The following is a 57,671-nucleotide window of genomic DNA, read 5'->3' on the forward strand; positions in this document are numbered from 1 at the left end:
GTCCCGGCCCCGGCGGCCGGCCGGCCCACGGCGGCGCCCGTCGGCGGCGGACCGAACCGCGGCCGGGCCACGCCCTCCGGGTCCACGGTCACCTCCGACGCGGTGCCCACCGGGTGCTCCCGGGCCCACTCCGCCCCGCGGAAGAGGCCCGGCGACGCGGCGAGGGTGAGGGTCCGGCCGTCCTCCAGCCGCACGTCCGCCAGGTACACCTCCCCCGTGCCGGTCTCCCCGCGGGTCCGGGTGGCGGTGACCACGGCCGGGTACGCCACTCCCCGGTCCCGCAGGATCTCGTCGGCGGCCCGCGCCGACCAGCCGTACGCCAGCGTGACCGTCCCGACGTAGAGCACCCCGGCGGCCACCCCGGCCGTCCGGACCCCGCGCGGGCTCAGCCCCGGGGAGGCTGCGAGGAAGCCGAAGCCGACGATCAGGGCCAGCACGAGGTACATCCAGGCCGGTCCCCGGACGCGCGACAGGCCGGAGTCGGCCCTGGTGTGCAGGTCCCCCAGCATGAACAGCCGTGCCAGCCCGGTGAAGACGCCGGTCAGGGCCACCGCCCACGCGCCCGCCCAGATCCCGGTCCGTGTCCCCGCCCGGCCCGCGAGCCGCCGGTGCTCCCCGTCCGCGCCCATCCGCCCAGCGTCCCAGCAACACCCGGCGGGCGTAAGGGCGCCGACCGCCCCGGCCGTCGGGTCCGGCTCATTCGCCGGTTCCGGCGTCCCCTTCCGGTCCGGCGTCCCAGGCCGTCGCGTCCGCGTCCGGCGCGTCCGCGTGCGGCACGTCCCCGGCCCGGTCCACGTACCGCAGCACGCCCCACATGCTCTCCGGCGGCGTGTTCCGCGGGTCCCCCTCCTCGCAGTCGGCCAGCTCGCGCAGCAGCCCCGGGCCGTCGAGGGCGGAGCCGATCAGGACCAGCTGCGTCCGGCGCGGCTCCTCCCGCCCCCAGGGGCCGGGGGCGAAGCGCAGGAAGCGGCCGACCGAGTGGACCTCGTAGCGCTCCTGGTGGCCGGGGACGCCGAACCAGACGAAGCCCTTGATCCGGTAGAGGCCGGGCGGGCGGCGGTCGAGGAAGTCGATGAGGCGGCGCGGGGAGAGCGCCTCGTGCGAGGTGAACTCGACGGTCTCGTAGGCGGCGTGCAGGTGCCCGTGGTGGTCCTGCCCGTCGGTGTGCTCGTGTTCCGCGGCCTCCGCGAGCAGGTCCTCGAAGGACAACTGCCCCCGGGTCCGCGACCAGGGCCGGCGGTCGAAGAGCAGCTCCGGGTCGATCCGCCCGTGTTCGGCACCGACCATAGGGATGCCCGGGGCGCAGAGCGCGGCGAGTTCCCGCTCGACGCGGGCCCGTTCGGCGGCGTCCACGCGGTCGGTCTTGTTCAGCACCACGAGGTCGGCGACGGCCAGGTGGCGGTCGGTCTCGGGGTGCGCGGCCCGGGTCGCGTCGAACTCGGCCGCGTCGACGACCTGCACCAGGCCGCCGTAGCGGACGGCCGGATTCTCGTTGGCCACGAGCATCCGGACCATCTCCTGCGGCTCGGCGAGTCCGCTGGCCTCGATGACGATCACGTCGATCCGGTGGACGGGTGCGGCGAGCTTCTCCAGGTACGCGTCCAGTTCGCTGCCGTCGACCGCGCAGCACAGGCAGCCGCCGCCGAGCGAGACCATCGAGTCGCCGACCTGTCCGGCCACGGACATCGCGTCGATCTCGATCGTCCCGAAGTCGTTGACGACGACCCCGATCCGGGTCCCCGCACGGTGGGCGAGCAGGTGGTTGAGCACGGTGGTCTTGCCGGAACCGAGGAATCCGGAGAGGACGACGACCGGAACGGTCCGGGCGGGGGGAGCGGGCTGCCTGCTGTTCACCCGGACGATCGTAGTCAGCCCAGCGGGGGGACCGGCCGGGGCGGGGTCGGGCCGGCGTAGCGCGCGGCCGGCCGGATGATCTTCGGGTCGGCGGCCTGTTCGAGGATGTTCGCGCTCCAGCCGACCACCCGGGCCGCGCAGAAGGTGGGGGTGAACATCTCGCGCGGCAGCCCGCACAGCTCCATGACCACGCCCGCGTAGAACTCCACGTTGGTGTGCAGCTCGCGGCCCGGCTTGAGTTCGGCGAGGATCTCCTCCACCTGCCGCTCGACCTCCACGGCGAAGTCCACGAGGGGCCCGCCGAAGTCCCGCGCGATCCCCCGCAGCATCCGGGAGCGCGGGTCCTCGGTGCGGTAGACGGGGTGCCCGAAGCCCATGATCCGGTCCCCGGCGAGCACCCGCTCCCGGATCCACGGCCCGATCCGCTCCACCGTGCCGATGGCGTCGAGGGTGTCCAGGGCCCGGCTGGGCGCGCCCCCGTGGAGCGGTCCGGAGAGCGCGCCGATCGCACCGGTCAGACAGGCCGCGACGTCCGCGCCGGTGGAGGCGATCACGCGGGCGGTGAAGGTGGAGGCGTTGAAGCCGTGGTCGACCGTGGAGACGAGGTACCGCTCGACGGCGCGGGCCCGGACCGGGTCGGGCTCCTCGCCGGTCAGCATCCAGAGGTGATTGGCGGCGTACGGGAGGTCGTCGCGCGGCTCCACGGGCTCCAGGCCGCGGCCCAGCCGGTGCAGGGCCGTCAGCAGCGTCGGCACGGCGGCGCAGGCGGCGAGCGCGTCGGCGGCGCGGGCCTCGGGGGTGAGGTCGTAGACCGGGCGGAAGCCGGCGGTGGCGCCGAGCAGCGAGAGGGCGGTGCGCAGCCCGGCGAGCGGTCCGGAGGCGGCGGTGGCGCGGGCGAGGGCCGGCAGGGCGTCCCGGACGTCGGCGGGCAGGTGGCGCAGGGGCGCGATCTCGGCGGCGAAGGCGTCCCGCTCGGCACGGTCGGCGGGCAGCGCACCGCGGAACATCAGGTGCCAGACGTCCTCGAAGGTGCGGCTCTCGGCGAGCTCGACGGCCGAGTACTGGCGGTAGTGGTAGAAGCCTTCCAGGCCCCGGACGTCACCGAGCTGGGTCTCGGTGACCACGACCCCCGCGAGACCGCGGGGTACTTCGACGGTGGTGTTCATGAATGGACCATCCATCCTTGACTCAATCCTTGTCAATATTGATTGAATCAATGTATGTAGGCTGTGTGTCATGTCTGATCACGCAGCCGACGACCCTCCCGCCGCCGAGGGAACCCGGCGGCTCACCACCCAGGAGGCCGCCCGCCTCCTGGGGGTGAAACCGGCCACCGTGTACGCCTACGTCAGCCGCGGCCAGCTCAGCAGCCGCCGCGACCCGGTCGGCCGGGGCAGCAGCTTCGACGCGCGCGAGGTGGAGGCGCTGGCCGGGCGGAGCCGCCGTGAGGCGGCGGGCCCGCCCGGGGAACTCTCCGTCCACGTCCGCACCTCGCTCACCCTCATCGAGGCCGACCGGTACTTCTTCCGGGGCGTGGACGCCGTCGAGCTGGCCTCGCGGTACGCCTACGAGGAGGTCGCCGAGTGGCTGTGGACGGGGAGCCTGCCGCACGGGGCCCGGTTCGCCGCTCCCCCGGAGGCGCTCGCCGCGGCCCGCCGGGCGGTGGCCGCCCTGCCGGAGCACAGCGGCCCCCTGGACCGGCTGCGGGTCGCCGTCACGGCGGCGGCGGTGGCGGACCCGCTGCGCTTCGACCTGTCCGAGGAGGCCGTGCTCGGTTCGGCGCGCAGCCTCGTGCCGACGCTGGTCGGCGCCCTGCCGGAGGCCGCACCGGCCCGCGTCGGGGACGGGCGGCTCGCCTGGGAACTGTGGTCCCGGCTGACGGCCCTGGATCCCGACCCGGCGGCCCTGGACGTGCTGGACCTGGCGCTGGCGCTGCTGGTCGACCACGACCTGGCCGCCTCCACCCTCGCGGTACGGGTGGCCGCCTCGGCGCGGGCCCATCCGTACGCGGTGGTCTCGGCCGGGCTGGGCGCACTGGAGGGCCCCCTGCACGGGGCGGCCGGGCGGCTCGCGCACCGGATGCTGACGGAGGTCCTGGAACGGGGCGGCGCCGCGCCGGTGGTGGCGGAGTACCTGCGCGCCGGGCGACGGGTCCCCGGCCTCGGCCACCGCCTGTACCGCGGGGAGGATCCGCGGGCGCGAGCCCTGTTCGGCCGGCTGGAGGGGCTCCCCCAGGCCGGTCCGGCGCTGGGCGCGGCCCGGGACGTGGCCACCGTGATGGCCCGGCACGGACTGCACCCGAACGTGGACCTGGCCCTCGCGGTGCTGACGGTGTCCTGCGCCATGCCCGCCGAGGCCGGGGAAACGGTGTTCGCGGTGGCCCGGACGGCGGGCTGGATCGCCCACGCGCTGGAGGAGTACCAAGAACGGCCCCTGCGCATGCGGCCGAGCGGCCACTACGACGGCCCGCGGCCGCCCCGGCCCCTGCCGTGACGGGTGGCGGGGGCCCCGTGGGAGCGGGCCCGCGCCCGACGGCCTGCGAACCCGCCGCCACCCGCACAGGCAGAACCCAAGCATTCCGCTTACGCCGTCGCCGACCTACGGTTACGTGTCATGCGGTTCCTCCCCACGAGTGCCCCACGCCTCGGGCTGCCCCGCCGGGCCGTCTCGCAGATCCTGCTCACCCAGCTGGCCATCGCCGCCGGGGTCCTCGTGCTGGCCACCGGGCTCTTCCTCGCCCCGCTCAGCGCCCAGCTGGACGACCAGGCCATGCGCCGCGCACTGGCCATCGCCCAGAGCGCGGCGGCGGACCCGTCCCTGGCCTCCGACCTCCTGAGGTCGGGTCCGTCCCCGGACACCCCCGTGCAGGCCGCGGCGGAGCGGATCCGCAGCGCCACCGGAGCCGAGTACGTGGTCGTCATGGACCTGAAGGGCATCCGCCGCTCCCACCCCAGCCCCGACCGCATCGGGCTGCCCGTCTCCACCGACCCCGGCGACGCCCTGGCGGGACACGACGTCATGGAGATCGACGAGGGCACCCTCGGCCGCTCGGCCCGCGGCAAGGTCCCCCTGGTCGCCGCCGACGGCGAGATCGTCGGCGCCGTCTCCGTCGGCATCCCCTACGACAGCGTGCGCGAGCGGCTCCTCGGCGCCATCCCCGGACTGCTCGCCTACGCCGGCGGAGCCCTGACCGCCGGTGCGCTCGCCGCCTACCTGCTGTCCCGCCGGATCCAGCGGCAGACCCGCGACCTCGCGTTCTCCGACATCGCCGGTCTCCTCGCGGAACGCGAGGCCATGCTGCACTCCATCCGCGAGGGCGTGATCGCCCTCGACGGCGACGACCGCGTACGGCTCGTCAACGACGAGGCCGCCCGGCTCCTGGGGCTCTCCCCGGACACCGCCCGCACCCTCGCCGGGCGCCCGCTCGACGAACTCCTCGGCCCGGGCCGCACCAGCGACATCCTCGCCGGCCGCGTCACCGGACGCGACCTGCTCACCGTCCAGGGCCCGCGGGTCCTGGTCGCCAACCGGATGCCGACCGCCGACGGCGGCGCCGTCGCCACCCTGCGTGACCGTACCGAGGTGGAGCACCTGAGCCGCGAGCTGGACTCCACGAAGGGCCTGATCGATGCCCTGCGCGCCCAGGACCACGAGCACGCCAACCGCCTCCACACCCTCCTCGGCCTGCTCGAACTGGGCCTGCACGAGGAGGCCGTCGCCTTCGTGAACGAGGTCGCGGGAGTGCACCGCAGCACCGCCGAGCAGGTCACCGAGAAGGTCCACGACCCCCTGCTGGCCGCCCTGCTGGTCGGCAAGGCCACCGTCGCCGCGGAACGGGGCGTCCCGCTGCGGCTGGCCCCGACCGCCTTCCTCCCCGACCGCCTGGTGGACCCGGGAGGCCTCGTCACGATCCTCGGCAATCTGGTGGACAACGCCCTGGACGCAACGGCGGGCTCGGCCGCGCCCATGGTGGAGGTCGACCTCCGTGCCGAGGGCCGCACCGCCGTGCTGCGGGTGCGCGACAGTGGCCCGGGCGTCCCCGCCGGACGCCACGAGGAGATCTTCACCGAGGGCTGGTCGACCAAGCAGCCCGAGGCCCACCGCGAACGCGGCCTCGGACTCGCCCTCGTACGCCGCCTCGCGGAGCGGCAGGGCGGCAGCGCGCGGGCCGGGGAAGCCTCGGACGGAGGGGCGGAGTTCTCCGTCGTGCTCCCGGAGGCCCTGCGATGAACGGGACCCCGAGCGGTGAGCTGGCCGTACTGGTCGTCGACGACGACGTGCGTGTCGCCCGGATCAACGAGGCGTACGTGGCCAAGGTTCCCGGGTTCCGCGTGGCCGGCCGGGCCCACTCGGCGGCCGAGGCACTGGAGTTCCTCACCACCCGGCCCGTGGACCTGGTCCTCCTGGACCACTACCTGCCGGACGAGAACGGCCTCGACCTGGTGCGCCGCATGCGCCAGCTGGGCCACCACACGGACGTGATCATGGTCACGGCCGCCCGGGACCTGGCCACCGTCCAGGCGGCCATGCGGCTCGGCGCCCTCCAGTACCTGGTCAAGCCGTTCGCCTTCACCGGACTGCGCGCCAGGCTGGAGGCCTACGCCGCCCTGCGCCGCTCCCTCTCCGGCGATGGCGAGGCCGAGCAGGACGAAGTGGACCGGATCTTCGGCGCCCTGGCCGCGGCCGGCACCCCGAACGAGCTCCCCAAGGGCCACTCCCCCACCACCGCCGAGCTGGTGCGCCAGGTCCTGCGCACCGCCGAAGGCCCCCTGTCCACCCAGCAGGTCGCCGACCGCGCCGGCATCAGCCGGCAGACCGCCCAGCGCTACCTGAAGCTCCTGGACCGCGCCGGCCGCGTCACCCTGGCCCTGCGCTACGGCGAGACCGGCCGCCCGGAACACCGCTACGCGTGGGTCCCCTCGGCGGGCCCCTGAGGACTCACACCGCGCCGGCCCCCGTCAGGGAGCGGACCTCCGTCTCCGCGTGCCGGCGCTCGTCCGGCTCCTCGGCCGAGGTGACCGTCCCCAGCCAGCCCGCGAGGAACCCGAGCGGGATGGAGACGATCCCCGGGTTCTGCAGCGGGAAGTACTGGAAGTCGACACCGGGGAAGAGCGATTCGGGGCTCCCCGAGACCACGGGCGACAGGACGACCAGCAGCACCGCCGGGACCAGCCCCCCGTACACCGACCAGACCGCCCCGCGCGTGGTGAACCCCCGCCAGAACAGCGAGTACAGCAGCACCGGCAGGTTCGCCGAGGCCGCCACCGCGAAGGCCAGCCCCACCAGGAAGGCGACGTTCAGGTCCTGGGCGACCAGCCCGAGGCCGATCGCCACCGCCCCGATCCCCACGGCCGCGACGCGCGCCACGGCGACCTCGCTGCGCTGCCGGGCGTGCCGCCGCTTGAGGGAGGCGTAGAGGTCGTGCGCGACGGAGGCGGACGAGGCGAGGGTGATCCCGGCGACCACGGCGAGGATGGTCGCGAAGGCGATGGCGGCCACGAACGCGAACAGCACCGCGCCCCCGGTCGATTCCGCGCCCCCGCCGAGGAAGGCCGCCAGCAGCGGTACGGCCGTGTTCCCGGAGGCGTTGGAGGCCCGCACCAGGTCCGGCCCGAGCAGCGCCGCGGCCCCGAAGCCCAGCACGATGGTCATCAGGTAGAAGCCGCCGATCAGCGCGATCGCCCAGACGACGGACCGGCGGGCCGCCCGCGCCGTGGGCACGGTGTAGAAGCGGGACAGGATGTGCGGCAGCCCCGCGGTGCCCAGGACCAGGGCGAGCCCGAGGCTCATGAAGTCGACGCGGGCGGTCCAGTCGCCCCCGTACCGGAGACCGGGGCCCAGGAAGCGGGCGCCGTACCCGCTGCGATCGGCGGCGCTGGTGAGCAGCTGGCCGAAGTTCCCGTGGAAGCGCAGCAGGACCAGCACGGTCAGGGTGATCGCCCCGCCCATCAGGAGGACGGCCTTCACGATCTGGATCCAGGTGGTGGCCCGCATCCCGCCGAAGGACACGTAGACCACCATCAGGGCGCCCACGCCGATCACGGTCAACGTCCGCGCCGCGGCGCCCGAGCCGCCGAGCAGCAGGCCCACCAGGCTGCCCGCCCCGACCATCTGCGCGACCAGGTAGAGCACCGAGACCACGACGGAGGAGATCCCGGCGGCGATCCGTACGGGCCGCTCGCTCATCCGGGCCGCGACCACGTCCGCGAGGGTGAAGCGGCCGCAGTTGCGCACCAGCTCGGCGACCAGGAAGAGGACCAGGAGCCAGGCCACGAGGAAGCCGACGGAGTACAGCAGGCCGTCGTACCCGAACAGGGCGATCAGGCCGGAGATCCCGAGGAAGGAGGCGGCGGACATGTAGTCGCCGGCGATGGCGAAACCGTTCTCCATGGGGGAGAAGAGTCGCCCGCCCGCGTAGAACTCCTCGGCCGAGCCGCGCCGGTTGCGGCCGACACAGGTGGTGATGCCGAGGGTGACGGCGATGAAGACGCTGAACAGGATCAGCGCGAGGGTCTGGTGCTCGCTGTTCACCGGCCCTCCTCCCGGGCCCCGGTCCGCTCCTGGTCGCGTTCCTGCTCGAAGACCGTCCAGCGCAGGTCCAGTGCGGCCCGGTCCCGCCTGAGGCGGGCGTGGCGGGCGTAGGCCCAGGTCAGCAGGAAGGTGCTCAGGAACTGCCCGAGCCCCGCGAGCAGGGCCACGTTCACCGGGCCGAAGACGGGCCGGGCCATCAGCCCGGGGGCCGTGGTGGCGGCGACCACGTAGGCGACGTACCAGAGGAAGAACCCGGCGGTCGCGGGGACGACGAACCTGCGATAGCGGCCGCGGACCTCCTGGAAGGCGGCGCTCCGCTGCACTTCGAGGTAGATGTCGGATGCGCCGGACGCGGTCCGGCCCCCGGCGTCCGGGCGGGGCGGGACCGTTTCCCCACCCTCGCCCCAGCCCACGGCCAGGGCGTCGTACCAGGGGTCGTCCAGCCGGATCGTTCCGGCATCACGACCGTCGTGCTTGTCCACCGAACTCTCCTTGTCCGCCGCCGCATTGGCCGCGTGCCCACAAGGATGTGCTCGATGGTCGTTTTCAGGACTGATGTCCGGCGCTCTTCACTCCTTCAGGTGATGGAGGGAAGAGCGCCGGCGTGCCGGAGCCGTGTCCGGGTCAGGCGTCGATGCGCGAGCGGTCGAGAGTCGCCGCCGAGCTGGTGATGAACTCCTTGCGCGGGGCGACCTCGTTGCCCATGAGCAGGTCGAAGACCTGCTCGGCGGAGTCCAGGTCGCCGATGTTGATCCGGCGCAGGGTGCGGAAGCGGGGATCCATGGTGGTCTCCGCCAGCTGGTCCGCGTCCATCTCGCCGAGGCCCTTGTAGCGCTGGATGGTGTCCTTGTACCGGATGTTCTTGCGCTGGTACTCCAGCAGGGTCTGGCGCAGCTCGTTGTCCGAGTACGTGTACACGTACTTGTCCTGGCCCCGCTTGGGCTGCACCAGCTCGATGCGGTGCAGCGGCGGGACGGCCGCGAAGACCCGGCCCGCCTCGACCATGGGCCGCATGTACCGCTGGAAAAGCGTCAGCAGCAGGCAGCGGATGTGCGCGCCGTCCACATCGGCGTCGACGAGCAGGACGATCTTGCCGTAGCGGGCGGCGTCGAGGTCGAAGGTACGACCCGAACCGGCCCCTATGACCTGGATGATCGCTCCGCACTCGGCGTTCTTGAGCATGTCCGAGACCGAGGACTTCTGGACGTTGAGGATCTTGCCCCGGATCGGCAGCAGGGCCTGGAACTCGGAGTTCCGGGCGAGCTTGGCCGTACCGAGGGCCGAGTCCCCCTCGACGATGAAGAGCTCGCTGCGGTCCACGTCGTCGCTGCGGCAGTCGGCCAGCTTGGCCGGCAGCGAGGAGGACTCCAGCGCGGTCTTGCGGCGCTGCGCCTCCTTGTGCTGGCGGGCCGCGATACGGGTCCGCGCGGCTGCGACGATCTTCTCCATCACGGCACGGGCCTGCTGCTTGTCGTCGCGCTTGGTGGAGGTCAGGAAGGCCTTGAGCTCCTTGGCGACGACGGCGGCGACGATGCGCGTCGCGGCGGAGGTGCCGAGGACCTCCTTGGTCTGGCCCTCGAACTGCGGCTCGGCGAGGCGGACGGTGACGACGGCCGTCAGGCCCTCCATCGCGTCGTCCTTGACCACGTCGTCCTCGGCGACGCGCAGCAGCTTCGCCGAGCGCAGGACCTCGTTGACGGTCTTGGCGACCGAGCGCTCGAAGCCGGAGACGTGGGTACCGCCCTTGGGGGTGGCGATGATGTTCACGAAGGACTTGAGGTTGGTCTCGTACCCCGTGCCCCAGCGCAGGGCGATGTCCACGCCCAGCTCGCGGGTGACCTCGGTGGGGGTCATGTGGCCGCGGTCGTCGAGGACCGGGACGGTCTCCTTGAAGGTGCCCGTGCCGGTCAGGCGCAGCACGTCGCAGACGGCCTTGTCCTGGGCGAGGTACTCGCAGAACTCGCTGATGCCCCCGTCGAAGCGGAAGGTCTCCTCGGTCTTGCCGGCGCCGTCGATGGCCCGCTCGTCGCGGACCACGATGGTCAGGCCGGGGACGAGGAAGGCCGTCTGGCGGGCGCGCTGGTACAGCGTCTCCAGGCCGAGGCGGGCGTCCTTGAGGAAGATCTGCCGGTCCGCCCAGTAGCGGACCCGGGTGCCGGTGCGGCCCTTGGGGATCCGCTTGACCTTGCGCAGGCCGCCGGCCGGGTCGAAGGGGCTGTCGGGGCCCTGCTCGGTGAAGAACCCGGGGACGCCGCGGCGGAAGCTGACGGCGTGGGTGGAGCTGCCCCGGTCGACCTCGACGTCCAGGCGGGCCGAGAGGGCGTTGACCACGGAGGCGCCGACGCCGTGCAGACCGCCGGAGGCGGCGTACGAGCCGCCTCCGAACTTTCCGCCCGCGTGCAGCTTGGTCATGACGACCTCGACCCCGGACAGGCCGGTCTTGGGCTCGACGTCCACCGGGATGCCGCGGCCGTTGTCGCGGACCTCGACGGAGGCGTCCTCGTGGAGGATCACCTCGATGTGGTCGCAGTAGCCGCCCAGGGCCTCGTCGACGGAATTGTCGATGATCTCCCAGAGGCAGTGCATCAGGCCTCGGCTGTCGGTGGAGCCGATATACATGCCGGGGCGCTTGCGAACGGCCTCAAGGCCTTCGAGGACGAGCAGGTGCCGCGCGGTGTAGTTGGAACCGTCCCGGTCTGCTCCGGACAGCAGCGCGCTGGAAGGCACGGACGTGTCGGCGGTCACGCAGTTCGCTCCTCGCTGAATTTCTTTTCTGGCCCGGTCGGGCGCAGGGGTGGCTCGGCTGCCGGTCAGAGGGTACCGAGGCCTGGTAGAGCCGATGCAACGCCACCCTCGTCACTTCCTCAGCCTAGTGCAGATCCGCACGGGTGTTCGATCCCCCGTGAGGGTGAAGCAAACATCACGTTCCCTTCCAGGCATGAACCATTTAGGGTTCGGGCACGTCCTCATGCACAACCGGCACTCACGCCGGGGAGGACGGGAACTGCTACAAGCGAACGACTGACAACGCGAAACCGTAAAGCAACGCAATACGGCTCCTTCGCCGCCAACCGGCAGCAGCCGGCCAGCTTCGGAAGGAAGTTTCGAGGAAAAGCCGCGAGCGGGAACGTTTTCGGCCTGGTTGGATGTTGACCCTGGTACGACAGCTCGTCGAGCTAGAGAAGAGGCGACGTGACTACTGTTCTGACACCCGCGACCCCGCTGACGGCCGCTGACCGATGCGACCGTTGCGGCGCCCAGGCATATCTGCGCGTCGTCCTCCTGAGCGGTGGTGAACTGCTCTTCTGCGCCCATCACGGGCGTAAGTTCGAGCCGGAACTCAAGAAGATCGCCGCGGAAATACAGGATGAGACCGAGCGGCTCACGTCCGCTCCGGCCGCTAATGCTGCCGACACCGAGGACCGCTGACACAAGGCCTAACCTCGCATCCGACGAGCCAGGACCGGCCAGGCCGGTCGACGGGCGGCATCTCTGAGACCCAGGGACGCCGCCCGTCCTCATATCCGAGGCACTTCCCGGGCGTACGGGCCGCCCCGTACGCCCCCCACACCCCCGTGCGAGGCCGCACGGGCCTCCTGGAGCCCCTCCCGACACCCTGCGCGGCCTCCTACGCCCCGCCGGGCCGCGCGGCCCTCTCGGCGCCGCTCACGAATCCGACCAACGGGGCGATCCGGGTGTAGACGCCCGGACTGTCGGCGCGTCCGCAGCCGCGGCCCCACGACACCAGCCCGATCAGCCGCCCCCGGGCCACCAGCGGACCCCCGCTGTCCCCCTGGCAGGCGTCCTTGCCGCCGTCCCGGTCCCCGGCGCAGACCATGGAGTCCGCCCGGTACTGGCCGTCCGAGTCCCCCGGGTACGCCCGCCGGCAGACGTCGTCGGCCAGCACGGTCACCTGTGCCGCCCGCAGCCCGTACGCGTAGTCCCCGAAGCCGCTCGTGTCGCCCCAGCCGTACACGGCCGCGTCGGTGCCCGCGGCGTACGCGGGATGACCGTCCTCGGCCATGGGGAGCACGTACTGCGCCGGAACGGCCTCGGCCAGCTCCAGCACGGCCAGGTCCCCGGCATTGCTCCCGGGGTCGTAGGCCGGGTTCACCCGGGCGGCGCGCACCGCGATCTCGCGGCCCTCGTCGGCGCGCAGCTCCGTACGTCCGGTGATCACGCGGAAGTCGGTGACGGATTCGACCGTCCCGCCCAGCACCTGCCGGCCAAGGCAGTGGGCCGCGGTCACCACCGTGGTCGGGGCGACGACGACGCCCCCGCAGAACTGCCCGTCGCGGGTACCCCCGAACCGGTCACGGCTGGCGAGGGCCACGACCCACGGGCTGTCGGCCACGTTCACCGGCTTCCCGCCTATGACCACGCTGTCCGCGGCCACCCCGGGGGCCTGGGCCAGCGGCAGCACGGCCGCTCCCGCCACCAGGGTCAGCGCGCCCGCCAGAGCACGGGCAAAGGGACGACGCATGAGGCCTCCTGACTCTGAGTGTGCATGACTCCACCCAGAGTGGGTCGCCCCGTGGCCGGGCGCACCCGCGCGGCCACCGTCGTGGGCCCCCGCGCCCCCGGCCGGTGGAGATCCCGTACGGGGCCGCTCCGGATCCGCTCGACCGTCCGGTCCGGCCGGCCCGGGGCACACCCCCACCGGGCCCGGACCGGTCGCGTCGGGCCCCTCGGCCGTCCGGTCAGTCSAGGTAGTCGCGCAGSACCTGSGACCGGGACGGGTGGCGCAGCTTCGACATGGTCTTGGACTCGATCTGGCGGATSCGCTCRCGGGTGACCCCGTAGACCTTGCCGATCTCGTCGAGGGTCTTGGGCTGGCCGTCGGTCAGGCCGAACCGCATCGAGACCACGCCGGCCTCGCGCTCGCTCAGCGTGTCGAGGACCGAGTGCAGCTGCTCCTGCAGCAGCGTGAAGCTGACGGCGTCGGCGGGGACGACCGCCTCGGAGTCCTCGATGAGGTCACCGAACTCACTGTCGCCGTCCTCGCCGAGCGGGGTGTGCAGGGAGATCGGCTCGCGGCCGTACTTCTGGACCTCGATGACCTTCTCGGGGGTCATGTCGAGTTCCTTGGCCAGCTCCTCCGGGGTGGGCTCGCGGCCGAGGTCCTGGAGCATCTGGCGCTGCACGCGGGCGAGCTTGTTGATCACTTCGACCATGTGCACGGGGATGCGGATGGTGCGGGCCTGGTCGGCCATGGCGCGGGTGATCGCCTGCCGGATCCACCAGGTCGCGTACGTGGAGAACTTGTAGCCCTTGGTGTAGTCGAACTTCTCCACGGCGCGGATCAGACCCAGGTTGCCCTCCTGGATCAGGTCCAGGAAGAGCATGCCGCGGCCGGTGTAGCGCTTGGCCAGCGAGACCACGAGGCGGAGGTTGGCCTCCAGCAGGTGGTTCTTGGCGCGGCGGCCGTCCTCGGCGATGATCTCCAGCTCGCGCTTGAGCTTGGGCGCCAGCTTGTCGGAGTTGGCCAGCTTGTCTTCGGCGAACAGGCCCGCCTCGATGCGCTTGGCGAGCTCGACCTCCTGCTCGGCGTTGAGCAGCGGGACCTTGCCGATCTGCTTGAGGTAGTCCTTGACGGGGTCGGCGGTGGCGCCGGCCACGACGACCTGCTGGGCGGGGGCGTCGTCCTCGTCGTCCGAGATGACGAAGCCCTTGTTCTCCCCGCCCTCCTCTTCCTCATCGGCCTCGGCCTTGGGGGCGTCGGGGCCCTCGTCCGCGGTCTCCTCGCCGCCCTCGTCCGCGTCCTTCTTGGCGGCGGTCTTCTTCGCCGCCGTCTTCTTCGCCGCGGTCTTCTTCGCGGGGGCGGTCTTCTTCGCGGCCGTCTTCCGGGCGGCGGTCTTCTTCGCGACCGGTTCGGCCACGGGCTCTTCGGCGAGGGCGTCGGTGGTGTCCGGCTCCGCCGTTCCGGTGTCCGCGACGATGCCGGCCGCGGCCGGAGGGGCCGCCGTCTTCGCCGCGACGGTCTTGGTCGCCGTCCGCTTGGCGGGGCTCTTCGCCGCGACGCTCTTGCGGGGGGTGCGCTTGGGCGACTCCGCGGCACTGACCATCAGTGTCACACCCTCTTCCTCAAGGATCTGGTTGAGGCTGCGCAGAACATTCTTCCACTGGGTCGCAGGAATCTGGTCAGCCTCGAAGGCCCGACGCACGTCATCGCCGGCGATCTGCCCCTCGGCCTTGCCCCGCTCGATGAGCGCCATCACAGACTCGGAATCGGCGATCTCCGGCGGGAGCGTACGGGATGTGCTGGCCGACACGAACAACCTCTCGGAACGATGGGAACGGCTTCCGACCCCGGCCTGGTGCTGGACCGGAGCCGACGACCACCGACTGGGGATGGGCCGGGGGCGCGGGCAGGGGCCGGGGAGCTGCACAGCACCCCCAAGGGCTGCTGTCTTCCCTCCGTCGGCCATCACCTCTTACGTCATCGCGTGACGTCGCGGAGCGTTACGCCCAATCTTCGTGGCCCGAATCACATCCGGTTCCCGTCCGTGCCCGTCCCGTGGCCGTACGCACGCCTGCGGAGGCGCCGGAAAGGCCCCGCACGCCGGAATCGCCGGACCCGAAACGGGCCCGGCGACCGGTGTGCACCCCCGCGCCCCCCGCGCGTCGGCGCGTCAGTGCTCGCGCGGGGCGGGAACCACGCGCTCGACCTCCGGATGCACCGTCAGGAGCTGACGCATGGCGTTCTCGGCACCCGTCGCGTCACCGGCCGCGAGCGCCTCGACCATCCGCGCGTGGTGCGCGACGCCGGTCTCGCTGGGACGGTCGCAGGCGGTGACGGGACTGCCGGAGACCTGGAGGGCGGCGGAGACGATGCCCGACAGGTGCTCCAGCATGCGGTTGCCGGCGACCTGGATCAGCAGTCCGTGGAACTCGTTGTCGGCGCGCGCGAAGGTGATCGCGTCGCCCTGCCCGAGGGCGTGCCCCATGATCTCGACCATGTCGGCGAGCCGCTGCTGGACGTCCGGGCGGCCGTGGCCGGCCGCGAGGCGGGCGGCCAGCGGCTCGATGGTCCAGCGGAGCTCGTTGAGCTCGCGGCGCTGGTCGTCGCGCTGGGGTCCGAAGGCGCGCCACTCGATGATGTCGGGGTCGAGCAGGTTCCAGTCGGCGACGGGCCGGACGCGGGTGCCCACGTTGGGGCGGGCGCTGACGAGGCCCTTGGCCTCCAGGACCCGCAGGGATTCACGGACGACCGTGCGGGAGACCTCGAAGCGCTGGCCGATCTCCTCGGGGACCAGGGGCCGGTCCGCGCCGAGATCGCCCGAAACGATCATCTGGCCGAGCTGCTGGACGAGTTGGCCGTGCAGACCGCGCCCGCGGCTGCCTGCCGCCCGGCGGCCGACGCGGCTCAGCTCGACGTCGCCCCCGTCCCAGTGGGGCGGCCCGACCCGGTCGGACCCGGAGGCCTCCGGGTAGGGGTAGCGGTCGAGTTCGCCCGAGCCGGCGAGGCCGGTGTCGGCATGGCGGGCGGCGGTCATCATGGCGTGCGCAAGGGTACTCACGAATCCTTTGTCGGCCTCGCCTCCATCACCCTTGAGGTCTTTGGTGAAAAGCACACGAAAGGGTGATCGGTGCCACCTACGCAATTGACGACTTATCGTAAAGAACCGGGCCTTTTGCGGGGAGTTGCGGTCCGCTTCGGGTGATCCGGCCTGATCTGGACTTCTATGGTCCCGGCGAAGTCGCCTCCCGCACCGGAACGATCACCAACGGACCCGCCCGCGCAGTCCTGTGAACGCATAGGCGCACAACAGGACCATCAGCGACAACACCATTGCCGCGCCGACGGGTTGGACCATCACCCGAAGGGCCCCCAGCACGATCCGGTCCGCCTCCGGAGGCCACGACGACCAGGTCAGGCCGCGCAGGCGGGAGGCGATGCCGGTCACCGGGTACGCGGACGGCCCGTCGAGGACCTTGCGCACCAGCGGTACGACGGCCACCGGCATGGCGAGCACCGCCGCGAAGCCCACGGACGCGGCGCGGAACACCCCGGAGGCGAGGACCCCGGCCCAGGCGCAGCCGACGAGCAGCCCGGCCCAACTCGCCGCGGGGGAGACCCATTCCGCCGGCGGGCTCAGCGGCCCGGCGCCGCCGAAGACGAACCGGAGCACCGCGGTGTCGGCGGCGACCGTGAGCGCGCCGAGGGCCAGGGCGAGGGCCGCGCAGACGGCGAGTTTGGCGGCGAGCAGCCCCAGCCGCCGGGGCACGGTGCCCCGGTCGGCGGCGAGGGCCGGGTAGCGGTACTCCTCGCCGAAGGCCAGGGAGCCGAGCAGCCCGGCCCCGAGCGCGGCGGGCGGCAGCGGGAAGAGCTCCGGCCAGGCGGCGAGCAGTCGGCTCCGGGGGGTGTGGCCCGCGCGTGCCAGTACCAGGGAGGTGAGCACGGAGACGGTGACGACGAGGGCGGCGGTCAGCAGCGGGGCGGCCGTGCCGAACACCCGGCGGAGCTCGTAGCGCAGCGGCCACAGCGGGCCGCCCACCCGCCGTACCCGCCGCAGGCCGGAGGAGCCCTGCCCGGAACGGGCATGCCGCCGCCCACCGCCCCCACGCGGGCCGGGGTACTCGGACACCTCGGGGTCGCCGGCCACCTCGGCATCGACGACCGCGGCGGGGAGCCGGTCCGGGACCGGAGCCGCGGCCGGGCCCTGTCCCGCGGGCCGGGCCGGTTCCGGGGGCGGACCCTGGTCCGGTGCCGCCTCCCGGGCAGGGGGCGCGGCGCGGACGGCGGTCACACCGGGTTCGGCCCCGGGACCGGATCCCGCACCGGGGTCCGTGGATACCGGCCCGGTGAGGAGCACGGCACGGGGGTCCGGGCGGGGGCCCCCGTGAACCGGGGCCTCCGCTCCGGCCACGAGGCCCGCCACGGAGCCCGGCACGGGGCCCGGCACGGAGCCCGGCACCTGTCGGCCCTGTGCCTCAGCCCGAGCCTCAGCCCGAGCCTCCGCGCGCGCCTCCGCCCGGACGTCCACCCGGACCGTGCTCCCGCCGCGGGTCCGGGCCTGCGGTACCGGCGGGACGGGCGCACCCGCGTCCCCGGTCTCGTCCGCGAGTTGATGGACGAGCACTCCGTGCCTGAACGCCGCCTCGCCGATCTCGGCGCAGTTGCTGCCGTACACCGACAGGCGGCTGCCGCTCTCCTCGACGATCTCCACCACCCTGTGGGCGGAGCGGGCCTCACGGCCCAGTACGTCGGCGAGCCGGGCGGCGTGCGGGGTCCGCACGGCGACCCGCGGTCGCAGCCGGGTGCGGGCGAAGTCCGCGGCGTCCTGGTCCGCGACGAGGCGGCCCGAGGCGATGGACACGACCCGGTCGGCGTACCGGGCCGCCTCCTTCGCGTCGTCGGTGGTGAAGAGCACCGCCCCGCCGAGGGAGGCGTGACCGCGCAGCAGCCCGTGGAGCCAGGCCCGCTCACGGGAGTGCAGCCCGGCGGCGGGTTCGTCGAGGAGCAGGGTGCAGGGGTCGGCGAGCAGCGCTGCGGCGAGGGCGACACGACGCTCCATGCCGGCCGAGAGCGACCCGAGCCTCTGGTCGCGCAGGCCGCCGATGCCGACGACCTCCATCAGGGTGTCCGCGCGGGACGCGGGGACCCCGACGGCGGCACTGAGCATCCGCAGTTGGTTGCGGACCGTCCTCGACGGGTGCCCGGGAACGTCTCCGAGGAGTACGCCGACCTCGCGGCCCGGATGCGGGATCCGGTGCAGCGGGCGGCCGCGAAAGTAGGTGACGCCCCGGCCCGGTTCCAGTTCGAGCATGAGCCGCAGCGCGGTGGTCTTGCCTGAACCCGGCTCGCCGAGCAGGGCGGTCACGCACCGCGGGCGGGCCTCGAAGGTGAGGTCGTTCACGACGGGCGGGAGTTCTCGACGGGGTGTGCTGGTGAGTCCGATGGCCTGGAGCATCGCTTCTCTCGCGGGGGGTGAGACCGCTCTGCGGCAGGATGAGTACCGCAAGCAAGATAACGCGATATGTCCGATTTTCTATGTAACCGGCCCGTGCCGGTGCCGCGATTGCCGCCCGGGGCCGCCCGTGCGGACGGCAGAGGCCTCCCAGGGGAGGATCAGACTTCCGGCCGCAGCATCGGCGGGTTGAGCAGGGTCGCCCCGCCCGCCCTGAACAACTGGGCCGGCCGACCGCCCTGACGGGTCGTCGTCCCTCCGGCCGGCACCAGGAACCCGGGGGTGCCGGTGACCTTGCGGTGGAAGTTGCGGGGGTCCAGCGCCACCCCCCACACCGCCTCGTACACCCGGCGCAGCTCTCCGACGGTGAACTCCGGCGGGCAGAAGGCGGTGGCCAGGGAGGAGTACTCGATCTTCGAGCGGGCCCGCTCCACACCGTCGGCGAGGATCCGCGCGTGGTCGAAGGCCAGCCCGGTGGAGGCCTGGTCGGCGCCCTCCAGCAGTTCGTCGACGGGCGCCCAGCGGGCGCCGTTGGCGTCCCCGCCGGCCCGGGGCGCCGGCAGGTCGGGGGCGAGGACCAGGTGTGCCACGCTGACGACCCGCATCCGGGGGTCGCGCTGCGGGTCCCCGTAGGTGGCGAGCTGTTCGAGATGGGCGCCGTTGTCCACGCCGGGCGCGGCCGGGTCGTGCGCGCACAGGCCCGTCTCCTCGGCGAGTTCCCTGGCAGCGGCCGCCCCCAGGTCCTCGTCCCCGCGGACGAATCCGCCGGGYAGCGCCCAGCGGCCCTGGAACGGCTGCTCACCCCGTCGGACGACCAACGCGCAGAGCGCGTGGCGCCGCACGGTGAGCACGACCAGGTCGACGGTGACGGCGAAGGGCGGAAAGGCCGACGGGTCGTAGGGCGACATGCCGCGATCATAGTCGTCTGCCTGACGATAAACAGAGCTTTGGTGATCCCGGAGACGGTGATCTGGAACCCAGACCGGATCTTCGCGACCACCCCGGACGGTCGCGCGGGGCTAGCCCCGCAGTTGGAGCCCATCGGCCGCCTCCTCCACCATGCCGACGCCGAGGCGGCTGATCCGGACGGCGAACGGTTCCTCCGACACCCTCAGGCCGGAGAGGCGCAGTGCGCCGAGGGGAGCGCCCGCCCGTGGAGTGACGGCGACGGTAGCCGCCGGGGCGTCCGGGCGGATGCCCGCGAGCGCGGTGAGGGCGTGGATCCCCGCGGCGGCGGCCACCGCCGCGGGCCTGCAGGCCGCGGGGTGCGGGAGCGGGGCGCTGCCGGCCGTGCGCTGCTCGGCCGCGTACATCTCGGGCAGGCGGTACCCGAAGGACTCCGCCGCGTCGAGCAGCCCCCGCAGCAACCCCGCGGCCTCCTTGTCGAAGCCGGCCTGGGCGAGCCCGGCCACGGCGAGGGCGCTCTCGTGGGCCCTGACCGCTCCGGACCGGTGCCCGAAGGGGTTGTGTCCCGGTTCGCGCGCGGCCATGCTGCGCAGCCCCCATCCGGAATCCATGGCCGGGGCTCCGAGCAACCGGGCGAGGTGTTCGGTCCGGACGGGATCCAGCAGGCCGGGTGCGAACTCCCCGCCGCCCAGCAGGCCGGTGTCCAGCAGGTGCGCGGCGGCCCCGGTCAGCCGGGGCAGCGGACGGCCGTCGGGGTGCAGTGCCGCGGCGGGGCGGCCTCCGTCCGGGCCGTCGATCCAGAACCGGTCCCGGAACCGGTCCCGCAGGGCGGCGGCCCACTCCCGCCATTCCGCGGCTCCGGGCCGTCCGCAGTCGGCGAGCAGATCGGCGCCGAGCAACGCGGCGCGGTGCGCGTGGGCCTGGGTCTCGCAGCGCCGCGGCCCGGGATCGGGGTCGGCCAGGAAGCCGTCCTCTCCGAGCGCGCCGCGCAGCCAGCCCAGGCAGCGCTCCGCGGCGGGCAGCAGCCGGGCCACTTCCTCCTCCGGCAGCCCCCATCTGCGCGCTTCGGCGAGCACCGCCGGGAAGCCGAGGGTCGCCTCGGTGCCGGTGCACCCCGGCGGGAGCTGCGGTCCGGCGGCGCGCAGCGGTCCCGGGAGCTTCCCCGCTTCCGGGCCACGGCCCCCGGTCTGGCTCCGGGCCAGGGTCCGCAGGGTGGCGGCGGCCAGCCCGGTACCGAGCGGGAGCGCCATCCGCGCGGCCCACAGCGACTCGGCGGGGGCCAGCCCGAGCCGCCAGGGCACTCCGGCCGCCGCGAAGGCGTCCGCGGGTGCCTCGGGGTCCCTCAGGAGCAGTGCGCGCAGGTCGTCGAGGCTGGTCCGGAACCAGGCGTCGGCCCTCGGGTCGTCCCCCTCGGCGCGAGCGGCGGAGAACGGGTTCGCGACCTGTCCGGCGGGAGCCCGGGTCGATCGGTCGCGCGTGGTCCGCAGTTCGATGCTGCGGGACTCCCCCGGTTCCAGGTCGAGCTGCCAGCGCAGCAGTCCGGCCGAGGCGAGGGCGTCGTCGGGGGCCGGTTCGGCGGTGGTGACGGCGAGGGCGTCGCCGGTGCTCCAGCGCAGTCCGGCGGCGTGCACCCCGGCGGCGAGTTCCGGTCCGGCCCGGCCGGCCGCCACGGCGGCGAGCTCGGCCAGGTCGGTGCCGAGGGAGACCTCCACGGGGAGGCGCAGCGGGCGGGCGGCGAAGCTGCGCAGGGTGATGCGCTCGGTGCCGTCGGCGTGGCGGACGCGCTCGACTCCGATGTCGGGGTCGGGGCCTGCCTCGATGCCGGTGCGGACGGTCGCGGTGAAGGAGGCCCGGTCGGCGGAGAGGCTGCGCGCTTGGACGGCGACCGGATCCCGACCGCCGACGCGCAGGACGCAGCGTGACAGCAGGCGCCGCCCCGCGCGGTAGATGCCGTCGATGCCCCGCCCGGTCAGCTGGCCGTGCTCGGGAGAGATGACCAGGCAGGGCGCGGCGACGCAGATGACGGCACCGTGCACCGGTGGCAGCTCGGGCCGGCGCGCGGGCCCCACAGCGGGCTGCCGCGGCGGGGGCGGTCCTGCCGGCCGTGCCTCCGGCTCGGGGCGGACGGGGGCATCGGCCTGTCGGTCCGTGGACCCCGCGGGCACCCGCTCCAGCACCGCCTCGACCGCCGGCCGACCGTAGGGCGGTCCGCCCGGCCCGATCCCGTAGCTCCTGGAGGGGGAATCGGGCCCGCCCTCGGTGGCCACTGCGGTGCGGTGCCCCGGGGCGGTGGGCGCAGGGGGCCCGGGCGGGTCGGTTTCAGGTACGGGGGGAGCCATGTGCCGCCTTCTCTGCGCTCCGGCCGGTTCCGCTGGGCGGTGGCGCGGCCGGGCGCCCACCTCCCCCCAGCTGAACGCCCTCACCCCCGCCCGGGTCACGGGCCCCGGTGGTGGCTGCCCGCACGGGGTGTCGCCCCGACGTCGTAATGCAGTGCCCGCCGCGCTCCAGAGGCGCCGTACGGGACCGTGGTCCTGATGCCGCCGTACGGGACTCCGGCCGCCGGGGCTTCGGCGCGGGCTCACTGGCCGCTCCCTTCGGGGCGGCGGGTCGGACGACGCCGCTTTCCGTCCCGGCGGCCGGGCGGACGGGTGGTGGCGGCGGAGCGCTTGCGGCGGGGTTCGCGGCGTCGGCGTTCCTCCCGCAGGCACTGCCGCAGCCCTTCGGGGTCGATGCCCTCGTTGCACGCGTGGTGGAGCAGTTGGGCGAAGCGGTACTCGGAGTCGGCCCGCAGGGCGAGCGTGAGGGCGATGCGTGCGGTCGGCTCGTCCCCGCCGGACCAGGAGACCCAGCCGGCCAGGGTGAGCGGCGCCGCCGCGTGTTCTCCGTACGCGCCGACGCAGCGCCGGGCCAGGGCCCGCCACAGGCGCAGGGCGGGGGCGGCTTCGTCCCCCTCCATCCACTCGGCGGCGATGTCGCGGATCTCGCGGTCCTGGAGGCCGAGGATCACGGCGGCGGCCTCGTCGTGCCCGAGGAGGGCGTCGTCCCAGTCGTCGGCGCGCGGACCGCCTTCGACGGGCGGCGCGAGGGTCAGGCGGCGCATCAGGGTCTTGGCGAGGGTGATGGTCTCCGCTCCGACCTCCTGGCGGGTGGCCCCGTCGAGGATCTTCGGGACGAGGGCGACGGCCGCCCGGTCGAGGGCCTCCTCCTGCTCCGCGGCCCCGGCTCCGGCAAGGGGCGTGAGCCGGCTTTCGATCTCCTTCAGCGAGCCCCGGACCTGGAGTCCGGCGAAGGTCGCCGCCGCGGCCATGACCGAGGTGCCCGGCGGGGCGAGCGGGTTGCCCTCGGCCGGGCAGCAGCCGGAGTCTTCACAGGTGTAGGACCAGTAGCGGCCGCCGGAGAGGCACAGGGCCTCCAGGACCGGCACGTCCAGGGCGCCGCAGGCGAGGCGCACCCGCTGGGCGAGCGGCCGCAGCCGGGTCATCACCCGCTGTCCGCTCTCCCCGGCCCCCGGGTCCTGGCACAGGAAGACCACGATGCCGTCCGGCTTGCCGCCGCGCCGCTCGCTGCCCCGCACGAGGCATTCGGCGACCTGCCGGGCGGTGTCCTCCCATTCGGCGGGCGTGGAGGGGATTCCGACGCGCAGACGTCCACCGAAGCGTCCGCCCTCGCCGTGCACGGCGACCATGACGAGGGAGTCGGTCGGATGGAATCCGAGCATGTAGGGCAGCGCGTCGGCCAGTTCGGCGGGGCTGCGTAAGGTGATCCGGGATGCCTCGGGGGTTCCGGAGGGGCTGATGGAGGGTCGGTCGGACTGACTGCGAGATTCGTGGTTCGTCGTCATGGCTCGACGGTCCCGTGTGCGGACCGATCGCGAAACCCCTGTGGATAACTCGTTTGAATATTCAACATCCACAGGTTGAGAGCGTCATTGGCGCGATGTCAGAACCATCGGGTTGCATGGGGGTATGAACGCAGACCTGAGGTCCTCCGCAGATTCCGTACTCGCCCGCCTCGTGGGCGACCCCACGGGCACCGCACGGCTGCGCGAGGACCAGTGGCGGGCGATCGAAGCCCTCGTCGCGCACAAGCGGCGGGCCCTGGTCGTCCAGCGCACGGGGTGGGGCAAATCCGCCGTGTACTTCGTGGCCACCTCCCTGCTGCGGGCGGGCGGCGCCGGACCCACCGTCATCGTCTCCCCGCTGCTCGCACTGATGCGCAATCAGGTCGAAGCCGCCGCCCGGGCCGGGATCCGCGCCCGCACCATCAACTCCGCCAATCCGGAGGAGTGGGAGGGCATCCAGGCCGAGGTCGCCGCGGGCGAGGTCGACGTCCTCCTGGTCAGCCCCGAACGCCTCAACAACCCCGACTTCCGCGACCAGGTGCTCCCCAAGCTCGCGGCCGCCACCGGCCTCCTGGTGGTCGACGAGGCCCACTGCATCTCCGACTGGGGGCACGACTTCCGCCCCGACTACCGCCGGCTGCGCACCATGCTGGCCGATCTCCCGCCGGGGGTCCCGGTCCTCGCGACGACCGCCACCGCCAACGCCCGGGTGACGGCGGACGTCGCCGAACAACTCGGCACCGGAGCCGGTACGGACGCCCTCGTACTGCGCGGCCCGCTGGACCGCGAGAGCCTGAGCCTGGCCGTGCTGTCCCTCCCCGACGCCGCTCACCGGCTCGCCTGGCTCGCCGACCACCTCACCGACCTGCCGGGCTCCGGAATCATCTACACGCTGACGGTGGCCGCCGCCGAGGAGGTCACCGCCTACCTCCGCCACCGCGGCCACACCGTCTCCTCATACACCGGAAAGACCGAGAACGCCGACCGCGAGCAGGCGGAGAACGACCTCCAAGCCAACCGCGTCAAGGCCCTCGTGGCCACCTCCGCCCTCGGGATGGGCTTCGACAAGCCCGACCTCGGCTTCGTCGTGCACCTGGGATCTCCCTCCTCCCCCATCGCCTACTACCAGCAGGTCGGCCGTGCGGGCCGCGGTGTGGAGCACGCCGAGGTGCTCCTGCTGCCCGGCCGCGAGGACGAGGCGATCTGGCAGTACTTCGCCTCCGTCGCCTTCCCGCCGGAGGAACAGGTCCGCCGCACTCTGGACGTCCTGGCCCAGGCGGGCCGCCCCCTGTCCCTGCCCGCCCTGGAACCGCTCGTCGACCTGCGCCGCACCCGCCTGGAGACGATGCTGAAGGTCCTCGACGTGGACGGCGCCGTACACCGCGTCAAGGGCGGCTGGACCTCCACCGGCGAACCGTGGGTGTACGACGCCGAGCGCTACGCCTGGGTCGCCCGGCAGAGGTCCGCCGAGCAGCAGGCGATGCGGGACTACGCCGCCTCCACCGACTGCCGGATGGAGTTCCTGCGCCGCCAGCTGGACGACGAGGAGGCCGCGCCCTGCGGCCGCTGCGACAACTGCGCGGGTGCCCGCTTCACCCCGGACGTCTCGGGCACCGCCCTGGACACCGCCCGCGGCGAACTGAGCCGCCCGGGAGTGGAACTGGAACCCCGCAAGATGTGGCCCACCGGGCTCGCCGCGGTCGGCGTCGACCTCAAGGGCCGGATCCCCGCCGGGGAACAGGCCTCGACCGGCCGGGCCCTGGGCAGGCTGTCCGACATCGGGTGGGGCAACCGGCTGCGCCCGATGCTGGCCCCGCAGACGGCCGACCAGCCGGTTCCGGACGATGTCGCCCAGGCCGTGGTCGCCGTACTCGCCGACTGGGCGCGCGGCCCCGGGGGTTGGGCCTCCGGCGCGGCGGACGCCCCCGCCCGGCCCGTGGGCGTGGTCGCGCTGCCCTCGCGGAGCCGCCCCCTGCTGGTCGGCTCCCTCGCCGCCCGGATTGCCGAGGTCGGACGGATCCCGCTGCTCGGGGCCCTGGAGTACACCGATCAGGCACCGGAGTTCGGGCTGCCGTCCTCGAACAGCGCCCAGCGGGTCCGGGGGCTCCACCAGGCCTTGACCGTCCCACAGGCCCTGGCGGCCAGCCTGTCCGAGGCATCGGGTCCGGTGTTCCTCGTCGACGACCGGGCGGAGAGCGGGTGGACCCTCGCGGTGGCCGCCCGGCTGCTCCGCCGGGCGGGTGCGAAGGGGGTGTTTCCGCTGGTGCTCGCGCTCCAGCCGTAGCCGAATGAGTCATCTCCGGCGTGGCGGGGCAAGGATATGAACGGCATACCGGCGAATTCCGGTCTGCGGCTCCAAATGCTCATTGCCCCACCCTCGCGCACCACGCGAGAATCGGAGTGCTCCCGCTCGGCTCGACGGCACTCTCCAGGGCCGCGCCGCGGCGCGCCCACAGTCCAGCCGTGCCCGCTCGCGGGCGTGTACCCGAAGGGAGGACCGTGACCTTCGGATTCGCCCCGACCTCGACCACGTCCCTGGCAACGGCGGCCGGCGGCGCCAGCCGTCACGGCCGGCTGCTCGAACCCGCCGAGTGGACGGCGGCCGGAATCCCCCTGCTCAGCAATCCGCGCGAGTTGGTCAGCGGGCTGCACTCCCGGCACAGCCCCGCGCCCTCCACCGCCGTCATCGCGGTCCTCGGCCCCGACGACCGGCTGGTGGCGAGCGCCTCCTTCGTCCAGCGGTCCGACTCGGCGGACGGCTGGGAGTACCGCAACGCCCTGTTGTCCCGGCTGCGCCGGGTCATCCCGCACGACCTGCGGCGGCGGACCCCGGCCAGGACGGCGGTGCTGATGTACTGCCGCGACGGCGACGAGCGGTGGACCGAGGAGGACGGCGCCTGGATGTGGGGCCTGCGGGACGCCTGCACCCTGCACGGACTGCGCTGCGGGGCCTACATCACGCTGACCCGAGGGGGCTGGCAGGTCCTGGGCGAAGGCCGCGGCGGGCGAAGCCCCGGTTCGGACACCAGACCCGGACACCTCGGATCGCTGGCGGCCGAGACGGCACCGCTGACCCTCAGCACCGCCGGCGGGGCGGCCGAGCCGCTGCGCCGTACCGCCGCCCGCTGAGCGGGCGGCCGGTCCCGGTAACCCGGTCGTTCCCGGCGACACGGCCGGTCCCGACGACCCTGCCGGTCCCGACGTCGGAACGCCCGGGCGCCGGGACCCTCATGACGCCTCGCCACACCGGGCCGGCCCACCTCCGCGCGCAGGGCGCAGAGCGGACCGGGTCTGCCGTAGCGCCCCGGCCTGCCCACGAACGGGCGTACGGCACCACCCGGCGCCGCGGGCCGGACCCGCGGTGCGCGCACGCTCCCGTCGGGTGGCGGCCGCGCGGGCAGCCGGGCAGGCCAGACGGCCGTAACCCCGGAAGAACGTGGGGCTGGTCAGGCCCAGGACTTCAGCGGGGCCGGCACCCGGCCCGCCCCGCCCCTCGCCCGCAGGGGATACAGGACGTCAGACGCCCGCACCCAGCACGGAGTTGATCTGCTGTGCGTCGCCGCACACGATCAGCAGGGCCCCGGCGCGCGTCAGCGCGACCGGCAACGCGGCGGCAATGGCACCGGCCGGTCCGCCGTTGGCCGCGAAGACCACGACGGGACGGCTCGCGGCACGCTGCACCTGCGCCGCGTCCGCGTAGAAGATGTCGTCCTTGGCGTCGTGCTGGGCCCAGTAGGAGGCCTCGCCGAAGGACAGCTCGTGCGCGGCCCACGGGTGCGGGTCGCCGGTGGTGAGCACCAGGATGTCGCCGGGCGCGCGCCCGGTGTCGAGCAGCAGGTCCACGGCCTCCTCGGCCGCGTCCAGCGCGCCCTCGGCGGAGGCCGGGATCAGCTGGACCTGGGGCACGGCCGCCGAGACGGACGGCGCGGTGGGGGCTGCGGGAACGGGTCCGGGGGTGGCCTGTGCCGCGCGCTGCGCGGGCGGGGCGGGCCGGACGGGACCGGGGCGCCCGGGCCGGGGAACGGCTGCGGGACGCGGACCAGGTACGGGGCGGGGGGTCTGCGCGGTGCGGCTCGCGGCCGGCGTGACGCGGGGACCCTGGGCACTCTCGTGAATCTGAGGCTCCTCGATGGCGGGGGTGAGAGGCATGAGTTGATATCTATCAAACACCGGTACGAAACGTACCGGTGGGTGGCACGTGGGTGCGATCAGAAATCGAAGCCGAGTTGGCCTCCGTTTTCCAGCTCCATCGATTCCTCGCTCCGGCGCACCTTCTTCAAGTGACGCCACTGGGGCAGCGCGTCGAGGTACGACCACGAGAGCCGGTGGTACACGGTGGGCCCCCGCACCTCAAGTGCGGCCCGGTGCACGGGCGAGGGATAGCCGGCGTTGGCGGCGAAGGCGAAATCCTCTATGCCGTCGCCCCGTTCACCCAGTTCGGCCATCATCCGGTCGCGCCGGACCTTGGCGATCACCGAGGCCGCGGCAACGGCGACGCAGGACTGATCGCCCTTGATCACCGTGCGAACCCGCCAGGGCGGGCCGAGATAGTCGTGCTTGCCGTCGAGGATCACCGCGTCGGGCCGCACCGGCAGGCCCTCCAGCGCGCGCACCGCCGCCAGCCGCAGGGCGGCGGTCATCCCCAGTTCGTCGATCTCCTCCGGGGAGGCGTGCCCCAGGGCGTGCGCGGTGACCCAGCCCTCCAGGACGTCGAGCAGCGCGTCGCGTCGCTTGGGGGTGAGCAGTTTGGAGTCGGTGAGCCCCGCGGGCGGCCGGCGCAGACCGGTGATCGCCGCGCAGACGGTGACGGGACCGGCCCAGGCTCCTCGTCCGACCTCGTCGACCCCGGCGATGACCCTGGCGCCGGTGGTTGCACGGAGGGAGCGCTCGACGGTGTGGGTGGGTGCTTCGTACGGCATGGCGCCAGCAAGGGTACGCCGCCCCGGGCCGCCTGCACACCCCGGCCTGCGGCAAGCCGGGCCGGACCGGACCCGCGGGGCCGGGCGCGCGCCCCCGGCGAGCCCGTGCGCACGCCCTCTCGCGGGCCCGCGCCGGACCTCAGCGCCGGAGCATCGGCACGATCAGCCCGTCGATCATCTCCGCGATTTCCGCGTCCGGCCATTCGCTCCCGCACAGCTTGGTCCGGTACATCAGCATCGCCGGAATCACATCGGTGATCAGCGGACTCGTGGCATCCGGTCGAACGTCTCCCCGCTTGATTCCGCGGTCCACCAGCTCGCGGATCAGCTGGTGCGCCGGCTCGTGCAGGCCGCCCCAGACGACCGCACGGAATCGGTCAGCATGGGCAGGGTCGCATTCGTGAAGCATCGCGCGAAGAGCTTCACCGGCCGGCGAACCCATGACGTCCCGCATCCGCACGCACAACCGGTACAGGTCCTCCCGCACCGATCCGTGGTCCGCGATCCCGCCCAGCTCGGGCAGGCCCTCGCGCAGCGCGTCGGCGACGAGGTCCGCCTTGGAGGACCAGCGCCGGTAGAGCGCCGCCTTCCCGGTGCGCGCCCCGGCCGCGACGCCCTCCATGGTGAGGGAGGCCCAGCCGGCCGTGCCGAGCTGCTCCAGCGCCGCGTCGAGGATCGCCCGTTCGAGCTCCGGTCCCCGCCTGCGCCCCGGCGCCACGCCCTGCGGCCGACCCGAACCCGTCATGCTCCATACCTCCGACCGACCCGCGCGGCTCGCACGGATTTCCCAACCTAGTGAACGCTTGCGTTCCCTACGGGGGGCCTCCTACCTTGGACCCGCAGTGAACGAATGCGTTCACTATTTCACTTCGGGGGGATCCACAGTGACAAGCACCAGACTCGACGCTCCGCGGATACCGGGGGCCGCCCGACGGCCCGGGCGTCCGGGGGTGGCACTCGCCGTCATCGCGGCCTGCCAGCTCATGGTCGTCCTCGACGCGACGATCGTGAACATCGCGCTCCCGCACATCCAGACCGCCCTCTCCTTCTCTACCACCGACCTCTCCTGGGTGATCAGCGCCTACACGCTGGCCTTCGGCGGCCTGCTGCTGCTCGGCGGCCGTGCGGGCGACATCCTGGGCCGCCGCCGCGTCTTCATGACCGGCATCCTGCTCTTCACCCTGGCGTCCCTGCTCGGCGGATTCGCCCAGGAGCCCTGGCAGCTGCTGGCCGCCCGCGCCCTCCAGGGCGTGGGCGGCGCCATCGCCTCGCCGACCGCGCTCGCCCTGATCACCACCACCTTCGCCGAGGGCCCCGACCGCAACCGCGCCTTCGGCGTCTTCGCCGCCGTCTCGGCGGGCGGCGGCGCGATCGGCCTGCTGGCCGGCGGCATGCTCACGGAATGGCTCGACTGGCGGTGGGTCCTCTTCGTCAACGTGCCGATCGGCGTACTCATCGCCGTCCTCGCGCCGCTCTTCATCAACGAGTCCGAGCGCCACCCCGGCCGCTTCGACGCCGCCGGCGCCTTCACCTCCACCGGAGGCATGACGGCGCTCGTCTACGGGTTCATCCGGGCTTCCGAGGAGGGCTGGCGGGACTCCCTGACCATCGGTTCCTTCATCGCCGCCCTCGTCCTGCTCGGCGCCTTCGTGGTGATCGAGTCGCGGGCCGCGGATCCGATCATCCCGCTCCGGATGTTCGCCGACCGCAACCGGGCCGGCACCTACGCGATCATGCTCGGACTGGCCGCCGCCATGTTCGGCATGTTCTTCTTCATCGTCCAGTTCGTACAGAACGTGCTGGACTTCTCACCGATCCGGTCCGGCATCGGCTTCCTGCCCGTGACCGCCGCCATCATCAGCGCCGCGGGCCTCTCCCAGCGCTTCCTTCCGCGCTTCGGACCCAAGCCGTTCATGGTCGCCGGGTCCGCGCTCACCGGAACCGGGCTCGCCTGGCTCAGCTTCATCCGGACCGACAGCTCGTACGTGTCCGGAGTGCTCGGCCCGATGCTGCTCTTCGGCTTCGGCATGGGCCTCAACTTCGTGACCCTGACCCTCACCGCCGTCTCCGGAGTGGCGCCGAAGGAGGCGGGCGCCGCCTCCGGGCTGCTCAACGCCAGCCAGCAAGTGGGCGGTTCGCTCGGCCTGTCCATCCTGGTCACCGTCTTCGGCACGGCAGGCCGCGAGGAGGCCGAGAAGCAGGTGCCGGCCTTCATGGCGCAGGCCGATCCGGCGCAGCTGGCCGCGTTCAAGGAGACCGGGCGGCTGCCCGACCCCTGGGGCGACCTCGTCCTCGCCCAGGGCATCTCCACCGCCTTCGCCGCCGCCGTGGTCATGGCGGGTCTGGCGCTGGCCACCGCGCTGCTGGTGATCCGGGTCCGCAAGAGCGACCTGGAAGCCCTCAACGGAGCTGTCGCCGAAGCCGGTCCGGCCGCCTGAGCACGCACGACCGTACGTACGAAAGCCCGGGCCGGGGGTCCACCCCCGCACCCGGGCCTTCGTACGTCGTCCGCGACGCCCCTCGACGGCACGCCCGCCGGTTCGGACCGCCGGTTCGGACCGCCGGTTCAGCCCGCCGACCCGGGCAGCCACTCCGGGAGGGGCTCTGTGCGGGCCAGCCAGGCCTGCGGCAGCGCCGCCTCGCCGCGCGCGCCGAGCACCCCGCCGACGATCGCGCAGGTGGTGTCCACGTCCCCGCCCACCTGCGCGGTGGTCCAGAACGCCCGCTCGTAGTCGTCGAGCGACCGCGCCGCCGACCACAGCGCGAACGGCACCGTGTCGTGGGCGCTGGTGCGCCGCCCGCAGCCGAGCACCGCGGCCACGGTGGTCGCGTCGCCGTAGTCCAGCATGTCCCGGGCCCGGCGCACGCCCGCGCCCACGGCACTGCGCGGCACCAGCGCGATGACCCCGTCCAGCAGTGCCTCGGCGGTCGGCGGGCCGGCCGGCGAGGCCGCCAGCGCGGCCGCGGCGGCCACGGCCATCGCCCCGCACACCGCCTCACGGTGCTGGTGGGTGGTGTAGGCGGAAATCTCCGCCTGGTGGGTGGCCTGCTCGGGGTCGTCCGCGTACCAGGCGCCCAGGGGCGCGATCCGCATGGCGGCGCCGTTGCCCCAGGAGCCTTGACCGTTGAACAGCTCGGCCGCCAGCGTGCGCCAGTCCTCGCCCTCCCGGACGAGACGCAGCATCCGGTTGACGGCGGGACCGTAGCCGCGGTCGAAGTCGTGGTGGTCCGCGAACGAGGCCGCCAGCGCGTCCTGGTCGATGCGCCCGTGCGCGGCAAGCACGGCCACCACCGAGCAGGCCATCTCGGTGTCGTCGGTCCACTGCCACGGCTCGCTGCCGGGCGGCAGCTCACGCCGCTTGAGCAGCGGGTAGTTCACGGGGACGAAGTACTGGGAGCCCAGGGCGTCCCCCAGGGCCAGGCCTCGGAGGCTGGACGTGGCGCGTGCGTAGCGCGTCTCGGGAGTGGAGTCAGCGGTCATCCCGCGCCACTTTAGCCGTCCAGGTCGTAAGGCTCGGGTGTGGTCCACCGCTCAAATGGGCGGTCCATCCGGTACCGGCCGTCCGGCCCCAGCATCAGTACCCGGAATTCGCCGTTCCCGGGGTTGGAGAGCGCCTCGAACTCGGCGACCGACCAGTGGAACCACCGCATGCAGAAGAGCCGCATCGTCAGCCCGTGCGTCACCAGCAGGACGTTCTCCGGGTGGTCGGCGGCCTCGAAGCTGCGGTAGAGGCTTTCCAGGAAGGAACCGACACGGTCGTAGACGTCCGCGCCCGACTCCCCCTGGGCGAACCGGTAGAAGAAGTGCCCGTAGGCGTCCCGGTACGCCTTCTGGAGCCGTACGTCGTCCCGGTCCTGCCAGTTGCCCCAGTCCTGCTCGCGCAGCCGGGGCTCCTCGCGCATGCGCACCCGGGCGGGGTCCAGCCGCAGTTCGCGGAAGGTCTGCAGAGTCCTGCGGTACGGCGAGACGTACGCGCTGATGTGCTCGTCCCCGAAGAGCGCGCGCAGCCGGATCCCGGCCGCGCCGGCCTGCTCGCGGCCGGACGGGGTGAGCCGCAGGGCGTGGTCGGGTTCCCGCTCGTACACCGTGTCGTCGACGTTCCCCTCCGATTCCCCGTGGCGGACAAGGACGATGCGCCGTGGTCGTACCATTCCACGACCCTATTCGGCCGCCGACCGGCACACGTCACGGGCACGCCGGTCGGGGCGTCGCTCGTCGTACGGTCATACCGTCCAGGCGGGTTCGAGGTCCACGACGTCCCCGGTGAGCGCCTCGACGTCGGCTTCGGTCTGGGCGCGCAGCGAGAGCCGCTCCACCCGTTCCTGCCGGTACTTGCCGTGCTCGGCCGCGGCGAGCCACATCGACAGGACGAGGAACTCCCGGCCTGGCGCCTCCCCGAAGAGGCCGCGGATCATTCCGGGGGAGCCCGCCATGGCCGGATTCCACACCTTCTCCTGCATGCGGGCGAAGTGTTCGTCACGGCCCTCCCGCACCCGGGTGTGGGCGACCCGGACCACGTCGGCGTCGCTGAAGCGCGGCTCGAAGCCGGTCTTCACGTCGAAGCGGTGGTCGAAGAGCGTGACCCGGGCGTCGGTGAAGGTGCCGTTCTGGGAGGCCGCGAGCCTGTCGTGCGAGCGGGCCATGAACGAGTCGTAGAAGGATCGGCTCTCCCAGAACGCGAAAACGTGAGCCACCCCCTGCCGGCCCCTGCTCCAGCCGCCGCCCTGCCCCCGGAATCCCGGTTCGCCGGGCAGCCCCGCCCATTTGCGCTGCCCACGCTCGAACCCGCGTCGGTCCGTCACCGTGCAGCGAATCCACTTGACCAGCACCGCGCCATCGTACGGGCCGGGCGGGGCCGGGGTCAGTCCCCGGAGCGGTGGATCCGCACCAGTTCCGCCGCATCCCGCTCGGACAGCCGAATGCCGAACTCCCGCTCCAGCAATGGGAGCAGGTCCTCCGTGGCCACGGACGCCCGCTCGGTCCGGCCGTCGGGGTACAGACGGGTCAGCTCCCGGCCCACGAGCGCGAGGCGGACGTCCTCGCCGGGGTACTGGACGATGGTCTGCCCCAGGAACGCGGAGCGGGGGTGCGAGGAGCTGTAGTGGTTGAGCACGACGTAGTCGACGGGGTGGTACCGCTGTGGGGAGAAGGCGTACAGGTCCCGCCAGACGTCCCCGCGCAGGGCCCGCAGCACGAGGAGGCCCTCCTCCTCGGCGTGCACGGCGTACGTCCACGCCCCCTGGCGCACCTCTGCGCCGGGGCGTGCGAGCGGCACGGGCTCACGCGGGCCCACGTAGCCGAATCCGGCGTCGCAGAGCCACGGTTCGCCCTCGACGGTGACGACGAGGACCGCGTGGGTCACCGGCAGCAGGGAGTCGCCCCGGGTGCGGTTGCGGGCGCCGCGCCCGGAGACCTCGAAGCCGATCCGCTCCAGAGCAGCGGCCAGCAGCGTGTTCTGCTCGTAGCAGTACCCGCCCCGGCGGGCGTGCACGAGCTTGTCCTCGATGGCCTTGACCTCCAGCGCGACGGGGCGGCCGAGCAGGACGTCCAGGCTCTCGAAGGGGATGGCGGCGGTGTGGGCACGGTGCACCGCGTACAACGTCTCCAGGTCCGGCCGGAGTTCCCGGAGCCGCACCCCGCTCCCGCCCTCGTCTCCGTGTGCAGCGCCGTCTCCCAGGCCGATCCCGATGCGCGCCAGGTACGCGTCCAGGTCCAGCTCGTCACCGTTCCACATGGCTCTCCCACTCCCCCACCGTGAAGTCCAGCTCCAGGGTCCGTGATCACCCGGCCCCGCACAATGATCGCGGCGTCCGCCACGCGGACCGGCCGGCTCAGCCCGAGGTCCAGCCCGGGATCGTCGGCAGCACCTGCTCGGCGACCCGCAGCAACGCGGCCTCGTCCGGGACCATGTCGTCCTGGCGCCAGACGACCAACTCGTAGGAGCCGCCGCCGTCCTTGGCGTCCCGGGCGACCAGCAGGTGGCGGGCGATCCCGCCGGGCCCCCCGCTGCCACCGCCGGCGCCGCCGAGATTGATCCGGAGGGCGATGGTGTGGTCGGAGTACAGGACGGCCGGATGCCCGAGGACCGTCTGCTCCCGCGCGGTGTCCCCCAGCAGCCCGGCCATGCCGGCGACGGGGAGCCGGTCGTACGAGGCGGTGACCTTCACCGAGTGGCTCTTGAGCGTGACGGTCGCCTGGGAGGAGGCGGTCCGGTCGCCGCCGGCGCCGGCCGTCCGGTCCCCGCTGCCCGAGGCGGTCTCCGCGCGTTCCCCGGGCGTTCCCAGGAGCACCGGGAGATCGGGACGGTTCAGCGCCTCGCACAACTGCGCCCCGGAGACGTACTCCGCCGGCAGGTCCTCCCGCGAGTGCGAGCACGTGGCGGGCCCCCGGTCGGTCGGCTGCCCGCCGGTCTCCCCCCACGCCCATGCCGCGCCGCCGATGCCGCCGACCAACACCACCGCCGCGACGGCCTGGGCCGCCGCGTTCATGCCCTTGCCCGGTCCGGGCACTGTGCCGCCCATGTCCCCACCCCTCCCCGTGCGCGTCCGATGCGCGCCGGGGGAGACTAACCGGTGATCGTTTCGAGGGGAAACGATATCCACCCCGGCCCACGCCCCCCCCCTGACCTGCGCCTGCGCCCTCCCCGGCGGCGCGCGGTCGGAGTCACCCCCACCACGGCCAGGCGTACCCCGATCCTCGGAGCCGCCGCACGGGAACGCCACGCGGCGTGACGGACACGGTGCCCGTCGGCCCACCAGGCGCGGGGTGCCTGTCCCGCGCGCTCCCACAACGCAGGAGAGGGTGCCGGCCCATGGCCGGCACCCTCTCTCAAGCGCGGATCAGCGCCCTCGGCGGCAGCTGCTCACTGGCGCGCCGGACGCGGTTCCGCTCCGTTTCAGCTGCAACCGCTGGTGGAGCCGCAGCCCTCGCAGATGTAGCAGGAGCCGGCGCGCTGCATCTTCGTACCGCAGGAGAAGCAGAGCGGGGCGTCGGCGGAGACGCCGAGCTGCATCTCGACCAATTCGGCGTTGGAGTGCGCCGTCTTCGGGGCCGGGACGGGGACGATCTCGACCGGCTTCGGGGCGGAAGCCGCCGGGACCGACGCGAGCGGCGCCGACTGGGCGAGGGCCTCGGTGTCGAGCTCCTCGTCCTCCAGCGGCTCGTAGGAGCCGGTGTCGAGGTGGCGCTGACGCTCCTCGGCGGAGTGGATGCCGAGGGCCGAGCGGGTCTCGAACGGCAGGAAGTCCAGCGCCACGCGACGGAAGATGTAGTCGACGATCGACTGCGCCATCCGCACGTCCGGGTCGTCCGTCATACCGGCCGGCTCGAAGCGCATGTTGGTGAACTTCGCGACGTACGTCTCCAGGGGGACGCCGTACTGCAGACCGACGGAGACGGCGATGGAGAAGGCGTCCATCATGCCCGCGAGGGTCGAACCCTGCTTGGACATCTTCAGGAAGACCTCACCCAGACCGTCGTCCGGGTAGGAGTTCGCCGTCATGTAGCCCTCGGCGCCACCGACCGTGAAGGAGGTGGTGATCCCCGGGCGGCCCTTGGGGAGGCGCTTGCGGACCGGGCGGTACTCGATGACCTTCTCGACCGCCGCGCGGATGGTCTCCTCGGCCTTCTCGGTGACCTCGGCCTTCTCCTCCTCCTTCTTCTTGGCGGAGAGGGGCTGGCCGACCTTGCAGTTGTCGCGGTAGATCGCGAGCGCCTTGACGCCCATCTTCCACGCCTCGAAGTAGATCTCCTCGATCTCCTCGACGGTCGCCGTCTCCGGCATGTTGACCGTCTTGGAGATCGCGCCGGAGATCCAGGGCTGGATCGCGGCCATCATGCGGACGTGGCCCATCGCGGAGATGGAACGCTCGCCCATGGCGCAGTCGAAGACCTCGTAGTGCTCGGTCTTCAGGCCCGGCGCGTCGACGACCACGCCGTGCTCGGCGATGTGCGCGACGATCGCCTCGATCTGCTCCTCCTGGTAGCCCAGGCGGCGCAGGGCCTGCGGGACGGTGCCGTTGACGATCTGCATCGAGCCGCCGCCGACGAGCTTCTTGAACTTGACCAGGGCCAGGTCCGGCTCGACACCGGTGGTGTCGCAGGACATCGCGAGACCGATGGTTCCGGTCGGCGCGAGGACGGAGGCCTGGGAGTTGCGGAAGCCGTTCTTCTCCCCGAGGCGCAGGACGTCCTGCCAGGCCTCGGTGGCCGCGGCCCAGATCACGTTGTCGAGGTCGTCGGTGCGCGGCGCGACGGCGTTGGCGTCGGCGTGCTGCTTCATGACGCGCTTGTGCGAGTCGGCGTTGCGGGCGTAACCGTCGTACGGGCCGACGATGGCGGCCAGCTCGGCGGAGCGCTTGTACGCGGTGCCGGTCATCAGCGAGGTGATCGAGGCGGCGAGGGTACGGCCGCCGTCGGAGTCGTACGCGTGGCCGGTCGCCATCAGGAGGGCGCCGAGGTTGGCGTAGCCGATGCCCAGCTGGCGGAAGGCGCGGGTGTTCTCTCCGATCTTCTGCGTCGGGAAGTCCGCGAAGCAGATGGAGATGTCCATCGCGGTGATGACCAGCTCGACGACCTTGGCGAAGCGCTCGGCGTCGAAGGACTGGTTGCCCTTGCCGTCGTCGTTCAGGAACTTCATCAGGTTGAGCGAGGCGAGGTTGCAGGACGTGTTGTCCAGGTGCATGTACTCGCTGCACGGGTTGGACGCGGTGATGCGGCCGGACTCGGGGCAGGTGTGCCAGTTGTTGATCACACCGTCGTACTGGATGCCCGGGTCGGCGCAGGCCCACGCGGCCTCGGCGAGCTTGCGGAAGAGCGCCTTGGCGTCGACCTTCTCGATGACCTCGCCGGTCATGCGGGCCCGGAGGCCGAACTCGGTGCCGTTCTCGACGGCCGTCATGAACTCGTCGTTCACGCGGACGGAGTTGTTGGCGTTCTGGTACTGGACGGACGTGATGTCGTCGCCGCCCAGGTCCATGTCGAAGCCCGCGTCGCGCAGGGCGCGGATCTTCTCCTCCTCCTTCACCTTGGTCTCGATGAAGGCCTCGACGTCCGGGTGGTCCACGTCCAGGACGACCATCTTGGCCGCGCGGCGGGTGGCGCCGCCCGACTTGATCGTTCCGGCGGACGCGTCGGCGCCGCGCATGAAGGAGACCGGACCGGAGGCGTTGCCGCCGGAGGAGAGGAGCTCCTTGGAGGAGCGGATGCGGGAGAGGTTCAGGCCGGCGCCGGAGCCGCCCTTGAAGATCATGCCCTCTTCCTTGTACCAGTCGAGGATCGACTCCATGGAGTCGTCGACGGCAAGGATGAAGCAGGCGGAGACCTGCTGCGGCTGGGGCGTGCCGACGTTGAACCACACCGGCGAGTTGAAGCTGAAGATCTGGTGCAGGAGGGCGTAGGTGAGCTCGTGCTCGAAGATCTCCACGTCGGCGGGGGACGCGAAGTAGTCGAAGTCCTCGCCGGCCTTCGTGTACGTCTTCACGATCCGGTCGATGAGCTGCTTCAGACCGGTCTCGCGCTGCGGGGTGCCGACCGCGCCGCGGAAGTACTTGCTGGTGACGATGTTGACCGCGTTCACCGACCAGAAGTCGGGGAACTCGACGCCACGCTGCTCGAAGTTGACCGAGCCGTCGCGCCAGTTGGTCATGACGACGTCACGGCGCTCCCAGCTCACCTCGTCGTACGGGTGCACGCCGGGGGTGGTGTGGATGCGCTCGATCCGAAGGCCGCTCTTGGCAGTCTTGGTCCCCTTGGCGCGGGAACCTCGTGCCGAGCCGCTCGCCGTCTCTGTCATGCCGCTTCCTCCCATATGCGGGCAAAAACGCCCTAAAGTGCCAGCGATATTCCGCGGCACGGTGCTGTGTGTCTTGTTCTGCGAATGTCGCCCCGCCGAGGCAGGCCGGACCGCGCCGGGGCGCGGCCCCGCCGGTCAGTCGGCGGCGGAGGCGGGCACGGGGACGACCGGAGCGGTCCCTCCGGGCTCGCACTCATGGGGGTGAGGCCGCGGCTCGCGCAGTTCCGCGATGGCGGTCTCGAAGTCTTCAAGGGTGTCGAACGCTTTGTAAACGGACGCGAAGCGCAGGTACGCGACCAGGTCGAGCTCCTGCAACGGGCCGAGTATGGCCAGACCCACGTCGTGGGTGGTCAGCTCGGCACTGCCGGTGGCGCGCACCGCCTCCTCGACCCGCTGGCCGAGCTTGGCGAGGGCGTCCTCGGTGACCGGCCGCCCCTGGCACGCCTTGCGGACGCCAGAGATGACCTTGGTGCGGCTGAAGGGTTCGGTCACTCCACTGCGCTTGATCACCATCAGGGAGGCCGTCTCCACCGTCGTGAAGCGACGGGAGCAGTCGGGGCACTGACGGCGCCGACGGATCGACGTCCCGTCGTCCGTGGTGCGGCTGTCTACGACGCGACTGTCGGGGTGCCTGCAGAAGGGGCAGTGCATGGTTCCCTCACCCTTCGTTTTGACACGGCTGAATCACCTCACGGAGCCCCTGAACGGCAGGGACCAGGCACTGCCGGGGGCTCGTGAAGCAGCCACAAGCATATGCGATGTCGGGACCCTCAGCGGACCGAGGACCACAACTTCTGGGTGGCGCCGCTCATCCAACCACTAGATCTTGGGTTGCGGCGGATTTGCGCCGCTCCGCGTGTCGCGGTGTCCGATGACCGGAGAAGGGGCCTCCCGCTGCCAGACTGGACGCGGGCCCGAGAGGTGGCGGTCCGACCGGGAAGGGTACCGTAAGCAGCAGACGCGGAGCCGAACCCGCGTTCGGGAAACCGGCCGGCGGGACACCCGTGCGACCGACCTCCGGGCCTATCGTCCATACACCCACCGATCTAGCCCAGGTGGGCGATCCGCGATTTTTCACTCGAACGTGTGTTTGGCGCAACCTTTCGAAAGCTACTACCGTTGTCCAGCTAGGGAGAACATTTCGAGAGGGGCCGACGTGACCACCACCGCAGACAGTGCCACCATCACTGCCCAGAACCGCTCCCAGAGCCGACTCGAGCCGGTGCATGCCATGAACGACGCAAGCCTCAACCCGGAGGCGGAGCCCGTACGCCCCGCACGCTCGCTGCCAGGGCGACCTCCAGGCATCCGCGCCGACAGCTCCGGGCTCACCGACCGGCAGCGGAGGGTCATCGAGGTCATCCGGGACTCGGTGCAGCGGCGCGGCTACCCGCCGTCGATGCGCGAGATCGGCCAGGCCGTGGGCCTCTCCAGCACCTCCTCCGTGGCACACCAGCTGATGGCCCTGGAGCGCAAGGGATTCCTGCGCCGCGACCCTCACCGTCCCCGCGCCTACGAGGTGCGCGGCTCGGACCAGCCGAGTTCGCAGCCCACCGACACCACCGGCAAGCCCGCCGCCTCCTACGTTCCCCTGGTCGGCCGGATTGCGGCCGGCGGCCCGATCCTCGCCGAGGAGTCGGTCGAGGACGTCTTCCCGCTCCCCCGCCAGCTCGTCGGCGACGGCGAACTGTTCGTCCTCAAGGTCGTCGGCGACTCGATGATCGAAGCCGCCATCTGTGACGGCGACTGGGTGACCGTCCGCCGCCAGCCCGTAGCGGAGAACGGCGACATCGTCGCCGCGATGCTCGACGGCGAGGCCACCGTCAAGCGCTTCCGGCGCGAAGACGGCCATGTCTGGCTGCTCCCGCACAATGCCGCCTACCAGCCGATCCCCGGCGACGAGGCCACCATCCTCGGCAAGGTCGTCGCGGTGCTGCGCCGGGTCTGAGACCCCGCCGCCCCTCAGCCAGCTCCGGGACCCACTGCGCCGGTCCCGGAGCTGTTCCATGCCCACGTACGGGTACGCGCGGTGCCGGCACGGAGACCGGGGCGGGCCGCCCGCCAGCCCGCCGCCGGCCACATCGCTTCGCGGGCTACTTCCCGTCGGCCTTGGCGGTGGCGTCGATCGCGGCCAGCGAGCGGCGGACCTGGTTGCGGTCCGTGGTGTACCAGAAGTCCGGCAGGGTGGCCCTCAGGAAGCTCCCGTAGCGGGCGGTGGCCAGCCGGGGGTCCAGCACCGCGACGACGCCCCGGTCGCCGGATGCGCGTACGAGCCGGCCCGCTCCCTGGGCCATGAGCAGGGCCGCGTGGGTGGCCGCGACCGCCATGAAGCCATTGCCCCCGTGCTCCTCCACCGACTTCTGGCGGGCGCTCATCAACGGGTCGTCGGGACGCGGGAACGGGATCCGGTCCATGATCACGAGCTGGCAGCTGGGTCCGGGGACGTCCACGCCCTGCCAGAGCGACAGCGTTCCGAACAGGCAGGTCTGCGGGTCGGCGGCGAAGGCCTTGATGAGCTCGCCCAGCGTCTCCTCGCCCTGGAGCAGGATCGGATTCTCCAGCCGACCGCGCAGCTCCTCGGCGGCCGCCTTGGCACCGCGCATCGAGGAGAAGAGACCGAGGGTACGACCGCCGGCCGCCTCGATGAGCTCCGCCAGCTCGTCCATCATGTCCCCGCGGGTGCCTTCGCGGCCCGGGGTGGCGAGGTGCTTGGCGACGTAGAGGATGCCCTGCTTGGGGTAATCGAACGGCGATCCGACGTCCAGGCCCCGCCACACGGGCACGTCGTCCCCCTCGACGCCCTCCGGGGAGAGGCCCAGGGAGGCCGCCACCCCGTTGAAGTCGCCGCCCAGCTTGAGGGTGGCGGAGGTGAGGACCACCGAGCGGTCCTCGAACAGCTTCTCGCGCAGCAGCCCGGACACCGAGAGCGGTGCGACCCGGAGGGTGGCGCCGAAGCGGTCGTGGCGCTCGTACCAGACGACGTCGTACTCGGAGCCGTTCATGATCCGCTCCGCCACGGTGTGGACGTTCTCGACCGCGGCCAGTGCCTGCTTGCGGACGGCGTCCTCGTCGTGGACGGACTTGTCGCGGGTGGCGCCGATCGCGGAGATCACGCTGCGGGCGGAGTCCCGCAGGGACATCAGCGCGTAGCCGAGGTCCTCGGGAATCTCCTCCAGGCGGCCCGGGAGCGCCAGCTCCATGACCCGCTCGAAGGTCTCGGAGGCGGTCTGGAGGGCGTCCGCCGTCTTCTCGTCGACCAGCTTGGCGGCACGCTTCACGGCCCGGTTGACCTGACCGGGGGTGAGTTCGCCGGTGGCCACCCCCGTCACGCGGGAGACCAGCTCGTGGGCCTCGTCCACGATCAGCACCTCGTGCTGCGGCAGGACGGGGGCACCCTCGATGGCGTCGATCGCGAGCAGCGCGTGGTTGGTGACGACCACGTCGGCCAGCTTGGCCCGCTCCCGGGCCGCCTCCGCGAAGCATTCGGCGCCGTACGCGCATTTCGTGGCGCCCAGGCATTCCCGGGAGGAGACGGAGATCTGGCTCCAGGCCTTGTCCGAGACGCCGGGCGTGAGGTCGTCGCGGTCGCCGGTCTCGGTCTCGTCCGCCCAGTCACGCAGGCGCAGCAGGTCCTGGCCGAGCTTGCTGGTGGGGGTGGCCGCCTCGAACTGGTCGAAGAGGCCCTCTTCCTCGTCCTGGGGCACCCCCTCGTGCAGGCGGTGCAGGCACAGGTAGTTCGACCGGCCCTTGAGCATGGCGAACTGCGGGCGCCGACGAAGCTGCGGATGGAGGGCCTCCACCGTGCGCGGCAGGTCGCGCTCGACGAGCTGGCGCTGCAGGGCCAGCGTCGCGGTGGCCACGACCACGCGCTCGCCGTGGGCGAGGGCCGGCACCAGGTAGCCGAGGGACTTGCCGGTGCCGGTGCCGGCCTGGATCAGCCGGTGGGAGTTGTCGTCGATCGCTTCGGCGACGGCTTCGGCCATGGCCACCTGGCCGGGCCGCTCCGTGCCGCCGACGGCGGAGACGGCGGCATGCAGCAGGTCGGGGAGGGAGGGCTTCGTCATAGCAGTGCCAACCCTACGGGGCGCCACCGACAGCGGACGCATCGATCATCACTCGCGGGTGGTGCAGGGGATTGGCGACCGTGCCGTGCGTGACGGCGTGCGGACGGTCGGGGCGGTCGCGGTAGCCGTCCTCGTGCAGTCGGTTCCGGTTGAGGCACAGCCGGTCGATCCGCTCGGTGAGCAGGTCGAACAGCTCGTAGCGGTCCTTGAACTCCGGGAAGCGGGCCTGGTGGCGCAGGATCTCCGCCCGCACGAGGGACCAGAAGTCGCTCTCCGGGAGGCCGAGCCGGTCCTCGCAGAGGGCGGAGAGATAGCGGAAGACGCCGACGAACAGTCCCGAGTGGATGAACTGGGTGAGGTAGCCGGGGGGCTCGGTGAGGAGGGCCGCCCTGACCTCGTCGGGCATGGAGGCGTGCTCCGGCAGCGGCTCGCTGCTGATGTTGATGTCGTCGACGAAGTCCTTGACCGCGAGGCGGACCGGTACGTCCTGCTCGTCGAAGATCACGATCGTGTTCTCGCCGTGCGGCGAGAACACGGTGCCGTAGCGGTAGAGGAAGTGCAGGAGCGGCGGCAGCAGGGCGGCTAAGAGGTGTTGCAGCCAGACGGTGGGTGTGAGTCCGGACCGGGCGACGAGTTCGGCGGTGAAGGCACGGCCGCGTGCGTCGACGTGCAGGAGCGAGGCGAGGGTGCGGGCGCGTTCGCCGGGGGCGAGGTGGCCGGTCAGGGGTTCGCGCCAGATCGCTCCGAGGAGTTCCTTGTACTGGTAGGGCACCTCGGGCAGCCGGTCGTAGACGGGGTGGCGGACGGTGACGGAGGCGACCTCGCCGAGCAGGACGACCCCGCACTCGCGGCTCAGGAAGGGGTCGGCGTCGCGGAGGGAGTGGATCCAGGCGGTGACGGCGGGGGCGGCGAGGGTGAGGTCGCTGGGCAGGCCGCGCCAGACCATCGTGTTGAAGACGGACAGCGGCAGTTTGACGCTGTGGCGGTCGGGGCGGGTGAGGTTCAGGAACGTACGGATGGACTGCTGCGGAAGCCGTGTGTCGAGGTCGGCGGGGAGCGGGACCAGTGCGCCCGAGGCGAGGGCGGGGGCGAAGAGGGGGAGCACGATCTCGTCCCACTGCCAGGGATGGACCGGGAGGTAGAGGTAGCCGCGGGGGTCGAGGCCCCGGTCGCGGAGGGCCTGGTCGAAGGCGGCGCGCGTGACCGGGTCCAGTTCGGCCGAGTACAGGCGTGCGGGGTCTTCGAGGCCGGCGGTGCCGCGGTACTCGGCGAGGGAGGTGTGGGCTGCCAGCCACGGCAGGCGCTGGCGGTTGCGGGCCTCGGGCGCCCAGGCCGCGGCGTCGGCGGCGGACCATCCGACCCGGCCCTTGTTCAGGACGAGCCACGGGTGGCCGGTCTGGTGGCCTTCGAGGTCGGCGTAGTCCAGGTCGGCGAGGACGTCGGCGGTGAGCGCGTGGTGGTCGAGGCGCGCGTCGGCGGCGAGGGTGGCGCTGAGCTCGTGGACGAGGTGGCCGAGGGTGGGGCCGTCGAGGCGCAGGAGGGTGCGGGCCCGGACGAGGAAGTCGTACGGGTCCCCGTAGGCGACCGGGGGCTGGGTGGAGGGGGGTGCCGGGGTGAGGGTGAGGGTGTCCGGTGTGACGTGCCAGCTTCCGTAGGCGCGGCGGCGGGCGCGGAAGCCGAGGGCGCTTCCGTCGTCGAGGGCCAGCGTCCAGGCGTCCCCGGCGGCGGCCGGGGCGGGGACGGGGCTCACGATCTCCTCGTACGCGAACTCGCCGATCATCTTGGCGAGCAGGCGGCGGGCGGCGAAGTCCCAGGTCGGGCGGTTGAGTTCGGGCGGTGTGCAGGGATGTTGCTGCGACGGTGGCAGGACGGGCTCGGCGGAGTCGGGGGCTGCGGGGAAATTCGGCACGAGACTCCTCGGGATCGGGAACTTTGCTGCGTGACGCAGAGTTTTCGAAGGGAGAGGCGTTGAACCACCGGACGCGGCGCGGCGATCGGGGAAGGACTGGTGGAGAAGGACGGTCGAAGAAGAACTGTCGAGGAAGGACGATCAGAGGAGATTGCGCAGCGACCGCTCCCGGATCATCAGGGCGGCGCGCTTCTCAGGGAGCTGGATTTCCGCGGAGTAGCGGAAACCGGCGGTCAGGAAGGCCGATACGGAGGGGGTGTTGCGGATGTCCGGTTCGGCGATGACGCGTGCGCAGCGGGGCCGGTGGTCGAAGACGAGGCCGGCGACGGCGCGCAGCAGTGTGGCGCCCAGACCACGACCGCGGTGGGCGCGGTCTCCGATGAGCAAGTGGATACCGGTGTCGTGGGGGCGCGCCCGGTAGTGGCGGGAGAGGGGGTCGAGATCGGCTCGGTAGATCTCCCAGTAGCTCATCGGCGTGCCGTCGAGGAGGCCGAGGCAGGGGATGCTGCGGCCGTCCGCGTCGAGCTGCGCCCGCAGGTGGGCGGCTGTGACGGTGGCGGGCCCGTCGAGCTCCCAGTAGGCGGCCACTTCGGGGTCGTTCATCCAGCCGGTCAGGAGTTCCACGTCGCGGTCGGGCCGTACGGGTTCGAGACGGAAGTCCCCGGCCGGGGTGGCTGCGGTGTCCCAGTCGGCGGGTGAGTCGAGGAGGTCCGCCTCGGCGAGCAGGGGCAGCAGTCGGGCGGTGAGCCGGTGTTCGGTGGGGCGGAGTTCGGTGGGGCGGAAAAGGCCGGGGCCGGTGGTGGATGCGGTCCCGGAGTGGGCGGTCGTGTCGGTGGAGGGCATCGGGGCTCTTCTCCGTGTCGGTGGGAGCGCGTCAGTCGTGGAGGGGGTTGGCGATGGTGACGTAGACGGACTGCGTTTCGACGGGGCCCACGAGCTCGTCGAGGCCGCCCAGGCGGGTGAGCAGGTTCGCCTTGCAGCGGAGGGTGGGTGAGTCCAGCAGCTGCGCGGGGAGCGGACCGAGGCCTGCGGCCTTGCCGAGGAAGCGGCGGAAGGCGGCGAGGAGTACGCGCTCGTCGGCCAGACGCTGGGATCCGAAGGCGCCGATGAGGCCGAGCACGTTGTTGATGCCGAGGTAGTAGGCGAAGCGTTCGTCGGTGACGGCGTCGTGGACGAAGGTGTCACTGGCTCTGCCGATACCGGGGAGCCTCTGTTCCAGTTCGGTGCGCCGGGAGTCCCGGAAGTAGTAGCCCTGGTTGTCGCGGAAGCGGCCGCCGACGGGCCAGCCGGCCCGGTCGAGAAGGACGAGGGTGTTCTGCTGATGTGCTTCGAGGGCGATGCCGGCGAGCGCGTCGAACGCGAGGACCGGCAGGACGACGTGGTCGAGGTAGCGCAGGAACCACTCGGCGGCCACGGCGGAGGTGGAGCGTCCGGTGGAGACGGAGAGCCGGGAGACGGTGTCGGCGAGCCGTGAGCGCATCGTGGTCCGCCCGGGCCACGGGCGGAGGGCGGTGAGTGCGGCGACGCAGACGGCGTCGTCGTCGGAGTGGAAGGGGTTGTGGCGCAGCAGGGCGTCGAGTCCGGGGACGGGGGTGCCGTCCGGGGAGTCGACGGCGACCCAGGCGGGGTCGCGGACGATGTCGAAGCCGGGATGGGCCGCCTGCCACTGCTCGGCGAGGCCGGTGCGCAGCAGCCGGTGCACCTCGACACCGCGGTGGAGTTCCTTGCGGAGGTTCTCGCGGCGGGAGTTGGTGATGCGCACGCCCAGGGAGAGCTTGAGCATCGCGGGGGCGCCCGGGCGGTGGACCGTGCGGACGGAGGAGGTGGGGTACCAGGGGGCGCCGTGGGGGCCCAGGTCGGTGAGGAGTCCCGCATCGCGCAGGGCGATGACGGCGGGGCGCTGGAGGAGGTCGCGGGCCTGCCAGGGGTGCAGGGGGAGGGGGGTGGTGCCGGCGGGGGTCGGGAGTCCTGGGGCGAGCCGGGTGAGGAGCTGGGCGGCGGAGACCGGGCGGCCCCGTTCGGTCCAGGCGGAGTCGGTGGCGAGGACGGTGGGTGCGACCGCGATCCAGTGCAGGGGGAAGGAGCCGTGCAGTTCGGGTGAGTAGTGGCGTACTTCGGCTTCGGAGAGTCCTTCGCGGCTCTTCGGGTCCGGCTGGAGGGGGTGACCGAGGAGGAGGGACTGTTCCGCGCTGAGGAAGCGGTCCCCTGTGATGGGGGCGGGGGCCTCGGGGCGTTGGCGCCGGTCGGCGATGAACTCGGCGGTGCGGCGCACCGAGTCGGCGACCCGGCCGACGAGGTCGGCCCCTCCACGGCCGGTTCCCTCGCGGGCGATGAGGGCGGCCAGGGTGACGGCGTCGACGGCGGGGGCGTGGGCGGGGGCGCCTTCGAGGCGGGCGGGTGCGAAGCGGTGCCAGCCCGCCGGGGACCAGTGGCGGACGGGGACGAGCAGGGCGGCGCCGGATGCGGGCAGGGGGATGCGGAGCAGGGTTCCGACGGGCCCGTCGGGGCGGGGGATGCGGCTCTCGCGGACCCAGCACCGCAGCAGGTTCTCCACCGTGGCGGCCTCGGCCGCGACGGCCGGGTCGGGGTGGTCGAGCAGGTCGGGCAGCACGGCCGGTTCGGGGCCGACGGGTCCCGTACCGCCGGGTCGGGGGCGCGGGGTGCCGTCGTTCTGCCGGGGCACGGTGCCCACGGGGGAGATCCCGGCGACCTGCCGGACCGGGCCCGGCTGCCCGGAAGGAGCGGCCGCCTCCGGCGCGGGCTCCTCCGGCCGGTCCGGGTCGGAGCCCGGCCCGGCGGCGATGACCGGGCGGTGGGCCGGGTCCTCCGGAAGCGCGGGGTCCTCCGGCCCGTGGCGCGCTGGAGCAGGTGGAGCAACGGCTTCCGGGCCCACCCCGAACACCGGACCTGCGGCGGCGGCCGGGTCCGGGGTGGCCGTCTGGGGGCAGTGGGGAAGTTCGGGCTCCCGGGTGTGTGCCGGGGTGGAGTCCGGACCGGTCGAAGCGAGCGGAGGCCTGGAGACAGGCTGGGCTGCCGGGACGCGGCCGGGAAGGGCGGATCCCGGAGCTGATCCGGCGGCCGAACCAAGCGGGGGGCGGGGGGTTGCCTGGCCCGTCGGCTGGTCCGCCGACAGGTCCGCGGGAGCACGGCCGGGAACCGCCGGCTCCGAGCCGGCGCCGTCAGGCAGGAGACGGGGGGCTTCGTACTCCCCGCGAACACCGGCAGGCCGGACGAACTCCAGGGGCGAGTAGGGCTCCGGACCGGCGCCGGCGGTCCTGAGGCCGGGGACTTCGCGGCCGGTCGGCACGCCGGCGGGAGAGGCGGCCGCCGGGGACGGGGCAGGGCCGAGCGCCTGATCCGCGGGAGCGGCTTGAGCCGTCGCCTCCCTCTCCGGGGTGCGGCCCGGGAGCTCCGGGCCCATGGGCGACCCGGGTACGGGGCCGACGGGGATGGTCAGGGCGCGGGGGGCCGACCGATCCGTCGGGGTCCGGCCGAAAGGCGCGGGCTCCGCGGCTGCGTGGGACTGCGGACCGGTGACTTCGGCCGGGGAAAGGGGTGCCGCCTGGTTCATCGGGGCGCTACCGGGAGGCACGGGCCCGGGGGGCGGACAGTGCTGCGGACCGGCAAGAGCAGCCGGAAGGAGGGGTGCCGCCGTCTGGTCCGTCGGGGCGCTCCCGGGACGGGTGGGCTCCGGCGGCGAGCAGTACTGCGGACCGGCAAGAGCAGCCGGGAGAAGGGGTGCCGCCGCCTGGTCCGTCGGGGCGCTCCCGGGACGGGTGGGCTCCGGCGGCGAGCAGTACTGCGGACCGGCAAGAGCAGCCGGGAGAAGGGGTGCCGCCGCCTGGTCCGTCGGGGCGCTCCCGGGACGGGTGGGCTCCAGGGCGGGGACTGCGGCCGAGAGAAGGGGTGCCGTCTGGTCCGTCGGCGCGTGGCCGCGAGGGGCGGGCTGCAGGGGGGCGTGGCGGTCCGGCCCGGTGATAGGCAGGGGGCGGGGGGCCGTCTGCGTTGAGGCAGGGCCCCCAGGTGTGGGGTCCGGGGCCGGTGTGGGCTTCGGGGTGCGGCCCTGGAACGTGGGCTCCGGGGGCGGACCGGGCACCGGATCGGCGGGGTTGGCGACGGGTGGGGAGGACGCCCGGCCCGTCGGAGCTGCGGCCGATGGCGAGGACGGCGTGGCCGTCTGATCCGACGGGGCGGGGGCCAACGGGGAAGACGTGGTCGTTGTCCGGTCTGACGGGACGGCGGCCGACGAGGAGGACGCGGTGGCCGTCCAGTCCGACAAGGCGGCGGCCGACGAGGAGGACGCGGTGGCCGTCCAGTCCGACAAGGCGGGGGCCGACGGGGAGGGCGCGGTGGCCGTCCAGTCCGACAAGGCGGGGGCCGACGGGGAGGACGGGGTGGCCGTCCAGTCCGACAAGGCGGGGGCCAATGGGGAGGACGGGGTGGCCGTCCGGGGCGTCGGGGCGGGGGTCGAGGGGGAGGCCTCGGTGGTTGTCCGGTCGGTTGGGGGGTGGGGGGCGGGGTCGGGCATCGGGGGTCCTTGGGGTGCGGGTCAGAGGGGCCGGCGGGCCGCGGCGGGGAGGGCGTCGGCCAGTCGGTCCAGGACGGCGGTGGCCTGCTCGTCGGTCAGGGTCAGCGGGGGCAGCAGGCGTACGACGCTGGAATCCCGGCCGCCGAGTTCGACGATCAGTCCGCGGTCCAGGCACTCCTGGCGGACGGCGGCGGCGAGGGCGGGGGCCGTGGCTCCGGTGTCGGGGTCGACGAGTTCGAGGCCGATCATCAGGCCGCGACCGCGGACGTCCCCGACGCAGGGCAGGTCGGCGGCAAGCCCCCGCAGGGCCGTGAGCATCCGCCCGCCGAGGACTGCGGCGCGCTCGGCGAGGCCGTTGCGGCGGACGTAGGCGAGCGTGGCTGTGCCCGCCGCCATGGCGAGCTGGTTACCGCGGAACGTTCCGGCATGGGCTCCGGGCGTCCAGACGTCCAGCTCCGCGCGGTAGACGATCACGGCGAGCGGCAGGCTGCCCCCGATCGCCTTGGACAGCACCATCACGTCGGGCACCACGCCCGCGTGGTCGACGCCCCAGAAGGCGCCGGTGCGGCCGACGCCGGTCTGCACCTCGTCGGCGATCAGCGGGATGCCCCGGACGGAGGTGATCTCCCGCATCCTGCGCAGCCAGGCGTCCGGGGCCGGGTGGACGCCGCCTTCGCCCTGGACGGGCTCGACGATCATGCCGGCGGGCAGGGGCACCCCGCTCTTGGGATCGTCCAGCAGGCTCTCGGTCCAACGGGCGCCGATCCGGGCGCCCTCGGGGCCGCCGACCCCGAAGGGGCATCGGTGGTCCTGCGGGTACGGGAGCCGGGTCACCCGTACGTCGGTGGCGCCGCCCGAGGCGTCCATGGCCCCGGAGGTCATGCCGTGGTAGGCCCCGGTGAAGGCCAGCAGCCCGGTGCGGCCGGTGGCGGCGCGGACCAGTTTCAGCGCGGCCTCGACGGCGTCCGTCCCGGCCGGGCCGCAGAACTGGACGCGGGCGTCGGCGGCCAGTTCCGCGGGCAGGTTCGCGAACAGCTCGGTGGTGAAGGCGTCCTTGACGGGGGTCGCCACGTCGAGCACGTGCAGCGGGGCCCCGGAGTCGAGGACCCCACGGATGGCTTCGAGGACAACGGGGTGGTTGTGCCCGAGGGCGAGGGTCCCCGCGCCGGAGAGGCAGTCGAGGTAGCGCCGCCCGTCGGCCCCCTCGATCGTCAGCCCCCGGGCGCGTACGGGGACGATGGGCAGCGAGCGGGCGTAGGTCCGGGCGGCGGACTCCCGCAGCGCCTGCCTGCGCAGGATGCCCTCGGCAGCGGCGGGCCCGCGGCTCCCCTGTGCCGGGACCAGTGGCGGCTCGGGCGGCGGTTCCGGCGGCGGATCCTGCGGCGGGACATGTGGAGAGGTTTGTGCGGATGTCCGTGCAGCTGTCTGCGGCGGGGTCTGTGCCACGGCTGCGGTCGGCTCGGTCAAGGCCACGACTGTCGGTCCTCCCGCACGGGTTGCTCTTCCGGATTGCGTCTCGAACACGAACGCTGCTGCCCCATCCCCCGTACGTACCAACGACGGTGACGGCGGCGGATCACGGGTCGGCGGAAGATCCTCTCCCCTCGGCACGACGGGAGAGGACGGAGGAACGGAACAGACGAGGACGGAGAGGGCATCCGTGCCTGACGTCCGGACGGGGCCCGGAGGCAGGAACCACCGACCCGGGAGGCACCGTCTTCCCTCACGGCGGCATAGTGGGGTGCTGCGATCCACCCGGACGACACCGCCTCAACACCTCGAAACACCAGGGGGACTTACGACATGCGACCGAACCGACCGGTCACCGCGATCCTGTGCGTGGCAGCGCTGGCGCTGACCGCCGCGGCGTGCGGGCCCGGCGACGGCGAGGCGGGCGGCGACGCCAAGCCGACCGTGGCCGCGCCCCCGCCGTCCGCCGCCACGGACGGGATCAAGATTCCGCAGGAGCTCAAGGACAGGCTCAAGCAGCACGGGTTCGACATGGAGAAGTGGAAGGGGGGCGCGTGGAAGAACTGGAAGAAGGAGGACTGGCTCCGCGAGGCGGGCGACTACGTCAACCCGATCATCGACGGCCTGTGGGACCCCGACCGCATGCGTGACGCCGAGCAGCCTCAGCGCCCGGCGGTCGACCCGGACGCGGGCAAGGACCAGGGCGTCACCGACCCGACCCCGGCGGCCGTGGCGGCGAAGCCGGCCTCCGCGCCGTACCACACGAGCGTGCCCGCCTCCGGCAAGGTCTTCTTCGACGGCCCCGAGGGCTCGATGGTCTGCTCGGCGACCGTGGTGAAGGACCCGGCTCACCCGGGCAAGTCCAACATGGTCTGGACCGCGGGCCATTGCGTCCACGCGGGCAAGGCCGGCGGCTGGTACCGCAACATCGCCTTCGTCCCGTCGTACAACAACGCGGGCCGGCCGGCGGCGGCGCTCAAGGGCGCGCCGCGCGACCAGGTGGCCCCGTACGGCGTGTGGTGGAGCGACTGGGCGCAGACGTCGGACCAGTGGATCTCGACCGGCGGTCCGACCGGAGGCGCTGGCGCCCCCTACGACTTCGCGGTGCTGCACGTGACCCCGGAGAAGGGCGGCGGCAAGTCGCTGGAGGAGACGGTCGGCTCGGCGCTCCCGGTGGAGTTCAGCGCCCCGGCCGTGCCGAAGGTCGCGAGCATCACGGCGACGGGCTATCCGGCGGCGGCACCCTTCGACGGGCAGAAGGCGTTCCAGTGCGCGGACAAGCCGGGCCGGCTGGCGCTGACCCAGGCGGACCCGGTGATGTACCGGATCGGCTGCACGATGACCGGTGGTGCCTCCGGTGGCGGCTGGGTCGCGGCGGGCGCCGACGGCAAGCCGGCGCTGGTGTCGAACACCTCGATCGGCCCCGTCAAGGCGGGCTGGCTGGCCGGACCCCGGCTGGGCCCGGAGGCCAAGGGGATCTACGAGGCGGTCAGCGGCAAGTTCAAGTGAGCCGCGGGGCATGACACGACCGAGGGCCCCTCGCCTGTGCGAGGGGCCCTCGGTCGTGGGGTGCGGTGCGGTGCCGTGCGGTGCCGTGCCGCTGTCCGGTCAGCGCTTGGCGGGCACGTACGGCGCCAGGTCCGCCGCGAGTTCCTGGTGGACCCGGGCCTTGAGCAGGGTGCCCTCCGGGGTGTGCTCCTCGGAGATGACCTCGCCCTCGGCGTGCGCCCGGGCGATCAGCCCGCCGCGGGTGTACGGCACCAGCGCCTCCACCTCGACCTCGGGCCGGGGCAGCTCGGCGTCGATGAGCGCGAGGAGTTCCTCGATGCCCATTCCGGTACGCGCCGAGACGGCGATGGAGTGCCGTTCGATGCGCAGCAGGCGCTGCAGGACCAGCGGGTCCGCGGCGTCCGCCTTGTTGATGACCACGATCTCGGGCACGTTGACCGCGCCGACCTCGCGGATCACCTCGCGCACGGCCGCCAGCTGCTCCTCCGGCGCCGGGTGCGAACCGTCCACGATGTGCAGGATGAGGTCGGAGTCGCCGACCTCCTCCATCGTGGAGCGGAACGCCTCGACGAGGTGGTGGGGCAGGTGCCGGACGAAGCCCACCGTGTCGGCCAGGGTGTAGACCCGGCCGGAGGGGGTTTCGGCGCGGCGCACGGTCGGGTCGAGGGTGGCGAACAGTGCGTTCTCCACCAGGACGCCCGCACCGGTGAGGCGGTTGAGCAGGGAGGACTTGCCGGCGTTGGTGTAGCCGGCGATGGCGACCGAGGGCACCTTGTTGCGGCGCCGTTCCTGCCGCTTGATGTCGCGGCCGGTCTTCATCTCCGCGATCTCCCGGCGCATCTTCGCCATCTTCTCGCGGATGCGGCGCCGATCGGTCTCGATCTTGGTTTCACCGGGGCCACGGGTGGCCATGCCGCCACCGCCGCCGCCACCCATCTGCCGGGACAGCGACTGACCCCAGCCGCGCAGGCGCGGCAGCATGTACTGCATCTGCGCGAGCGCGACCTGCGCCTTGCCCTCTCGGGACTTGGCGTGCTGGGCGAAGATGTCGAGGATGAGCGCGGTCCGGTCGACGACCTTGACCTTGACGACGTCTTCGAGCGCGATGAGCTGGCCGGGGCTGAGCTCACCGTCGCAGACGACGGTGTCGGCGCCGCTCTCCAGCACGATGTCGCGCAGTTCGCGGGCCTTGCCGGAGCCGATGAAGGTGGCCGGGTCGGGCTTGTCGCGACGCTGCATCACGCCGTCGAGGACGAGGGCGCCCGCGGTCTCGGCGAGGGCGGCGAGCTCCGCGAGGGAGTTCTCGGCGTCCTGCACGGTCCCGGAGGTCCACACACCGACGAGGACCACGCGCTCCAGGCGGAGCTGTCGGTACTCGACCTCGGTGACGTCTTCGAGCTCGGTGGAGAGACCGGCGACGCGGCGCAGGGCCGCGCGCTCGGAGCGGTCGAGCTGGTCGCCGTCCCGCTCGCCGTCGATCTCGTGGCTCCAGGCGACGTCCTCTTCCATCAGGGCATCGGCCCGAAGGCTCTCGGTGAAGCTCTGCGAGTCCCGCATGTTCTGCGCGTCCCGCGGGTCCTGGGAAGGGGAAGAAGAGGAGGTCATTGGATCCTTACGTCGATTCGATTGCGTCCGCGCCGACCGCGGTCACGGCCATGATCACGATCGGAGACCGGGAGCATGACCACGATCAAGACCAGGTCCCACGATCAAGACCAGGTCAGGGCCAAAGGTACCGCTGCGCGTGACCAAACGCTGTCACGTCCAACGTGTGACCACGTCCGGTGATTCCCCGGTCGGCCTCGTCGATGGTGACATGCCCGTTCCTGGCCCGTCATACCGTTTTTCCGGCGGCCGGATCCGCCGGGGCCGCCTTCGGAGCCGTCTCGGCACCCGGTCCGGGAACCGCCTTCGGGGTCGGCTTCGGGCCCGGCTTCGGGCTCGCCTTCGGTGCCGCGGGGCCGCTCCACTCCGGGTGTCCCGGCATCGGCGGCGTGGTCTGCCCGTAGAGCCACGGCTCCAGGAAGGGCTCCAGGTCACGTCCCGCCTCGCGGGAGGCCAGGCGTACGAAGTCGTCCGTGCCGGCGGTCCCGTCCCTGTGCTCAGCCACCCAGTTCCGTTCGACGCGGTCGAAGGCCTCGGTGCCGATCTCCTGCCGCAGTGCGTAGAGGATCAGCGCGGCCCCGTCGTAGACCACCGGCCGGAACAGCCCGATCTTCTCCCCCGGGGCCGCCGCCTTCGGGGCCGCCGGGGGCCCGCCCGCGGCCCGCCACTGGTCGGAGCGCTGGTAGGCCTCGCGCATGCGCCGTTCCAGGGAGTACTTGCCGAGGCCGTCCGCGTAGAGGGCCTCGTACCAGGTCGCGTGTCCCTCGTTGAGCCACAGGTCGGACCAGGTCCGCGGGGTCACGCTGTCGCCGAACCACTGGTGGGCGAGCTCGTGGACCATGACGGACTCCACGTACCACTCGGGGTAGCCCTCCCCCGCGAAGAGGCCGTGTTCGAAGAGGGAGAGGGTCTGCGTCTCCAGCTCGAAGCCGGTCTTGGCCCGCGCGATGAGCACGCCGTAGTTCTCGAAGGGGTAGCGGCCGACCCGCTGTTCCATCCACTCGATCTGCCCCGGGGTCTTGCCCAGCCAGGGCTCCAGCCGCTCCCGGTCGGCGGCGGGCACGACGTCGCGCAGTGGGAGGCCGTGCGGTCCCGTGCGGTGGACCACGGCGGACCGGCCGACCGAGACCTGGGCCAGCTCGGTGGCCATCGGGTGCAGGGTCTTGTACGTCCACACCGCCGCGCCCCCCGCACGGGCGGAGGGGAGGCTGCTCGGGACCCCGTTGGCGACGACCGTCGTCCCGGCGGGGGCGGTGATCCGGAAGGTGAAGTACGCCTTGTCCGCGGGGTGGTCGTTGCAGGGGAAGACGCGGTGGGCGGCGTCGGCCTGGTTGGCCATGGYCAGGCCGTCCTCGGTGGGCACCCAGCCCCCGTCGGCGCGGCCGCGCGGGTCGCTGGTGTGCCGGACGACGAGGTGCAGCGGCGTCCCCGCGGCCACGGCGTGCGCCGGGGTCAGCACGAGGTCCTCCCCGACGCTCTCGGCGCTCGCCGGTTCCCCGTTGACCTCGGCGGAAGCCACCGTTCCGTTGGTGAAGTCCAGGTTGATCCGCTCCAGCGGCTCCAGGGTGCGGGCCTCGATGACGGTGACCGCGTCGAGGGGGGTCAGGTTGTCCTTGTACGTGAGGGAGAGGTCGTACGAGAGGACGTCGTACCCCGGGTTGCCGAGCTCCGGGAACAGCCGGTCGCCGATGCCCAGGGGCTTCGGCGGGGGCAGCACGGCGGCGACGAGGGTCAGGGAGGCCGCCGCGAGGAGGGCGGCGCGCAGGCGCGGGGAGGTGAGCTGCATCCACCACCGCTTACCAGCGCCCGACGCGGGCCGGCGAGCGACGCGCGACGGGGGCACCCGAACGTGTGGCGCCCGCCGTTGGCCGCCCCGCTCGCTCCCCCGGCGTACGCCCCCTCACGCCGCACCGCGCCGCACCGGATCCGAGGACCCGGGCCCCGCCCTTCCCCCGGAAGTCTCAGGCCCGGCTGACGTCGTAGACGCCCGGCACGTCCCGCATGGCGCGCATCAGGGCGGGCAGACCCGTCGCGTCGGGCAGTTGCAGCGTGTAGGAGTGGTGGACCCGCTGCTCGACCGGCGGCTCCACGGTGGCCGAGATCACCTCGACCCCCTGACGGGCGATGGCCTCGGTCAGATCGGCCAGCAGGTGCGGGCGGCCGAACGATTCAGCGAGCAGGGTGACGCGGCAGTCCGCGGTGGCCCGCCAGTGCACGGCGACCGAGGTGCGGCCCACGGAACGCATCTGGTCCACGGCCGGACAGTGGATCCGGTGCACGGTGACGGCCCCGCCCCGGACGACGAACCCGGCGACCGCGTCGGGCGGCACCGGAGTGCAGCAGCCGGCGAGCCGTACGTGGGCGTCGGGGAGGTCGGCGACGGCGTTGCCCCCTCCGCCCCGCAGCCCGGTCACGGACAGCGGCGCCCGGGGGGCCGCGGTGGCGGGTCCGGCGCCGTCGGGATGGGCCGCGAGCCAGCTGCCGATGGCGATCCGGGCGGCGGGGGTCCGGGCGTGCTCCAGCCAGTCGGCGGCCGGCCCGGAGGAGGCGTCGTGGGCGAGCAGCAGCTGCACGGTGTCCCCGTCGGAGAGCGGGGAGGACAGGGAGGTGAGGCGCCCGTTGACCCGGGCGCCGATACAGCCGTGGGCCGCCTCGCCGTACTGGGCGTAGGCGGCGTCGATACAGCTGGCCCCGGCGGGCAGGCTGATCGCGGCGGTGGCGTCCCCGTCCTCGCGGAACACGGTGATCTCACGGTCCTGGGCCAGCTCCGCGCGCAGCACGCTCCAGAAGGTGTCCGGGTCGGGCGCGGACTGCTGCCAGTCGAGGAGCCGGGAGAGCCAGCCCGGACGGGTGGGGTCGACGCGCTCCTCGTCGCTGTCCGCCGCTTCCGCCCGGGTGCCGGTGGTGTACGGGTTGCCGAGGGCGACGACGCCCGCCTCCGCGACCCGGTGCATCTGGCGGGTGCGGACGATGACCTCGGCGACGTACCCCTCGGGGACGGCGACGGCGGTGTGCAGGGACTGGTAGAGGTTGAACTTCGGGGCGGCGATGAAGTCCTTGAACTCCGAGACGACCGGGGTGAAGCAGGTGTGCAGTTCGCCGAGGACCCCGTAGCAGTCGGCGTTCTCGGCGACGAGGACGAGGATGCGGCCGAGGTCGGAGCCGCGCAGTTCGCCACGGGTGCGGGAGATGCGGTGGACGGAGACGAAGTGCCGCGGCCGTACCTGTACCTCGGCGGCGATGCCGGCGTCGCGCAGGACGGCGCGCACGGAGTCGGCGATGGCGGGGAGCGGGTCGGCGTCACCGGAGTGGGCGGCGATGAGCGCGCGGGTGTGCTCGTACTCCTCGGGGTGGAGGATGGCGAAGACGAGGTCTTCCAGCTCGGTCTTGAGGGCCTGGACGCCGAGCCGTTCGGCGAGGGGGATCAGGACGTCGCGGGTGACCTTGGCGATGCGGGCCTGCTTCTCGGGGCGCATCACGCCGAGGGTGCGCATGTTGTGCAGCCGGTCGGCGAGTTTGATGGACATCACGCGGACGTCGTTGCCGGTGGCGACGAGCATCTTGCGGAAGGTCTCCGGTTCGGCGGCGGCGCCGTAGTCGATCTTCTCGACCTTGGTGACCCCGTCGACGATGAAGCAGACCTCGTCGCCGAACTCCGCGCGGACCTGATCGAGGGTCACGTCCGTGTCCTCGACGGTGTCGTGGAGGAGAGAGGCCGTCAGGGTGGTTGTCTCGGCGCCGAGTTCGGCGAGGATGAGCGTGACGGCGAGCGGATGTGTGATGTACGGCTCACCACTTTTTCGCATCTGGCCGCGGTGGGAGGTCTCCGCGAGGAGGTAGGCCCTCCGCAGAATGGACAGATCGGCGTCCGGATGGTGGGCACGGTGCGCTTCTGCTACGTGTCCGATGGCGTCGGGAAGCCGGTCCCGGGACGCGGGCCCGAGCAGGGCGGCTCGTCCCAGGCGGCGCAGATCCAGCCGGGTCCGGCCACGTCTGCGCAGCTCAGGACGCACTTCGGCATGTGCTTCGGGGTTCGTGGCCTCTGCACTCATGGGCACCTCCGACGGCTTCGACCGGCGGTGGCGGGCATGGGGTGAGCCCTCAGGGCCGGTGCCTGATGTTACCGACCCCACCACGTGGCGCAGTCCACCTCTCGCTCAGCGTGAAACGGATCACCCATGAGAGGGAATCTTCAGGCGAAGGCCGTTTCGCTGAGCCAGGCCGCCTCGAACTCCCCCGAGGCCACGATGACGGCCGGTCCGGTCATGTCGATCCGCCCGTCGGGGTGCTCGGTGATGGCGAGCGTGCCGCCGGGCAGGTCGACGGTGTACGTGACCGGTTCGCCGGTGACGGCGGGGTCGACGCCGTCACGGCGGATGGCGGCCACGGCGACGGCGCAGGCGCCGGTGCCGCAGGAGCGGGTCTCGCCGGAGCCGCGCTCGTGGACGCGCATGGCGACGTGCCGGGGACCGCGGTCGACGACGAACTCGACGTTGACCCCGGTGGGGTAGGCGGAGGCGGGGCTGAACGGCGGCGGGCTGTACAGGTTTCCGGCCTGGTCGAGGCTTTCAACGAACGCCACCGCGTGCGGGTTCCCCATGTTCACGTTCCGCGCGGGCCAGGTGTGCTCGCCGACGGAGACGGTGACCTCCCCCTCGGGGAGTTCGGCGCGGCCCATGGAGACGGTGACGTCGCCGGTCTTGTCGAGGTGGACCTGCTTGACGCCGCCCCGGGTGGCCACGGCGAGGTCGCCGGGCTCGACGTGGCCGGCGTGGTGGAGGTAGCGGGCGAAGACGCGCACGCCGTTGCCGCACATCTCGGCGACGGAGC

The 57,671-nt window shown here is 72.9% G+C and carries 41 protein-coding genes (1 of these 41 running past the window's edge); 9 read left to right on the forward strand and 32 right to left on the reverse strand.

Annotation, left to right across the window (positions count from 1 at the left end; all coding sequences use genetic code 11):
• The 3 genes from AB4039_RS13205 to AB4039_RS13215 all read right to left on the reverse strand — a co-directional run.
• Positions 1-629: hypothetical protein (locus AB4039_RS13205; RefSeq protein WP_442270793.1), on the reverse strand; the 629-nt coding region annotated here is incomplete at its 3' end.
• Between the two features lie 67 nt (positions 630-696).
• Positions 697-1,854: a CobW family GTP-binding protein gene (locus tag AB4039_RS13210; RefSeq protein WP_442270794.1), complete on the reverse strand. Its 1,158-nt coding sequence runs from the start codon at positions 1,852-1,854 to the stop codon at positions 697-699.
• Positions 1,855-1,868: 14 nt separating this feature from the next.
• Complete coding sequence (locus AB4039_RS13215) at positions 1,869-3,035, reverse strand: citrate synthase/methylcitrate synthase (RefSeq protein ID WP_266842869.1); 1,167 nt, start codon at positions 3,033-3,035, stop codon at positions 1,869-1,871.
• 55 nt (positions 3,036-3,090) lie between these two features.
• Between AB4039_RS13215 and AB4039_RS13220 the strand changes: the two genes are divergently transcribed.
• The 3 genes from AB4039_RS13220 (at position 3,091) to AB4039_RS13230 (ending at position 6,788) form a co-directional block, all read left to right on the forward strand.
• The gene (locus tag AB4039_RS13220; protein ID WP_266842867.1) at positions 3,091-4,347 is read left to right on the forward strand and encodes a citrate synthase; all 1,257 of its coding nucleotides are present in this window, start codon (positions 3,091-3,093) and stop codon (positions 4,345-4,347) included.
• A 120-nt stretch (positions 4,348-4,467) separates the two neighbouring features.
• Positions 4,468-6,084, forward strand: a complete 1,617-nt coding sequence (locus tag AB4039_RS13225) for a sensor histidine kinase (protein WP_266842865.1) — start codon at positions 4,468-4,470, stop codon at positions 6,082-6,084.
• A complete protein-coding gene (locus AB4039_RS13230) occupies positions 6,081-6,788 on the forward strand; it encodes a DUF7342 family protein (protein ID WP_266842863.1) in 708 nt (235 codons plus the stop codon). The genes AB4039_RS13225 and AB4039_RS13230 overlap by 4 nt, the downstream gene beginning before the upstream one ends.
• Before the next feature lie 4 nt (positions 6,789-6,792).
• Here the strand turns inward: AB4039_RS13230 and AB4039_RS13235 are convergent, their stop codons facing one another.
• The 3 genes from AB4039_RS13235 to AB4039_RS13245 all read right to left on the reverse strand — a co-directional run bounded on the left by AB4039_RS13235 (position 6,793) and on the right by AB4039_RS13245 (position 11,130).
• On the reverse strand, positions 6,793-8,385 hold the full coding sequence (locus tag AB4039_RS13235) for a sodium/solute symporter (RefSeq protein ID WP_266842861.1): 1,593 nt from the start codon (positions 8,383-8,385) through the stop codon (positions 6,793-6,795).
• A complete protein-coding gene (locus tag AB4039_RS13240) occupies positions 8,382-8,867 on the reverse strand; it encodes a DUF485 domain-containing protein (RefSeq protein ID WP_266842859.1) in 486 nt (161 codons plus the stop codon). Before AB4039_RS13240 ends, AB4039_RS13235 begins: the two co-directional genes overlap by 4 nt.
• Positions 8,868-9,009: 142 nt before the next feature.
• Entirely contained in the window at positions 9,010-11,130 is a 2,121-nt protein-coding gene (locus tag AB4039_RS13245; protein WP_442270795.1) for a DNA gyrase/topoisomerase IV subunit B, read from the reverse strand.
• Positions 11,131-11,577: 447 nt separating this feature from the next.
• Between AB4039_RS13245 and AB4039_RS13250 the strand changes: the two genes are divergently transcribed.
• The gene (locus AB4039_RS13250; protein WP_030239625.1) at positions 11,578-11,814 is read left to right on the forward strand and encodes a DUF7455 domain-containing protein; all 237 of its coding nucleotides are present in this window, start codon (positions 11,578-11,580) and stop codon (positions 11,812-11,814) included.
• A gap of 199 nt (positions 11,815-12,013) precedes the next feature.
• On the opposite strand, the gene AB4039_RS13255 is transcribed toward AB4039_RS13250, so the two are convergent.
• The 7 genes from AB4039_RS13255 to AB4039_RS13285 form a co-directional block, all read right to left on the reverse strand.
• Positions 12,014-12,868 (reverse strand): serine protease, encoded by an 855-nt coding sequence (locus tag AB4039_RS13255; protein WP_266842854.1) that lies wholly within the window; start codon positions 12,866-12,868, stop codon positions 12,014-12,016.
• A 217-nt stretch (positions 12,869-13,085) separates the two neighbouring features.
• Positions 13,086-14,663: an RNA polymerase sigma factor gene (locus AB4039_RS13260; protein WP_266842852.1), complete on the reverse strand. Its 1,578-nt coding sequence runs from the start codon at positions 14,661-14,663 to the stop codon at positions 13,086-13,088.
• Between the two features lie 354 nt (positions 14,664-15,017).
• On the reverse strand, positions 15,018-15,959 hold the full coding sequence (locus tag AB4039_RS13265) for a FadR/GntR family transcriptional regulator (RefSeq protein ID WP_442270796.1): 942 nt from the start codon (positions 15,957-15,959) through the stop codon (positions 15,018-15,020).
• 147 nt (positions 15,960-16,106) lie between these two features.
• The gene (locus AB4039_RS13270) at positions 16,107-18,299 is read right to left on the reverse strand and encodes an ATP-binding cassette domain-containing protein (RefSeq protein WP_442270797.1); all 2,193 of its coding nucleotides are present in this window, start codon (positions 18,297-18,299) and stop codon (positions 16,107-16,109) included.
• Between the two features lie 158 nt (positions 18,300-18,457).
• A complete protein-coding gene (locus AB4039_RS13275) occupies positions 18,458-19,204 on the reverse strand; it encodes an NUDIX domain-containing protein (protein WP_266842846.1) in 747 nt (248 codons plus the stop codon).
• A gap of 111 nt (positions 19,205-19,315) precedes the next feature.
• On the reverse strand, positions 19,316-21,238 hold the full coding sequence (locus AB4039_RS13280; RefSeq protein ID WP_442270798.1) for a glycogen debranching N-terminal domain-containing protein: 1,923 nt from the start codon (positions 21,236-21,238) through the stop codon (positions 19,316-19,318).
• Between the two features lie 542 nt (positions 21,239-21,780).
• Entirely contained in the window at positions 21,781-23,043 is a 1,263-nt protein-coding gene (locus AB4039_RS13285; protein ID WP_266842842.1) for a DUF4192 domain-containing protein, read from the reverse strand.
• A gap of 124 nt (positions 23,044-23,167) precedes the next feature.
• Here AB4039_RS13285 and AB4039_RS13290 point away from each other — a divergent pair, with 124 nt between their 5' ends.
• Positions 23,168-25,327: a RecQ family ATP-dependent DNA helicase gene (locus tag AB4039_RS13290; RefSeq protein ID WP_266842840.1), complete on the forward strand. Its 2,160-nt coding sequence runs from the start codon at positions 23,168-23,170 to the stop codon at positions 25,325-25,327.
• A gap of 215 nt (positions 25,328-25,542) precedes the next feature.
• On the forward strand, positions 25,543-26,172 hold the full coding sequence (locus tag AB4039_RS13295) for a hypothetical protein (protein WP_266842838.1): 630 nt from the start codon (positions 25,543-25,545) through the stop codon (positions 26,170-26,172).
• A 387-nt stretch (positions 26,173-26,559) separates the two neighbouring features.
• Here AB4039_RS13295 and AB4039_RS13300 read toward each other — a convergent pair whose 3' ends face one another.
• From AB4039_RS13300 to AB4039_RS13310, 3 genes are all read right to left on the reverse strand, one after another.
• The gene (locus AB4039_RS13300; RefSeq protein ID WP_266842836.1) at positions 26,560-27,192 is read right to left on the reverse strand and encodes a hypothetical protein; all 633 of its coding nucleotides are present in this window, start codon (positions 27,190-27,192) and stop codon (positions 26,560-26,562) included.
• Positions 27,193-27,251: 59 nt separating this feature from the next.
• Positions 27,252-27,962: a ribonuclease HII gene (locus AB4039_RS13305; RefSeq protein WP_442270799.1), complete on the reverse strand. Its 711-nt coding sequence runs from the start codon at positions 27,960-27,962 to the stop codon at positions 27,252-27,254.
• Between the two features lie 139 nt (positions 27,963-28,101).
• Positions 28,102-28,707 carry a TetR/AcrR family transcriptional regulator gene (locus AB4039_RS13310; protein WP_442270800.1) on the reverse strand — a complete coding sequence of 202 codons (606 nt, stop codon included), beginning with the start codon at positions 28,705-28,707 and terminating at the stop codon, positions 28,102-28,104.
• 139 nt (positions 28,708-28,846) lie between these two features.
• On the opposite strand from AB4039_RS13310, the gene AB4039_RS13315 reads away from it, so the two are divergent.
• Positions 28,847-30,400: an MFS transporter gene (locus AB4039_RS13315; protein ID WP_266842830.1), complete on the forward strand. Its 1,554-nt coding sequence runs from the start codon at positions 28,847-28,849 to the stop codon at positions 30,398-30,400.
• Positions 30,401-30,528: 128 nt separating this feature from the next.
• Here AB4039_RS13315 and AB4039_RS13320 read toward each other — a convergent pair whose 3' ends face one another.
• The 7 genes from AB4039_RS13320 to nrdR all read right to left on the reverse strand — a co-directional run bounded on the left by AB4039_RS13320 (position 30,529) and on the right by nrdR (position 38,407).
• Positions 30,529-31,443, reverse strand: coding sequence for an ADP-ribosylglycohydrolase family protein (locus AB4039_RS13320; protein ID WP_266842828.1), 915 nt, complete (start codon positions 31,441-31,443; stop codon positions 30,529-30,531).
• Between the two features lie 11 nt (positions 31,444-31,454).
• Positions 31,455-32,114: a histidine phosphatase family protein gene (locus AB4039_RS13325; RefSeq protein ID WP_266842826.1), complete on the reverse strand. Its 660-nt coding sequence runs from the start codon at positions 32,112-32,114 to the stop codon at positions 31,455-31,457.
• Positions 32,115-32,186: 72 nt separating this feature from the next.
• Positions 32,187-32,792: a YdbC family protein gene (locus AB4039_RS13330; protein WP_030239584.1), complete on the reverse strand. Its 606-nt coding sequence runs from the start codon at positions 32,790-32,792 to the stop codon at positions 32,187-32,189.
• A gap of 32 nt (positions 32,793-32,824) precedes the next feature.
• Positions 32,825-33,697 carry an arylamine N-acetyltransferase gene (locus AB4039_RS13335; protein ID WP_266842823.1) on the reverse strand — a complete coding sequence of 291 codons (873 nt, stop codon included), beginning with the start codon at positions 33,695-33,697 and terminating at the stop codon, positions 32,825-32,827.
• A gap of 97 nt (positions 33,698-33,794) precedes the next feature.
• On the reverse strand, positions 33,795-34,484 hold the full coding sequence (locus AB4039_RS13340; protein ID WP_442270801.1) for a DUF6215 domain-containing protein: 690 nt from the start codon (positions 34,482-34,484) through the stop codon (positions 33,795-33,797).
• A gap of 374 nt (positions 34,485-34,858) precedes the next feature.
• Positions 34,859-37,756, reverse strand: a complete 2,898-nt coding sequence (locus tag AB4039_RS13345; protein ID WP_266842819.1) for a vitamin B12-dependent ribonucleotide reductase — start codon at positions 37,754-37,756, stop codon at positions 34,859-34,861.
• A 135-nt stretch (positions 37,757-37,891) separates the two neighbouring features.
• Complete coding sequence (gene nrdR / locus AB4039_RS13350; protein ID WP_030239578.1) at positions 37,892-38,407, reverse strand: transcriptional regulator NrdR; 516 nt, start codon at positions 38,405-38,407, stop codon at positions 37,892-37,894.
• 505 nt (positions 38,408-38,912) lie between these two features.
• Between nrdR and lexA the strand changes: the two genes are divergently transcribed.
• A complete protein-coding gene (lexA, locus tag AB4039_RS13355; protein WP_030239576.1) occupies positions 38,913-39,704 on the forward strand; it encodes a transcriptional repressor LexA in 792 nt (263 codons plus the stop codon).
• Between the two features lie 145 nt (positions 39,705-39,849).
• Here lexA and AB4039_RS13360 read toward each other — a convergent pair whose 3' ends face one another.
• The 5 genes from AB4039_RS13360 to AB4039_RS13380 form a co-directional block, all read right to left on the reverse strand.
• Positions 39,850-41,820: an ATP-dependent DNA helicase gene (locus tag AB4039_RS13360; protein WP_442270802.1), complete on the reverse strand. Its 1,971-nt coding sequence runs from the start codon at positions 41,818-41,820 to the stop codon at positions 39,850-39,852.
• 13 nt (positions 41,821-41,833) lie between these two features.
• Positions 41,834-43,729, reverse strand: a complete 1,896-nt coding sequence (locus AB4039_RS13365; RefSeq protein ID WP_442270803.1) for an IucA/IucC family protein — start codon at positions 43,727-43,729, stop codon at positions 41,834-41,836.
• A 141-nt stretch (positions 43,730-43,870) separates the two neighbouring features.
• Positions 43,871-44,572, reverse strand: coding sequence for a GNAT family N-acetyltransferase (locus AB4039_RS13370; RefSeq protein ID WP_266842812.1), 702 nt, complete (start codon positions 44,570-44,572; stop codon positions 43,871-43,873).
• Between the two features lie 31 nt (positions 44,573-44,603).
• Positions 44,604-46,532, reverse strand: coding sequence for an IucA/IucC family protein (locus AB4039_RS13375; protein WP_442270812.1), 1,929 nt, complete (start codon positions 46,530-46,532; stop codon positions 44,604-44,606).
• Positions 46,533-48,278: 1,746 nt separating this feature from the next.
• A complete protein-coding gene (locus AB4039_RS13380) occupies positions 48,279-49,601 on the reverse strand; it encodes a diaminobutyrate--2-oxoglutarate transaminase family protein (RefSeq protein WP_266844090.1) in 1,323 nt (440 codons plus the stop codon).
• 459 nt (positions 49,602-50,060) lie between these two features.
• Between AB4039_RS13380 and AB4039_RS13385 the strand changes: the two genes are divergently transcribed.
• Entirely contained in the window at positions 50,061-51,236 is a 1,176-nt protein-coding gene (locus AB4039_RS13385) for a hypothetical protein (protein WP_266842810.1), read from the forward strand.
• A 99-nt stretch (positions 51,237-51,335) separates the two neighbouring features.
• On the opposite strand, the gene hflX is transcribed toward AB4039_RS13385, so the two are convergent.
• The 4 genes from hflX to dapF all read right to left on the reverse strand — a co-directional run.
• Positions 51,336-52,841: a GTPase HflX gene (gene hflX, locus AB4039_RS13390; RefSeq protein ID WP_442270804.1), complete on the reverse strand. Its 1,506-nt coding sequence runs from the start codon at positions 52,839-52,841 to the stop codon at positions 51,336-51,338.
• 229 nt (positions 52,842-53,070) lie between these two features.
• Positions 53,071-54,627 (reverse strand): M1 family metallopeptidase, encoded by a 1,557-nt coding sequence (locus tag AB4039_RS13395; protein WP_442270805.1) that lies wholly within the window; start codon positions 54,625-54,627, stop codon positions 53,071-53,073.
• A gap of 175 nt (positions 54,628-54,802) precedes the next feature.
• Positions 54,803-56,893 carry an HD domain-containing protein gene (locus AB4039_RS13400; RefSeq protein ID WP_266842804.1) on the reverse strand — a complete coding sequence of 697 codons (2,091 nt, stop codon included), beginning with the start codon at positions 56,891-56,893 and terminating at the stop codon, positions 54,803-54,805.
• Positions 56,894-57,033: 140 nt separating this feature from the next.
• On the reverse strand, positions 57,034-57,671 hold the 3' portion of the coding sequence (dapF, locus tag AB4039_RS13405; RefSeq protein WP_266842802.1) for a diaminopimelate epimerase. It continues 238 nt past the right edge of the window; the window shows 638 of its 876 coding nt (coding positions 239-876); the start codon falls outside the window, past its right edge; the stop codon is at positions 57,034-57,036.

Source organism: Streptomyces sp. M-16, from assembly GCF_052114405.1.
GTDB lineage: Bacteria > Actinomycetota > Actinomycetes > Streptomycetales > Streptomycetaceae > Streptomyces.

Excerpts from the sequence above, each read along its gene's own strand:
- AB4039_RS13255 (WP_266842854.1), bottom strand. The coding sequence starts at position 12,868 with ATGCGTCGTCCCTTTGCCCGTGCTCTGGCGGGCGCGCTGACCCTGGTG.
- AB4039_RS13370 (WP_266842812.1), bottom strand. The coding sequence starts at position 44,572 with ATGCCCTCCACCGACACGACCGCCCACTCCGGGACCGCATCCACCACC.
- AB4039_RS13360 (WP_442270802.1), bottom strand. The coding sequence starts at position 41,820 with ATGACGAAGCCCTCCCTCCCCGACCTGCTGCATGCCGCCGTCTCCGCC.
- AB4039_RS13320 (WP_266842828.1), bottom strand. The coding sequence starts at position 31,443 with ATGACCGCTGACTCCACTCCCGAGACGCGCTACGCACGCGCCACGTCC.
- AB4039_RS13290 (WP_266842840.1), top strand. The coding sequence starts at position 23,168 with ATGAACGCAGACCTGAGGTCCTCCGCAGATTCCGTACTCGCCCGCCTC.
- AB4039_RS13285 (WP_266842842.1), bottom strand. The coding sequence starts at position 23,043 with ATGACGACGAACCACGAATCTCGCAGTCAGTCCGACCGACCCTCCATC.
- AB4039_RS13300 (WP_266842836.1), bottom strand. The coding sequence starts at position 27,192 with ATGCCTCTCACCCCCGCCATCGAGGAGCCTCAGATTCACGAGAGTGCC.
- AB4039_RS13335 (WP_266842823.1), bottom strand. The coding sequence starts at position 33,697 with ATGTGGAACGGTGACGAGCTGGACCTGGACGCGTACCTGGCGCGCATC.
- AB4039_RS13325 (WP_266842826.1), bottom strand. The coding sequence starts at position 32,114 with ATGGTACGACCACGGCGCATCGTCCTTGTCCGCCACGGGGAATCGGAG.
- hflX (WP_442270804.1), bottom strand. The coding sequence starts at position 52,841 with ATGACCTCCTCTTCTTCCCCTTCCCAGGACCCGCGGGACGCGCAGAAC.
- AB4039_RS13400 (WP_266842804.1), bottom strand. The coding sequence starts at position 56,893 with ATGAGTGCAGAGGCCACGAACCCCGAAGCACATGCCGAAGTGCGTCCT.
- AB4039_RS13230 (WP_266842863.1), top strand. The coding sequence starts at position 6,081 with ATGAACGGGACCCCGAGCGGTGAGCTGGCCGTACTGGTCGTCGACGAC.
- AB4039_RS13385 (WP_266842810.1), top strand. The coding sequence starts at position 50,061 with ATGCGACCGAACCGACCGGTCACCGCGATCCTGTGCGTGGCAGCGCTG.
- AB4039_RS13345 (WP_266842819.1), bottom strand. The coding sequence starts at position 37,756 with ATGACAGAGACGGCGAGCGGCTCGGCACGAGGTTCCCGCGCCAAGGGG.
- nrdR (WP_030239578.1), bottom strand. The coding sequence starts at position 38,407 with ATGCACTGCCCCTTCTGCAGGCACCCCGACAGTCGCGTCGTAGACAGC.
- AB4039_RS13340 (WP_442270801.1), bottom strand. The coding sequence starts at position 34,484 with ATGGGCGGCACAGTGCCCGGACCGGGCAAGGGCATGAACGCGGCGGCC.
- AB4039_RS13225 (WP_266842865.1), top strand. The coding sequence starts at position 4,468 with ATGCGGTTCCTCCCCACGAGTGCCCCACGCCTCGGGCTGCCCCGCCGG.
- AB4039_RS13305 (WP_442270799.1), bottom strand. The coding sequence starts at position 27,962 with ATGCCGTACGAAGCACCCACCCACACCGTCGAGCGCTCCCTCCGTGCA.
- AB4039_RS13220 (WP_266842867.1), top strand. The coding sequence starts at position 3,091 with ATGTCTGATCACGCAGCCGACGACCCTCCCGCCGCCGAGGGAACCCGG.
- AB4039_RS13310 (WP_442270800.1), bottom strand. The coding sequence starts at position 28,707 with ATGACGGGTTCGGGTCGGCCGCAGGGCGTGGCGCCGGGGCGCAGGCGG.
- AB4039_RS13270 (WP_442270797.1), bottom strand. The coding sequence starts at position 18,299 with ATGCTCCAGGCCATCGGACTCACCAGCACACCCCGTCGAGAACTCCCG.
- AB4039_RS13215 (WP_266842869.1), bottom strand. The coding sequence starts at position 3,035 with ATGGATGGTCCATTCATGAACACCACCGTCGAAGTACCCCGCGGTCTC.